Origin of the sequence: Hyphomicrobium sp., assembly GCF_041674905.1 — a bacterium.
Taxonomy (GTDB): domain Bacteria; phylum Pseudomonadota; class Alphaproteobacteria; order Rhizobiales; family Hyphomicrobiaceae; genus Hyphomicrobium_B.
On sequence record NZ_JBAYUV010000030.1, the window covers coordinates 1 to 46,047 of the forward strand.

34 protein-coding genes, 1 other RNA gene, 1 pseudogene and 1 riboswitch are annotated in these 46,047 nt (G+C 61.7%); of the genes and pseudogenes, 25 read left to right on the forward strand and 11 right to left on the reverse strand.

The annotated features are described in order from the left end of the window. On the reverse strand, nucleotides 1–1,885 hold a 1,885-nt coding region (locus WC026_RS12195), incomplete at its 3' end, for a TonB-dependent receptor plug domain-containing protein (RefSeq protein WP_372711255.1). 480 nt (nucleotides 1,886–2,365) lie between these two features. Beyond that, nucleotides 2,366–2,428: riboswitch (Fluoride riboswitch) on the forward strand. Between the two features lie 34 nt (nucleotides 2,429–2,462). Between WC026_RS12195 and crcB the strand changes: the two genes are divergently transcribed. The 3 genes from crcB (at nucleotide 2,463) to WC026_RS12210 (ending at nucleotide 4,493) form a co-directional block, all read left to right on the forward strand. Further along, nucleotides 2,463–2,894: a fluoride efflux transporter CrcB gene (crcB, locus tag WC026_RS12200; protein WP_372711256.1), complete on the forward strand. Its 432-nt coding sequence runs from the start codon at nucleotides 2,463–2,465 to the stop codon at nucleotides 2,892–2,894. A 100-nt stretch (nucleotides 2,895–2,994) separates the two neighbouring features. Beyond that, nucleotides 2,995–3,504: RNase P RNA component class A (gene rnpB / locus WC026_RS12205), an RNA gene on the forward strand. A gap of 197 nt (nucleotides 3,505–3,701) precedes the next feature. Beyond that, complete coding sequence (locus WC026_RS12210) at nucleotides 3,702–4,493, forward strand: alpha/beta hydrolase (RefSeq protein WP_372711257.1); 792 nt, start codon at nucleotides 3,702–3,704, stop codon at nucleotides 4,491–4,493. On the opposite strand, the pseudogene WC026_RS12215 reads toward WC026_RS12210, so the two are convergent. Beyond that, nucleotides 4,471–5,354 (reverse strand): annotated as a pseudogene (locus WC026_RS12215) (DUF2189 domain-containing protein). The gene WC026_RS12210 and the pseudogene WC026_RS12215 overlap by 23 nt on opposite strands. Nucleotides 5,355–5,873: 519 nt before the next feature. Here WC026_RS12215 and mraZ point away from each other — a divergent pair. From mraZ to ligA, 19 genes are all read left to right on the forward strand, one after another. Further along, a complete protein-coding gene (mraZ, locus tag WC026_RS12220) occupies nucleotides 5,874–6,365 on the forward strand; it encodes a division/cell wall cluster transcriptional repressor MraZ (RefSeq protein WP_372711258.1) in 492 nt (163 codons plus the stop codon). After that, entirely contained in the window at nucleotides 6,362–7,399 is a 1,038-nt protein-coding gene (gene rsmH / locus WC026_RS12225) for a 16S rRNA (cytosine(1402)-N(4))-methyltransferase RsmH (RefSeq protein ID WP_372711259.1), read from the forward strand. Before mraZ ends, rsmH begins: the two co-directional genes overlap by 4 nt. 39 nt (nucleotides 7,400–7,438) lie before the next feature. Continuing rightward, a complete protein-coding gene (locus tag WC026_RS12230) occupies nucleotides 7,439–7,738 on the forward strand; it encodes a cell division protein FtsL (protein ID WP_372711260.1) in 300 nt (99 codons plus the stop codon). Continuing rightward, nucleotides 7,728–9,404, forward strand: a complete 1,677-nt coding sequence (locus tag WC026_RS12235) for a peptidoglycan D,D-transpeptidase FtsI family protein (RefSeq protein ID WP_372711262.1) — start codon at nucleotides 7,728–7,730, stop codon at nucleotides 9,402–9,404. Before WC026_RS12230 ends, WC026_RS12235 begins: the two co-directional genes overlap by 11 nt. Before the next feature lie 129 nt (nucleotides 9,405–9,533). Further along, the gene (locus WC026_RS12240) at nucleotides 9,534–10,979 is read left to right on the forward strand and encodes a UDP-N-acetylmuramoyl-L-alanyl-D-glutamate--2,6-diaminopimelate ligase (protein WP_372711263.1); all 1,446 of its coding nucleotides are present in this window, start codon (nucleotides 9,534–9,536) and stop codon (nucleotides 10,977–10,979) included. Between the two features lie 4 nt (nucleotides 10,980–10,983). After that, complete coding sequence (locus WC026_RS12245) at nucleotides 10,984–12,387, forward strand: UDP-N-acetylmuramoylalanyl-D-glutamyl-2,6-diaminopimelate--D-alanyl-D-alanine ligase (protein ID WP_372711265.1); 1,404 nt, start codon at nucleotides 10,984–10,986, stop codon at nucleotides 12,385–12,387. 48 nt (nucleotides 12,388–12,435) lie between these two features. Continuing rightward, nucleotides 12,436–13,518 (forward strand): phospho-N-acetylmuramoyl-pentapeptide-transferase, encoded by a 1,083-nt coding sequence (gene mraY / locus WC026_RS12250; protein WP_372711266.1) that lies wholly within the window; start codon nucleotides 12,436–12,438, stop codon nucleotides 13,516–13,518. 41 nt (nucleotides 13,519–13,559) lie between these two features. Further along, nucleotides 13,560–14,975, forward strand: a complete 1,416-nt coding sequence (murD, locus tag WC026_RS12255) for a UDP-N-acetylmuramoyl-L-alanine--D-glutamate ligase (RefSeq protein ID WP_372711268.1) — start codon at nucleotides 13,560–13,562, stop codon at nucleotides 14,973–14,975. Next, entirely contained in the window at nucleotides 14,972–16,153 is a 1,182-nt protein-coding gene (locus tag WC026_RS12260; RefSeq protein WP_372711270.1) for an FtsW/RodA/SpoVE family cell cycle protein, read from the forward strand. The genes murD and WC026_RS12260 overlap by 4 nt, the downstream gene beginning before the upstream one ends. 10 nt (nucleotides 16,154–16,163) lie before the next feature. Beyond that, nucleotides 16,164–17,291: an undecaprenyldiphospho-muramoylpentapeptide beta-N-acetylglucosaminyltransferase gene (murG, locus tag WC026_RS12265; protein WP_372711271.1), complete on the forward strand. Its 1,128-nt coding sequence runs from the start codon at nucleotides 16,164–16,166 to the stop codon at nucleotides 17,289–17,291. A gap of 59 nt (nucleotides 17,292–17,350) precedes the next feature. After that, complete coding sequence (gene murC, locus WC026_RS12270) at nucleotides 17,351–18,787, forward strand: UDP-N-acetylmuramate--L-alanine ligase (RefSeq protein WP_372711292.1); 1,437 nt, start codon at nucleotides 17,351–17,353, stop codon at nucleotides 18,785–18,787. After that, complete coding sequence (gene murB / locus WC026_RS12275) at nucleotides 18,787–19,767, forward strand: UDP-N-acetylmuramate dehydrogenase (RefSeq protein WP_372711272.1); 981 nt, start codon at nucleotides 18,787–18,789, stop codon at nucleotides 19,765–19,767. Before murC ends, murB begins: the two co-directional genes overlap by 1 nt. A 27-nt stretch (nucleotides 19,768–19,794) precedes the next feature. After that, nucleotides 19,795–20,748 carry a D-alanine--D-alanine ligase gene (locus tag WC026_RS12280; RefSeq protein ID WP_372711273.1) on the forward strand — a complete coding sequence of 318 codons (954 nt, stop codon included), beginning with the start codon at nucleotides 19,795–19,797 and terminating at the stop codon, nucleotides 20,746–20,748. Next, nucleotides 20,736–21,740, forward strand: coding sequence for a cell division protein FtsQ/DivIB (locus tag WC026_RS12285; RefSeq protein WP_372711274.1), 1,005 nt, complete (start codon nucleotides 20,736–20,738; stop codon nucleotides 21,738–21,740). Before WC026_RS12280 ends, WC026_RS12285 begins: the two co-directional genes overlap by 13 nt. Nucleotides 21,741–21,750: 10 nt before the next feature. Continuing rightward, on the forward strand, nucleotides 21,751–23,007 hold the full coding sequence (ftsA, locus tag WC026_RS12290) for a cell division protein FtsA (RefSeq protein WP_372711275.1): 1,257 nt from the start codon (nucleotides 21,751–21,753) through the stop codon (nucleotides 23,005–23,007). 69 nt (nucleotides 23,008–23,076) lie between these two features. Beyond that, nucleotides 23,077–24,693 (forward strand): cell division protein FtsZ, encoded by a 1,617-nt coding sequence (ftsZ, locus tag WC026_RS12295; protein WP_372711276.1) that lies wholly within the window; start codon nucleotides 23,077–23,079, stop codon nucleotides 24,691–24,693. Nucleotides 24,694–24,961: 268 nt separating this feature from the next. Continuing rightward, nucleotides 24,962–25,906, forward strand: coding sequence for a UDP-3-O-acyl-N-acetylglucosamine deacetylase (gene lpxC / locus WC026_RS12300; protein WP_372711277.1), 945 nt, complete (start codon nucleotides 24,962–24,964; stop codon nucleotides 25,904–25,906). A 209-nt stretch (nucleotides 25,907–26,115) separates the two neighbouring features. Continuing rightward, a complete protein-coding gene (locus WC026_RS12305) occupies nucleotides 26,116–26,967 on the forward strand; it encodes an outer membrane protein assembly factor BamD (protein ID WP_372711278.1) in 852 nt (283 codons plus the stop codon). A 97-nt stretch (nucleotides 26,968–27,064) separates the two neighbouring features. Further along, on the forward strand, nucleotides 27,065–29,203 hold the full coding sequence (gene ligA / locus WC026_RS12310) for an NAD-dependent DNA ligase LigA (RefSeq protein ID WP_372711279.1): 2,139 nt from the start codon (nucleotides 27,065–27,067) through the stop codon (nucleotides 29,201–29,203). A 27-nt stretch (nucleotides 29,204–29,230) separates the two neighbouring features. Here the strand turns inward: ligA and WC026_RS12315 are convergent, their stop codons facing one another. From WC026_RS12315 to WC026_RS12330, 4 genes are all read right to left on the reverse strand, one after another. Continuing rightward, complete coding sequence (locus WC026_RS12315) at nucleotides 29,231–29,425, reverse strand: hypothetical protein (protein WP_372711280.1); 195 nt, start codon at nucleotides 29,423–29,425, stop codon at nucleotides 29,231–29,233. 92 nt (nucleotides 29,426–29,517) lie between these two features. Beyond that, complete coding sequence (locus WC026_RS12320) at nucleotides 29,518–31,329, reverse strand: aminopeptidase P family protein (RefSeq protein ID WP_372711281.1); 1,812 nt, start codon at nucleotides 31,327–31,329, stop codon at nucleotides 29,518–29,520. A 43-nt stretch (nucleotides 31,330–31,372) separates the two neighbouring features. Continuing rightward, on the reverse strand, nucleotides 31,373–32,248 hold the full coding sequence (locus WC026_RS12325; protein ID WP_372711282.1) for a 50S ribosomal protein L11 methyltransferase: 876 nt from the start codon (nucleotides 32,246–32,248) through the stop codon (nucleotides 31,373–31,375). A 5-nt stretch (nucleotides 32,249–32,253) separates the two neighbouring features. After that, complete coding sequence (locus WC026_RS12330) at nucleotides 32,254–33,717, reverse strand: TMEM143 family protein (protein WP_372711283.1); 1,464 nt, start codon at nucleotides 33,715–33,717, stop codon at nucleotides 32,254–32,256. A 308-nt stretch (nucleotides 33,718–34,025) separates the two neighbouring features. Between WC026_RS12330 and WC026_RS12335 the strand changes: the two genes are divergently transcribed. Next, nucleotides 34,026–35,294, forward strand: coding sequence for a molecular chaperone DnaJ (locus WC026_RS12335; RefSeq protein ID WP_372711284.1), 1,269 nt, complete (start codon nucleotides 34,026–34,028; stop codon nucleotides 35,292–35,294). Between the two features lie 120 nt (nucleotides 35,295–35,414). Here WC026_RS12335 and WC026_RS12340 read toward each other — a convergent pair whose 3' ends face one another. Continuing rightward, nucleotides 35,415–35,612: a hypothetical protein gene (locus tag WC026_RS12340; protein ID WP_372711285.1), complete on the reverse strand. Its 198-nt coding sequence runs from the start codon at nucleotides 35,610–35,612 to the stop codon at nucleotides 35,415–35,417. Between the two features lie 263 nt (nucleotides 35,613–35,875). After that, the gene (locus WC026_RS12345; protein ID WP_372711286.1) at nucleotides 35,876–38,332 is read right to left on the reverse strand and encodes an ATP-dependent helicase; all 2,457 of its coding nucleotides are present in this window, start codon (nucleotides 38,330–38,332) and stop codon (nucleotides 35,876–35,878) included. Between the two features lie 236 nt (nucleotides 38,333–38,568). Between WC026_RS12345 and WC026_RS12350 the strand changes: the two genes are divergently transcribed. Continuing rightward, nucleotides 38,569–42,603, forward strand: coding sequence for an AsmA family protein (locus WC026_RS12350; protein WP_372711287.1), 4,035 nt, complete (start codon nucleotides 38,569–38,571; stop codon nucleotides 42,601–42,603). 115 nt (nucleotides 42,604–42,718) lie between these two features. On the opposite strand, the gene WC026_RS12355 is transcribed toward WC026_RS12350, so the two are convergent. From WC026_RS12355 to fumC, 3 genes are all read right to left on the reverse strand, one after another. After that, entirely contained in the window at nucleotides 42,719–42,949 is a 231-nt protein-coding gene (locus tag WC026_RS12355) for a ribbon-helix-helix domain-containing protein (RefSeq protein ID WP_372711288.1), read from the reverse strand. Continuing rightward, nucleotides 42,949–43,164, reverse strand: a complete 216-nt coding sequence (locus WC026_RS12360; protein WP_372711289.1) for a DUF4169 family protein — start codon at nucleotides 43,162–43,164, stop codon at nucleotides 42,949–42,951. The genes WC026_RS12355 and WC026_RS12360 overlap by 1 nt, the downstream gene beginning before the upstream one ends. A gap of 112 nt (nucleotides 43,165–43,276) precedes the next feature. After that, nucleotides 43,277–44,668 carry a class II fumarate hydratase gene (gene fumC / locus WC026_RS12365; RefSeq protein WP_372711290.1) on the reverse strand — a complete coding sequence of 464 codons (1,392 nt, stop codon included), beginning with the start codon at nucleotides 44,666–44,668 and terminating at the stop codon, nucleotides 43,277–43,279. Between the two features lie 1,043 nt (nucleotides 44,669–45,711). Between fumC and WC026_RS12370 the strand changes: the two genes are divergently transcribed. Beyond that, a partial coding sequence (locus WC026_RS12370) for a DUF1254 domain-containing protein (protein ID WP_372711291.1) occupies nucleotides 45,712–46,047 on the forward strand: 336 nt, incomplete at its 3' end.

Sequence of the window (46,047 nt, forward strand, 5' to 3'; positions counted from 1 at the left end):
AAACCGCGCAGCAATAAGGCTCCATAAGCAAGAAGGCCCCCGATATCGGGGGCCTTCTTGCTGGCGTCGGTGCTGCACTTTTGCTCCGGAAATCTGCTGCACATTCTCTCCGGCGTTGACAAATAAGGTTGGTAACGTCGCTGTAGAAGACCGCCGCCGACATCTGGCTGTTGCGTGCGAACGCACCCGTCCAACCGACTTCGTAATTGATGGACCGCTCGGCCTCGAGGTCCGGATTGGACGTGGCTCCGCCAAACCTTGAACTGAAGCGCTCGAAGATGGTCGGGAAGCGCGTGCGGTCAGATACGCTGGCATGCCATGTGTTGAAGTCATCGGCACGATACACGATCGCGCTTTGCCAGTTGAAGGCGTCCGAATCTTTCTTGTTGTATTCGAACATGCCAAGGTCCGTGGTGAATTCCTCGGCTTTGTAAAGTTTGCGCCAGTCATAGCTTACGCCCGTGACGATATCGATCCGGTTGGTCGCGTGAACCGTGTTTTCAAGGGCGATTGAATAGGTGTCTTCGAGGTCGGTCTGGCTCGGTTCTTGGAAGCAGGGCTTCGTCGATCCGCATGGTTTATTCTTGACATTGTAGGCCTGTGTTTCGTCGTGCTGGTCCCGACGATAAAAGAACGTCGCCTTGAATGTATCCCACGGTGTTACATCGGTTCCGAAAAGGATGCTGCCGCCGCCGGCCCAGTCGTCGTAATCGCTGATGAATGAAGACGGTTTTGTCTGCGTGGTCTGAGCCGGATCGTCGTAGCTCATCAGTTTATCTTGGAACGTCGTGTAGTAGGCCTTCGTTTCGACGAACGACGCCGATCCAAGCTTTGTGTGGGAGAGCCAATAGAGGTTCTGCTGTGTCGTATCCGGCCAATCCCAATAGCGCTGCGTCGCGACGGGATCCGTCACATGATACGGCGCTCCCTTGGCGTTATTCATGCGCACGAAGTTGATGGAGTAATCGTCCGTCGCGTTCGGCGTCAGGCCGAGCTTCGCGCTGATTTGCCAATTGTCCTTGTAGGAATGATCGCGCTTGCCGCCATTCTCGACCGCCGTCGGCTTGAAGTCGTTGGACAGGAACCAGCCGTCGGTATCCAAAAGAGCGCCGCTAACCTGGGCATAGTATCCACGTTGCCGCGTTCCGAGCGATGCGTATGTTTTGTAGCCTTCATACTGTCCGTCGGTGCCGAACATCATGCCGCCCTGGACTTCGCCTTCGACGGCTTTTGTCGGCTTCTTGGTCACGAGGTTGATGGCGCCGCCCATGCCGCCGGGGCCGTTGAGAACCGACGTGTAGCCTTTTGCGATTTGAACTTGCGATACATCCGCCGTCAAAAAGCTGGCGAAATCGATGCGATTATCTGCGGGGCGGTAGATTGTGATTCCATCGATTGAGATCGGAACCTGCCACCGGTCAAAACCGCGAACAAAAATCAACTGTTCGTTGCGGGTGCCGCCTGAATTCGAGGCCGCCACGCCTGGAGCCAGTGCCAGCGCCTGATCCAAGGTGGTCTTCGAAAAGGTCCACATTGCATCGTTGGTGATCGCGCTGCCGCCGACCATGTCGATTTGGCCAAGCGTGAAGACTCCGGCCGTTCCCGGCAGGCCGTTGCCGGGCAAGCCGCCGTCCCCTCCGCTGCCCTCGGCATCGACGTTTTCGGCCTGGGCACTGGTTGAACCTGCTTGAGCCGTGTCGGAGCCTTTCGGCTTCGATCGCGGTTTTTGAGCGATGCGTTGCTTCGGAGACGCAACCACAACGGGCGGTAGCGCGACTTCGGATGCGCCTTGACTGCTCACGCCGGCTTCCTGCGCATGCAAATTGCCAGCCGCCGTCATCGCCAGCGCAATGCACGCCGACGCACAAACGTTTTTCGAACGCATTGGACTCCCCCCAGAGACCTAGATATAGCCGAGTGGCTATCAATGATAGCCAGACGGCTATATCGAATTTTTAAAGCCTCCAACGTGGCATTTTAAATTTATTTTCTTATGCGGTTTGGGCGTTGTATTTTTACGCCATAATATCGTATGGCGATATGTTTGACCTATATCAAAATTGGTATTTCTTAATTCTGCCTGGAGTGTCTAAACCATTCGTCGTGCGGATCGGTGTGGGTGCCTGAGGCGGCTAGTGGGGGAGGGAACTCGTCGTTTGTTCTGCAATGAAGAGGCAAGTACGTTTTTCTGGCCGCGATGCGGTAATTCAGACTGGCGATCAGCGATATGGCGGTCGGAAGCATCAATCTGCGGGTTAATCAATCGGCATGGCAGTGATTCATCTGTTCTCCCTGTCCATCCGTACGCACGACGTTCTTTTTATCCTGCAGACCGTTTAGCCTTTGGCGGTTTTCGTGTATTGATGGCTCTGATGGGGATGGGGTTCCCCCGATAACCGCCGCCAGGGCTGATGACTCCTGATGAAACCGCATTTTTTCGAAATGCAGGTAAGGAGAGCCATATGAATTTCGCGACATGCCTGATCGTCATGGCCGGCGGAGCGCTCGGGACATTGATGCGCTATCTGGTGTCGTTGTTCGCGCTGCCGATCAGCAGCCAGCTGCCCTGGGGCACGATCATCGTCAATATCACGGGGTCGTTCATCATCGGACTTTTCGGAACGCTGACGCTGGCGCATGGCCGATTTCCCATGTCGGACGAATTCCGGCTGTTCGTGATGATCGGAATCTGCGGCGGCTATACGACCTTCTCATCGTTTAGCCTGCAAACACTCGACTTGCTGAGAGATGGTGCTCTCGGCCGCGCCGCCTTGAATATCGCGCTGTCGGTTGCGCTTTGTATTGGTGCCGTTGCCATTGGTCATGTTGTCGGCGCGCACTTCAATGGCGGAGCGACCGAGATTGCTCAGTCGGCGATCGAAGAAGACGTTTGACGGCTTCCGGCTCCCAAGCTCATTCGCGCAAACGAAACCTTCACCGGTTTTGATTGTCAGCTCTTGACGTTTCCGTCGTCGCGTCGCTTATGTCGCCGGACCAGCCGGCCGGGCGGCCGCTGCCGGACTTCGTTGTGGCGAAACGCGCTCTAAAGGCGCGCGAGCAAAACATCCGGTGGAGGAAAGTCCGGGCTCCATGATGACACGGTGGCGGCTAACGGCCGCCGGGGGCGACCCCAGGGAAAGTGCCACAGAGAACATACCGCCCGCCTTGGCTGCATTGCAGCCTGCGCGGCAAGCCCGCAAGGGTTAGCTGCGCAAGGCGAGGTAAGGGTGAAAAGGTGCGGTAAGAGCGCACCGCGCTTCTGGTGACAGAAGCGGCAGGGCAAACCCCACCGGGAGCAAGATCGAATAGGGATGGGCGCGCGGAGCGGAAAACCGCAGACGCGGGGCGTGTCATCACGCATCTCATCCGGGTTGATTGCACGAGGCGTCTGGCAACAGGCGTCCCAGATGAATGGCCGTCGCGGAGGTATTTTTTGGCCAACACTCGGCAAGCCGGTGTTGGGCTATCTCCAAACAGAACCCGGCTTACAGGCCGGCTGGTACTTTCTTGTTGCGCAGAATTGGCAAACGTATTTCGGAAGTACGCACGCGGCTGCTGTCTGTACTGCTCTCTTTGCTGTTCATCGTCGTGATGCTCACTGGACCTGCGATGTCGGGATCGGAAGAAGACGTTGCGCGAGACGGCTTGCACGGCTCGTTCGTTGTGCCAGAGAGCGGCGCGAAGCACGCGACCGTCTTGATATGGCTGGATCAGGCCCCGTCGACCGCGACGGAAATTTGCCCGGCTTGCGCAACGACAGTTTGAAGCTTTTGGCTCGTGGGCTTGCTGATCGCGGTATCGCGTCGTTGCGCATCGACAAGCGTGGTGTCGGAAGGAGCCGCACTGCCGAGATGCGCGAGGACGACGTGCGGATCAAAACGTATGTCGACGATGCTGTGGGCTGGCTGGCTTTTCTCCGCGCACGCCCGAACGCCGTTCAGATTTTCATTCTCGGGCACAGCGAGGGCGCCTTGATTGCGACGCTCGCGGCTGAGCAGGCCGACGTCGCTGGGCTCATTCTTGTCGCGGGAGCGGGCGAGCCGGCTGGCAAGATCATTGCGCGGCAGCTTTCGGATGCCGGCGTTCCCGATCACTTGCAAGACGCATCGAAGCGAATTTCCGAAAGCCTGGCGCGCGGCGTTCCGGTTTCCGATGTTCCGCCGGAGCTTTTGGCGCTCTATCGATCGAGCGTGCAGCCGTATCTCATATCGTGGTTGCCGCTCGATCCGGCGGCAGAGCTTGCAGAGATCGCCGTGCCGGTGCTGATCGTGCAAGGGACGCATGATCTGCAGATCGGCGTCGGCGATGCGCAGCGCTTGGCAGCCGCGAAAGCAAATTCCGGTCTCGTCATCATCGCCGGAATGAATCACGTCCTGCGCCAAGCGCCGAAAGAACGCGCTGCGAATTTCGCAATATACAGCGCGTTCGATAAGCCGCTGGCGCCGGATCTCGTTCCGGCGATTGCTTCATTCATCGAAGCGCAGGCTCGTTAGCGTCGAGTTTCTCAGGGACGACGAGCTTGCGATACAAATGCCATGTCGCGTGCCCGAGGATCGGGAGCACGACGGCGAGGCCAATCAAGAACGGCATCGCTCCGAGGAGCAGACCGATCGCGACGATCAATCCCCACAAGGCCACGGGTCCGGGATTTTCAATCGCGGCGCGTATGGATGTTCGAACTGCCGTCGCGGCGCTGCCGTCGCGATCGACGAGCATCGGGAACGAGACGACGCTCGTCACCAGGACGACCAGCGCGAAGACAAAGCCGACGGTGTTGCCGACGATGATGAGTTGCGTGCCTCGCGCGGTCGTCGTTAGCTGATTCCAGAACTGCTCAGGCGATGATGCTTCACCGCCAAACAGCTGCGTATGGATGAGATTTGCGGTATAGAGCCATCCAAAATGGCGGCAAGCACGAGACCCAAGCGCAGGATCGCGCCAATGCCGGGTCTTTTAAGAACGTCGAACGCGCGTGTAGGCGACGTGTCCAGGCCAAGCTCTCGGCGGCGGCTCAATTCGTAGAGGCCGATCGCGACGAAGGGACCGAGCAGCGCGAAGCCCGCCGCCATTGGATAGATCAGCGGCAACAGTTCGTAGCCGAACAGAAGTCGTGCCAGAACGATGCCGACAACTGGATAGATGATGCACGCGAAAAAGACGTGCGTCGGCATGGCGCGAAAGTCGTCGACGCCTCTTGCGAGCGAATCCCACACATCGGCGATCGCGATTTTGCGGACGTCGGGCTCGCCATCGCGCCAGAGGCCGGACGCGGGCCAGCGAAGCTCGGTGCCTGGATTGAGGATGGGATGGAAAGCTGGGGTTTCAGGCCTAGGGTTCGTCATGTTGGCACCCATGAGCTGCGGTGCCGCAGTCCACAAGGGATCTTCGGCACTCTCGTGCACGCCCCGCTTCGCCTGAACCCCTGATGATGCGCCGACTGCAGGCAAGGTCAATTCATGATGCCGTGAGCGCCGCTCTCTTTTTACATCATATTGAAAGGACTAGTTTTTTTAGTGATGCGGTGCCTTTTCGGCGGGCCTCGCCTGTAAAGGGCGTGATGTAAATCCGCGCCGGGGCAGAAATATCCTTAAGAAACCGTTGACGACCGTATAATCCCATGCGATCCCATATAAGCCCATCCGCACCGGGCAGGATACCGTGGTAGGGCGCCGGTTTGGTTGAGGGCCCGGATCTGAGCGACCGCCACGGCCTCTTTCTTGATGTTTCGGGCGACACGCGTTCCGCGCGCCGGCCGAAGTGAACAAGTTCTTTGATTGAGTCCCGGCGACTCCCCTGCGGGGAGCCGGCCGCCGGGACGGCAAAGTGTAGTGATCAGTAGCGAGTGAGGAGGGCGAGTATTCGTTAGCTGGGAGATGGACCGCTTTGTCTCGACATTCACAAACAAGATCGACGCCAAAGGCCGCGTTTCAATCCCGGCCTCGTTTCGCGCCGTCCTGGAGCGCGACGGATACGCGGGCGGCCTCTATTGCTACCCCTCGCTCGACGCTCCTGCGCTCGATGCAGGCGGCGAAAGACTTGCAAAAAAAATCGACGGGCTTCTCGCGGGCCTGCCGGACTATTCGGACGAGCGCGACGAGCTGTCTGTCGCACTCTATGGCGACGTCCAGGTTCTCACGATCGATGGCGACGGCCGCATCGTCCTTCCTGAGAGCCTTCGCGCGCACGCCGGCCTGGACGCCGCCGTCACGTTTGTTGGCCTCGGTGACAAGTTTCAGATCTGGGAGCCTGGACGCTTCGAAAAGCGCCGGGCCGAAGCGCGTAGCAAAGTCCAGGTGACGCGCAAACTTTTCGCAGCGGGTAGTCGCGCGTCGAACGACGACGGTGACGCGGGAGCACGGGAATGACGCGCGGTGGCGGGGCAGAGGGCGCCTCGCTGGGGCCGGCTGAAAAGCCTCCGCGCCACATTCCCGTGCTTCGTTCCGAAGTGCTCGGAACGCTGGCGCCGACGGACGGCGAAATCTACATCGACGGCACGTTCGGCGCGGGCGGGTATACGCGCGCGATCCTCGAGGCGGCCGAATGTCAGGTTCTGGCGCTCGATCGTGATCCCAATGCCATTCACGGCGCGGCGTCTCTGCAGGCCGAGTTAGGCAAGCGGCTGACGCTCGTCGAGTCACCGTTCAGCAGGCTCGATGAGGTCGCACGCGAAGCGCTCGGCGGCGCGCATGTGGACGGCGTCGTGCTCGATATCGGCGTTTCATCGATGCAGCTCGACAATGCGGAGCGCGGATTTTCGTTTCAGCATGACGGGCCGCTCGACATGCGGATGTCGAGTGACGGTCAGACGGCCGCCGACTTCATCAACACGGCTGCGGAAGAAAAAATCGCCAACGTCATCTATGCGTTTGGTGAAGAGCATAAGTCGCGAGCGATTGCGCGCGCGATCGTCAGACGGCGCACGGGCGCGCCGTTCACGCGGACGCGCGAACTCGCCGATGCAGTGTCCCACGTTTTTCACGGCCGCAAGATCGACGGACGGCATCCGGCGACGCGGACGTTTCAGGCATTACGGATTTTCATCAATGACGAGCTTGGCGAGTTGGCTTCCGCGCTATCGGCTGCTGAGCGAATTCTGAAGCCCGGCGGGCGGCTCGTCGTCGTTTCCTTTCACAGTCTCGAAGACCGGATCGTTAAAAAATTCATCGCTGAGCGAAGCGGAAAAACCGCCTCCGTTTCGCGGCATTTCCCAACAGAATCGATAAAAAGCGCTGCCCCAAGTTTCCGAATTGTTAACTCGCGACCGTTAACACCTTCTAAAGGTGAATTGGATGTGAACCCGCGTGCTCGGTCGGCACGCCTCAGAGCAGCTTTTCGCACGGAAGCGGATCCCTGGCCCCTCACCCTTGAAACGTTGGGTTTTCCGGGATTTGAGGATTAGTATTTTAGGTTGAGTCCAGAGTAAACGGAGAGGGCCGCCATGCGTCTCCTGAACATTGCCGCGTTTTTCTTTGCGATTACGAGCGCATTGCTTCTTTACGGTCTCAACTACGATACGCGGCGTCTCGAGACTGAAGTGCAGGCCAAAGAGCGCGTCGCGGAACGTGCCCGAGACGATATCGCCGTGCTGAAGGCGGAACGCGGAACGCTCGCGCGCCCGGATCGGATCGACGGGCTAGCGCGGCAGATCGGTCTTGCTCCGCCGCGTGTCGATCAGTTCGCGAATGGGCGCGAAGTTTCCGATCTCGCCGACCAGCAGGATCGTGGAAATGGTCGCTGAGGCAAGTTTAGCGATCGGCCGCGCGGGGCCCGATGAGGTCCGCAAGCGACGCACCCGCAGCGCGACCGAGACCGTCGTCTATGCGTTTCTCTTTTTCGCGTTCGCAGAGGTCGCGATCCATCTTCTGACACTTGCTGCTGGTCATCAAGCGGCCGTGACGCTTGCCGTTTCGGAGCCGGTCGCGACGAGCTTCAGCCGTCCCGATATCGTCGACCGCAACGGACGGCTTATGGCGACCGATCTCGAAGCGCCGTCGATCTATGCCGATCCGGGCGTCGTGCTCGATCGAGACGAGTTGGTCGAGAAGCTCGCGACGGTTTTGCCGGATATAGACCAGAAAGATCTGCTGCGGGCCTTATCCGACCGCTCGCGCCGTTTCGTCTGGGTGCGCCGGGGCGTGTCGCCGAAGATCGCGCAGCGCGTGCATGATCTCGGGCTTCCCGGACTTTCCTTCCGCTACGAGTTGAAACGGGCCTACCCCGCCGGTTTGCTTGGCGGTCATGTGCTGGGGACGGTCAACGTCGACAATCGTGGTCTCACCGGCATCGAGAAATACATCGACGACAGCGTCGGCACCGATCCGGTCCACGCGGCGGCGCTTTCGACGCGGATGCCGGTGCGGCTCTCGCTCGACATCGGTGTCCAGCACGCGCTCGAAGACGAACTCGATGATGCCGAGAAAAAGTATAGAGCCGCCGGCTCTGCTGGCGTCGTTCTCAACATCAAGACCGGTGAGGTGCTGGCCAGTGCGTCAATGCCGAGGATCGATCCGTCGTGGCCGGCGCAGGCGCGTGACGACAAATATCTCGACCGGGTGACCGCAGGCACCTACGAACTCGGCTCCGTCTTCAAGACGCTGACGATTGCGATGGCGTTCGACGAGGGACTCGCCAAGCCCGATACGATCCTCGACGTGCGCAAGCCCCTCGAGGTCGGTCGCTTCACGGTGACGGACTATCATCCCGCGAACCGGCCGTTGAGCGTGACGGAAATCTTCACGCATTCCTCCAACATCGGTGCGGGCATGCTCGCTCTGCAGGCCGGGCCGGAGAAATTCGAAGGTTTTCTACGCAAGTTCGGGATGCTGTCGCCGCTCAAAACCGAAGAAGGCCCGGTTGCTCCGCCGCAGTTGCCGCCGAAGTGGGGCAAGGCGTCGACGATCACAATATCGTACGGGCACGGTCTCGCGGTCGCGCCGTTGCAGTTCGCGGCGGCAACGGCGTCGATCCTGAATGATGGCAAGCCGGTTCATCCAACATTTCTCAAGCGCTACGGCGGCGATCTGGCAGCCGAGAAATCGCTCGTTACGCGCGCAACATCCCGCGACATGGCGCGCCTGATGCGCCTCAATGTGACCGCGCCGGACGGGACCGGCAAGGAAGCCGACGTTCCGGGCTATCGCGTCGGCGGCAAGACCGGCACAGCCGATATGCCAGGTCGCGGCGGGTATTCTTCGAAGTCCGTGATTTCGTCGTTTCTTGGCGCGTTCCCGATGGACGACCCGCAATATCTGACCTTCGTCATATTGTTCGATCCCAAGGGAACGACGGAGACGAAGGGCCAGCACACCGCTGGCTACACTGCGGCGCCGGTCACCGGACGCCTGATCTCGCGGATCGCCGGGCAACTTGGCGTGGCGCCGATGGACGTGGCCGCGAGTCAGTGATCGCCCCGGCGAGAACCGGGGCGGATTTGACGTCCGAGGGGTCGGGCACGTATCTAACTCGCGCGAATTGGTGTCGGCGTCGTTCTTGGCGCTTTGAAGGGACCGAGAGCGATATGGGCGAGGGGAGCTATGCGGCTTAGCGATGTGCTGCCGGCCGGCATTGAGCCGCCTCCTGGCGCAGGCTCCATTGCCGTCACGGGAATAACGGCTGCAAGTGCGGCTGTCGGGCAGGGAGCCATTTTCGCGGCGCTGCCGGGATCGAAGGTCGACGGCGCGGCTTATGTTCCGGACGCGCTCGCGCGGGGTGCCAGCGTCATTCTCGTCGGCAAGGGCAAAGGCGTCAGCGTTCCCGCCGGCGTCGCCCTGATCGAGGTTGATAATCCGCGCGCGGCGCTTGCGAAGATCGCGGCGAAATTTGCCGGGCGTCAGCCTCGCTGCACGGTGGCGGTGACGGGGACGAGCGGCAAGACCTCGGTCGCCGATTTTACGCGGCAGATTTTTGCATCCCTTGGGCGCAGCGCGGCGTCGCTCGGGACGATCGGCATCGTGAAGCCCGACGGGGCCGTTTATGGCTCGCTGACGACGCCCGATCCGGTGACATTGCATGCGACGCTCGCCGCCCTGGCGGATGAAGGCGTCACGCATCTCGCATTCGAAGCATCGTCGCATGGGCTCGATCAGAACCGTCTCGATGGCGTTGAATTGACTGCAGCTGCATTCACGAATCTCGGCCGCGATCACATGGATTATCATCCGACGGAAGAGGCTTATCTCAACGCCAAGCTGCGGCTTTTCAGGGAACTGCTGCAGCCGGGGCAACCGGCCGTCGTCAATTCGGACGGCGCGCGATCGGCAGATGTCGTGGCGGCTGCGCGTGCGCGGGGCCTTCGCGTTCTGACGGTTGGCGGGGCGGGCGAGACGCTGAGGCGGACGTCGCTGGCGCGCGACGGGTTTCAGCAGCGCATCGGGATATTGTCGGACGGGCGCAGCTATGAAGTGCGACTGCCGCTTGTCGGCGCCTATCAGGTCGAGAATGCGCTCGTCGCGGCGGGGCTTGCGATTGCGACGGGCGAAAAGACCGACGCAGTTCTCGCCGCGCTGGAACAACTCAAAGGCGTGCCGGGGCGGCTGGAAATCATCGGCGAACGTAATGGCGGGCTAGCGGTCGTCGACTACGCGCATAAACCCGAAGCGCTGGCGGCCGCGCTCGATGCGTGCCGGCCGTTTGTAACGGGCCGTCTGATTTCGGTTTTCGGCTGCGGCGGCGATCGCGACAAGGGCAAGCGGCCGATCATGGGGCGCATTTCGGTCGAAAAAGCCGACGTCACGATCGTAACGGACGACAATCCGCGCACTGAGGACGCTGCCCTGATCCGTCGCGAAGTTCTGAATGGCGCTGCAGGGGCTCGCGAGATCGGCAATCGTGCGGAGGCCATTGCTACGGCTGTTGGAATGATGCAACCGGGCGACGTAGTGCTGATCGCGGGCAAAGGCCATGAAACGGGCCAGATTGTCGGAGATCGCATCCTGCCCTTCTCGGATCACGAAGAAATCCGCAAGGCGCTCGAGAGCTGACAGCATGCAACCGTTGTGGACGTTTCCCGAATTGAGCGCCGTGCTCGGCGTCGAGCCCGAGGGCGGCGTCGACCGGCCGGTCACCGGCATATCGATCGACACGCGCACGCTGCAGGCGGGCGATCTTTTCGTGGCGTTGAAAGATCAGCGTGACGGCCACGACTTTGTGTCGATTGCATTCAAGGCCGATGCGGCTGCGGCGCTCGTTTCGGAGGGGTACCAGCGCCAGCCTGGCGATGGCACTTTGTTTCGCGTTCCGGATACGCTGAAGGCGCTTGAGGCGCTGGGCCGGGCGGCGCGAGACCGGATCGGTCCGGATGCCAGCGTCGTTGCGGTGACGGGCAGTGCGGGCAAAACCGGGACTAAGGAGATGCTGCGTGCATGTCTAGCGCAACTCGGCGCGACGCACGCTTCGGAAAAATCCTACAACAATCATTGGGGCGTGCCGCTGACACTGGCGCAGATGCCGCGCGAAACGCGGTTCGCCGTGTTCGAGATCGGCATGAATCACGCGGGCGAAATCCGTCCGCTGACGAAAATGGTTCGCCCGCACGCCGCGATCGTCACGACGGTTGAGGCGGTGCACCTTGAACACTTTCCGTCCGTCGAAGCCATCGCGGATGCAAAGGGCGAAATCTTCGAGGGGCTTGTGCCGGACGGTACGGCCATCATCAAATACGATAATGCGCACGTGGGACGGCTGAAGTCGATTGCGGAGCGTTTCGGTGCGAAGCCGGTGACGTTCGGTTTCGGTGCTGGTGCCGACGTGCGGGGCGATGATTTAAAGCTCGACCATGACGGCAGTGAGCTGATCGTCCGGTTCGGCGAGCGGTCCACTCCTCTCAGGATTGCGATGCCGGGACGCCATATCGCTGAAAATGCGCTAGCGGTCGCTACGGCCATCGATGCGATCGACGCCGACGTCGAAAAGGCGTTGCCGGTGCTCGCCGGTCTGCAACCGCCGGGCGGCCGGGGCGCAAGGAGCGTGCTGCATCTCGAGGGGGGCGATGCGCTCCTGATCGATGAGAGCTACAACGCCAATCCTGCGTCGATGCGGGCCGCGCTGGCGACGCTCGCATCCGTGCCACGACAGAAATTTCCACGCAGAATCGCGGTGTTGGGCGATATGCTGGAGCTTGGCGCCGACGCGCCGGAGCTTCATGCCGGGCTCAAAGACGCTGTGGAGGACGCCGGGATAGACCTCATATTTGCCTGCGGTCCGCATATGAAGGGCCTTTATGATGCCCTACCGAAGTCCAAAAGGGGCGGCTACGCTCAGACCTCGTCGTCGCTGCAGCCTCTCCTGTTATCGGAATTGCACGGTGGCGACGCGATCATGGTCAAGGCGTCGAATGGGACGCGGCTTGGCGCGCTCGTGGAAGCATTGAAGTCCAAGTTCGGGAATTAGGTCCGGTTTCATCGGCCGAACCGGCAAGAGGGGGAGAATTCTGCGCGCATGCTCTATGAGCTCGTCAATTTCAGCGATCAGATCAGCGCGCTGAACGTTTTCCGCTACATCACATTCCGGTCGGGCGGCGCGATCTTCACGGCGCTGCTGTTCGTGTTGATGTTTGGCCCCGCCACGATCGACCTTTTGCGCGTCAAGCAGGGCAAGGGGCAGCCGATCCGCGACGACGGTCCGCAGAGCCATCTTCTGAAGCGTGGCACGCCAACGATGGGCGGGTTGATGATCCTAGCGGGCGTGACGGTTTCCACGCTGCTCTGGGCGCAGCTTTCCAATGGCTACATCTGGGTGGTTCTCGGCGTCGCGATCTGTTACGGCGCGATCGGTTTCTATGACGACTTTTTGAAAGTGACGAAGCGCTCTTCGGCCGGGTTCTCAGGGCGATCGCGATTTCTGCTGGAAGTGGCGGTTGCGGCGGTCGCGGGCTATATTTTGATGAAGCTCGGACCCAAAGGGCTCAACACCGATCTGACGTTTCCGTTCTTCAAGGATCTCGTCATCGATCTCGGGCCGTTCTTCGTCCTCATGGCGGTTCTGGTCATCGCGGGGGCGGGGAATGCAGTCAATCTGACGGACGGCCTCGACGGTTTGGCCATCGTGCCGGTGATGATCGCGGCGGCGACGTTCGGTGTCATCGCCTATCTTTCGGGCAACGCGAAGTTCGCGGGCTATTTGCAGATTCATCATGTGCCGGGAACTGGCGAGCTTTCGGTGGTTTGCGGCGCGCTGATCGGTGCGGGGCTGGGCTTCCTCTGGTTCAACGCTCCGCCTGCGATGATTTTCATGGGGGACACGGGCTCGCTAGCTCTCGGCGGCACGCTTGGGGCCATTGCGGTGGCGATCAAGCATGAGGTCGTGCTGGCCGTCGTCGGCGGCCTTTTCGTGCTTGAGACGCTATCGGTCATCATCCAGGTTCTGTCGTTCAAGTGGACGGGAAAACGCGTCTTCAAGATGGCACCGCTTCACCACCATTATGAGCAGAAGGGCTGGAAGGAATCGACCGTCGTCATTCGCTTCTGGATCATTTCAGTCATTCTGGCTCTGATCGGGCTTTCGACGCTGAAGTTGCGCTAGGACGCCAGCCAAGCGACGTGAGATGCGATAGATTTCAGCCGATGATTCGCGCCACATCCTTCAACGGCAAGACAGTCGCCGTATTCGGTCTCGGAAGTTCCGGGATCGCTTCGGCTCGTTCGCTTCTGGCGGGCGGCGCGACCGTTGCCGCTTGGGACGATGGCGCGGCCGGTCGAGACGCAGCGACGCGGGAAGGCATTCCGCTCGTCGATCTGTCTCAGACGGACTGGTCGCAGTTTTCGGCGCTGGTTTTGGCGCCCGGCGTGCCGCTCACCCATCCGGAACCGCACTGGACGGTGAGGAAGGCGCGTGCGAGCGGCGTCGAGATCATCGGCGATATCGAGATTTTCGCGCGCGAGCGGGCTGCGCATGCTCCGAACGCGCCGTTCATCGCCATCACCGGCACCAACGGCAAGTCGACGACGACGGCGCTCATTGCGCATATCCTTCGCCACGCGGGTCGCGATGTACAACTTGGTGGCAATATCGGCCGAGCCATCCTGACGCTCGAAGAGCCGGCATCCGACCGCTTTCACGTGATCGAGATGTCGTCATTTCAAATCGATCTGACGCCGACACTGACGCCGACGGTCGGCGTGATGTTGAATGTAACGCCGGATCATCTCGACCGGCACGGGTCGATTGAAAATTATGCGGCCGTCAAGGAGCGGCTTGTCGAGAGCGCGGAGATTGCGGCCATCGGGATCGACGACGACTTCGGTTTGGCGATGCTACAGCGTCGCGTGCAGACGGGTCCGGCGATTGCCTTCAGTGCCGAGAAGTCGTTAGCGCCCGGCTATAGCCTGCTCGACGATACGATCATCTGCAGCAATCGCGAGGCGCTGGCCGTCAAGCTCACGTCGTTGCGCGGTATCGCGACGCTCAGGGGCAAGCACAACGCGCAGAATGCGCTCGCAGCCGTCGGCACGGTGCGCGAGTGCCTGAACTGGCTCGGTCAATCATCTGACCTTGATTGGCTGGGTGCGCTCTCGTCATTTCCGGGATTGCCGCACCGGATGGAGGAAATCGGGCGGATCGAAAGCGTGCTGTTCGTCAATGACAGCAAGGCGACGAATGCGGATTCGACCGAGAAAGCGCTTCTATCTTTTCCGCGCGACGTGTTCTGGATCGTCGGCGGCAAGCCGAAGGCGGGCGGGATTTCGGCCCTGGAGAAATACTTCGGCGGCATTGCGAAGGCGTACCTCATCGGCGAGTCGAGCGAGGATTTTGCGCGGACGCTCGAAGGGAAGGTCGCGTTCGAACGGAGCGGCACGCTCGATGCCGCCGTTTCCGCCGCATCACGCGACGCCAAGGCAAGCGCGGGTGCTGAGCCTGTAATTTTATTGTCGCCTGCCTGCGCGAGCTACGACCAGTTCCGCAACTTCGAGGTTCGCGGCGACGCTTTCCGCAAACTCGTCGAAGCCATTCCCGGCGTCGTAATGCGGGGAGCCTCATGAAACTTTCGCGCGCCGATCGCAGCTTGCTCGCCGACTGGTCGTTCACGATCGATCGCGGTTTGCTGACGGCGTTACTGGCGCTCGTGGCGCTCGGCGTCGTGCTGTCATTCGCGGCGTCGCCTGCGGTTGCGATCAAGAAGGGTTTGCCGACCTACTATTTCGTCGAACGGCACGTGACCTTCGCGGCCATCGGCGCGGCGCTGATGCTCATTATTTCGCTGTTTTCGCCGGCGGGCGTGCGCCGCCTCGCAGCCGTGCTGCTGCTCGCGTCGGTCGCGGCCATGATCGTCGTGCTGTTCAAGGGTACGGCGCTCAACGGAGCGCAGCGCTGGCTGACGTTTGGAAGCTATTCGCTGCAGCCGTCCGAATTTGCGAAGCCCGCGTTCGTCGTCGTCATTGCGTGGCTCTATGGCGAAGCGGCCAAGCGTTCGGACATGCCCGCGCTGCCATTGGCGCTTCTGCTCTGGGGCGTCATGGCGGGCTTGCTCGTTGCGCAGCCCGACGTTGGACAGACCGTGCTGATCAGCGTGACTGCCGGATTGCTGTATCTCCTGGCAGGTCTGCCGCCGATCGGCGCGGCCGTCCTGGTGCTGGTCGGCAGCGGCGGCTTCTGGCTTGCGTACATGAATTTCGGGCACGTCCAATCGCGGCTGGAAAAGTTTTTCAGCGCGGCGCCTTTCGAAAATTATCAGGTCGGGCGCGCGATGCAGTCGTTTTCCGAAGGCGGATTTTTCGGGCGTGGCCCGGGTGAGGGCACGATCAAGTCGGTGCTGCCCGACGCGCACACGGATTATATCTTTGCCGTCATCGGGGAAGAATACGGCGTCATCGCCTGCGTCGCGCTGCTCGCGGTCTTCGCCTACATCGTGATCCGGGCCATGCAGCGCGCCAGCGATGAGCCGACCGCCGCCGATCGGTTGGCGGTGCAGGGACTGTCGCTGCTTCTCGGGCTTCAGGCGCTGATCAACATGGGCGTCAATATTGGGCTATTGCCGCCGAAAGGTATGACGCTGCCGTTTATTTCGGCGGGCGGATCGTCGATGCTGGCGCTGGCAATCACGGCTGGGATGCTGCTCGCGCTGACGCGCTGGCGGCCCGATCCGATGCGGCTAAAAACGCCGCGCCGCGTGCCGACCATCGACGAGGCCCATTTCACAAGTCATACTCCGTCTGTGTGAGCGGGGGAAAATGAGCGGCATACAATCGATCATGCTGGCTGCCGGGGGAACGGGCGGCCATCTGTTTCCGGCATTCGCGCTCGCCGAAGAGCTTGGGCGGCGGGGCGTCGCCGTCGATCTGATTACCGACATGCGCGGCGACCGATACGGCGGCGGATTTCCGGCGCGGAAGATTTATCAGGTGCCCTCGGCGACGCTGGCGTCGCGCGCGCCGCGCGATATCGCCGCGACCGTGTTCGCGCTTGCGCGTGGCACGAGCGCCGCGTTGCGGCTTCTGGGACAGGCGAAACCTCATGCGGTGATCGGCTTCGGCGGTTATCCGACCTTCCCGCCTCTGGTCGCGGCGCGGCTCAGGGGAATTCCGACGGCCATTCATGAACAAAACGCCGTGCTCGGGCGCGCCAACAAAATGCTTGCCAAGCGGGTGAACGCCATCGCGACGACGTTCGAGCGAACGAAGTTTCTCGACGGGGCGCTTGCCGCGAAAGTCGTTCTGACAGGCAATCCGGTGCGCAAGGCGGTGCTCGAAGCGGCGGCGATCGGTTTCCTGCCGCCGCTGCCGGACAGCCCCATTCGCATCCTCATTTTTGGTGGTAGCCAGGGCGCGCGGTTCCTTTCCGATATCGTGCCACTGGCGCTGTTCGCGCTGCCGGATGGGATGCGCAAGCGCCTGCGCGTCGTGCAGCAAGCGCGCGAAGAAGACATCGAGCGCGTACAAACCGCCTATCGCGAATCCGGGATCGATGCCGACGTCGCGCCGTTCTTCACCGATCTGCCGGCGCGGATGGCGGATTCGCATCTTGTGATTGGCCGGGCGGGCGCATCGACGGTTGCGGAATTGACCGCAATCGGGCGGCCGTCCATCCTCGTGCCGCTGCCGCACGCGCTGGACAACGACCAGTTGAACAATGCCCGGCGCCTCGAGGAAGCTGGCGGGGCCTGGTGCATCGAGCAGCGCAATCTGTCGCCCGAGCGCCTCGCCGATGAACTCGAAAAGCTTCTAAAATCCCCCGATACCCTTGCGGCAACGGCCAAGGCGGCTAAAAACGCGGGGCGGCCGGACGCCGTTCGTAATTTAGCCGATTTCGCATTGGCTCTTGCGGAGGGTCGTCGTCCGGGGGGAAATCGCACATCGTGAGTATCATTACGCGAGACTTTTCGGAGCGCGGCTCCGGCTTCACGAGGATACCTCTTTTCATGCAAATGCCGCGCGACATAGGCCCGTTCCACATCATCGGCATCGGTGGCATCGGCATGAGCGCCATCGCCGAAATTTTGGTCGCCAAGGGCTACACGGTGCAGGGCTCGGACCAGAAGGAAAGCGCCAACGTCCGGCGGCTGAGGTCGAAGGGCATCCGGGTTTTCGTCGGCCATGATCCGGTCAATCTGATCGGGGCGCGCTATGTCGTGATCTCGACGGCGGTGAAGCCATTCAATCCGGAATTGATCGCGGCGCGCCAGAAGGGCCTGACGATCATTCGCCGCGCCGAGATACTCGCCGAGCTGATGCGGCTCTATTCGACGATCTCCGTCACCGGCACGCACGGCAAGACGACGACCACGTCGCTGCTCTCGCATATTTTTACCGAAGCCGGCGAGGAGCCGACCGTCATCACCGGCGGCATCATCAATTCGTGGGGTTCGAACGCGCGGCTCGGCCAGGGCAAGTGGATGATCGTCGAAGCCGACGAGAGCGACGGCACGTTCACGCGGCTGCCGACCGAGATCGGCATCGTGACGAACATCGATCCCGAGCATCTCGACTATTTCGGCTCGGTCGAGGCGATGCATCGCGAATATGAAGCGTTCCTGAAAAACATCCCGTTCTTCGGACTCGCCGTTGCGTGCATCGATCATCCGGTTGTGCGCGACATGATCGAACGGCTGAATCTGCGCGCCGACGGGCGCCGGCTTTTGACCTATGGGCAGAGCCAGGACGCCGATCTTGTGCTGCAGTCGATCCGCATCGATGGCAACACGACGTATTTCGACGCGACGCTGACGGCGCAGGTCAAGGGTGGCGCACGCAAGCTCAGCGATTGGTCGGTGCCGATCCCCGGCGCGCACAACGCGCTGAATGCGCTCGCGGCGATTGCGGTCGCGACGCAGGCGGGTCTTGAAGACGCGAAGATCAAGGCCGCGATGGCTGGGTTCTCCGGCGTCAAACGCCGCTTCCAGTTCACAGGCGAATGGAACGGCGTCGGCATCTACGACGACTACGGCCATCATCCGGCTGAAATCGCGGCTGTTCTGGCAGCTGCGCGTGGAGGCGCCAAGGGCAAGGTGATCGCGGTCGTCGAGCCGCACCGTTTCACACGCGTGCGGGACCTGTTCGAGGATTTCGCGCGCTGCTTCAAGGATGCCGATCACGTCATCGTCGCGCCGCTCTACACGGCGGGCGAAGCTCCGATCGCGGGGATCGACAATCAGACGCTTGCGGCGCGGATCGCAACAGCCGGACGGCGTTCGGCCGAAGCCGTCGACGAACCGGTGGCGATTGCTCCGGCGATCAAGCGCGTCGCCGTTCCGGGCGATATCGTCGTCTGCCTTGGCGCGGGCAATTCGACGGATTGGGCGCATGCGTTGCCGGACTGGCTCGCGGGCACGGCGCAGCGGGCAGGGAGCGCGGCCTGATGTTCGACGACATCACGAGCGGCCTGCGCGCGCTGATGCCGGAACTCCGGGGACGTCTGATCGCGAATGCCTCGCTCGCGGATATCACATGGTTTCGTGTCGGCGGTCCGGCGCAGGTACTGTTCACACCGGCCGATGAAGCGGACCTCGCCTATTTTCTGAAGCGCAAGCCGCGCGACTTGCCGGTATTCGTCATCGGGCTCGGGTCGAATTTGTTGGTGCGTGACGGCGGCGTCGCGGGAGTCGTGATCCGGCTCGGCCGTGGGTTCGGCGAGATCAAGGTCGAAGAGGGCGGACGGCTGCGCGCCGGGACTGCGGTTCCGGACGTCAAAGTTGCGCGCGCGGCGGCCGAAGCCGGCATCAGCGGGCTGGCGTTCTACCGGGGCATTCCGGGATCGATCGGCGGCGCGCTGCGGATGAACGCGGGCGCTCATGCGCGCGAGACGAAAGACTGTCTGGTCGGGGCGCGCGCTGTCGATCCGGAAGGCAATGTTCATGTCCTGACGCTTGCCGACATGGGTTTCACGTATCGGCATTCGGCTATACCAGAGACATGGATTTTCACCGAGGCGACGTATCAAGGCGCTCCGGGCGATCCGGCTGAAATCTTGAAAGAGATGGATGAGGTCGCGGAGTACCGCGAGAAGAATCAGCCGATTAAAGAACGGACCGGCGGCTCGACGTTCAAAAATCCGCCGGGATACAGCGCCTGGAAACTCGTCGACGAGGCGGGATGCCGCGGCTTACGCGTCGGTGGCGCGAAAGTGTCCGAGATGCATTGCAACTTTCTGATCAACGACCGGCAGGCGTCGGGCGAAGACGTCGAACGGCTTGGCGAAACGGTCAGAGCGCGCGTCCAAGCGAAATCCGGTGTTACGCTGAGCTGGGAAATCATCCGCGTCGGGAATCCACGACCGGGTTCTTCGGTCGGCGCAGTGCTGGCGATCTTGGATAATACGGTCGATCAAGCCCAATCTTAGGCATCAGGAAATGGTGGGAAACGAGCCATGACAACACTCGGCGTCGTGCCAAAGCGCACACGCGATCACGTGGCCGTTCTCAAGGGCGGTCTGTCCGCAGAGCGTGACGTCAGCCTGAACTCCGGTGCGGCCGTCGGTGAAGCGCTGCGCGAGGAAGGCTACCGCGTCACCGAAATCGACGTCGATCGCAATCTCGCCGGTCAGCTCGAAGCCATCAATCCGGACGTCTGTTTCAATGCGCTGCACGGAAAGTTCGGCGAGGACGGGTGCGTGCAAGGCGTCCTCGAATTGCTGGCGATCCCCTACACGCATTCGGGAGTTCTGGCGTCGGCGCTGGCGATGCACAAGGAGCGCGCCAAGGACGTCATGAAGCTTGCGGGTGTCGCCGTAGCCGAAGCCAAGCTCGTCACGCGGCGCGAGGCTCTGGAACGCCACGTCATGCCTCCGCCCTACGTGGTGAAGCCGCCAATGGAAGGCTCGAGCGTCGGCGTCATCATCGTGCCGCCCGGAGCCGAGCGGCCGCCGAATTCGGTTGCCGCCGGGGGCTCTCTCGACCAGATCGTGATGGTCGAGCGCTACGTCGCCGGACGCGAGCTAACTTGTGCTGTCATTGGAGATTTCGTGACGGACGTCATTGAAATCGTGCCGCTCCGAGGGCTCGCTTTCTACGATTATGAATCGAAATACGGTCCTGGCGGCTCTAAGCACGAGCTGCCGGCACAACTTTTACCGGATGTTTACCAGTCAGTCCGTTCCTTAACGTTAAGGGCGCATCAGGCGCTGGGCTGCCGAGGCGTGTCGCGGGCGGATTTCCGTTTTGACGATACGGCGGGTGGAACCGGCGAACTGATCTGTCTTGAAGTGAACACGCAACCAGGCATGACGGGAACGTCCCTCGTGCCTGAGCTGGCGGGTCATGCGGGCTGGTCGTTCGGTGACCTCGTCCGATGGATGGTCGAGGACGCGAGTTGCAACAGGTAGCGGGCAAGCAACGGTTCTGGTGGCGGGCGCAGGAAGCGCCAACGCCGGAGCCGAAAGCTGTCCAGACCTTCGACGTTCCCAAGACGATCAGCACGGTTTCACGGCCCGCGTCCAGGCGTTCCGAGATGACGCTCAAAATTCCGCGCGGCGAACGGCGGGTGCGGAGATCGCGGCGCGCGACCCGGCGCTGGCTGAGATATTCTTTTTCGATGGGCGCGCTTCTGGCTGCGTCCGGCGCGGCGGCGCTTATGCTGCCGCTCAATCGCGCGACGTTCGTCAACGTGTCTCATGCGGTGGCGGAGAACGTGACGGCGCTGACGATTGCGGCCGGTTTCGGCATCAACCAGGTCAATGTCACCGGGCAGCACTTCGCCTCCGATAACGACATCTACGATGCGATCGATCTCACGAACGTGCGGACGTTCGCGGCGTTCGATTCGGAAGCGGCGCTGAAGCGCATCGAGCGCATTCCCTGGATCGACAAGGCACAGATCACGCGCGTTTTTCCCGGAACGCTCGATATCGTCGTTCGCGAGCGAACTCCGGCGATCGTCTGGACGCGGGGCAATGAGACGTATCTCGTCGATGCGACGGGCCGCGTCCTCGGGCCGATGCCGGTTGCAAGCACTTGGGCCTTGCCGCGCGTCGTCGGTGAAGGCGCGACCGATGAGGCGACGCCGATGCTCGCCGCGCTTCGGCAGTATCCCGACATCGAAAAGCAATACGCCTATGGCGAGCGCATCGCCGAGAGGCGCTGGCGCATCGTGCTCAAGAGCGGAACGATGATCGACCTTGGCGCCGACCGCGAAATCGAGGGCATGCAGGAAATTGCGGGTTCTGCCGCCGCGGCGCCTGCGCTTAAAGGCAAGCCGATGATCATCGATGTGCGCACGCCCGGCCGGATCGCGATGCGCGCCGCCGACGGCAAGCCTGCACAAACCGCCGCCCTGGAGTCTTCCGCCGGGCCACCCCTTACCGTCAGCTCACGATAGCAGGATGTCCATGGCTGATAGGCGCACGTATAGGACATTCGGGCTTCTGGACATCGGCACCAGTAAAACGGTCGCCGCCGTCATGGTGGCCGAGCATGGACCATCTCTGTCGGAGCCGTCGCTGCGGCTTGCGGGCCTCGGCCTGCAACGGTCGCGCGGCGTCAAAGCCGGGGTGCTGACCGATCTCGATGAGGCCGAGTCGGTCGTTCGCTCGGTTCTCGCGCAAGCCGAGCGCGCTGCCGGTGTTTCGGTCGGGAATTACACGGTTTCGGTTGCGGCCGGACGGCTCGCCTCGGCGCATTGCACGGCGCGTATCGACGTCGAGACCGGCCGCGTCACGCAGGACGATCTTCAGCGGCTCATGGCGGCCGGCGAAAGCTATGCCGAGCGCGACGGCCGCACGCTCTTGCATCTCAACCGGCTGGGCTACGAGCTCGACGGTGTCGGCGGCGTGCGCGATCCGATCGGGTTTTCCGCGCGCCGTCTCGCGGCTGGACTCCATGCCGTGACAGCCGACGAAGGGCCGTTGCGCAACCTGCTGGTCCTCATCGATCGCTGCTACGCGGAATGTGACGGCCTCGTTGCCTCGCCGTATGCGAGCGCTTTGGCCGTGACGACGGAAGAAGAGCGGCAGTTCGGTGTGACATGCATCGATTTCGGTGCGGGAACGACCACGGTCGCGCTTTTCGCCGATGGCGTGTTTGCAGGCGTCGAGGCGATCCCGGTCGGCGGTCAGCATCTGACTTATGACATCGCCAGGGCGTTGCAGACGCCACTCGCAGAAGCCGAGCGAATCAAAACGCTTTATGGCACACTGCTCAATGCCCAGTCCGACGAGCACGAATCGATTTCCTATCCGGTGGCCGGAGAGGAAGACGAGGGAAGCTTCGAAACCACCAAGGCGCGGCTGACGGCGATCATCCGGCCGCGCGTGCAACAGCTCTTGGGACTCGTGCGCGAGCGTTTGGCGCTCAATGCGGCGGCCCGATTTGCGGGGGACAAGATCGTTCTGACGGGCGGAGCCAGCCAACTTCTCGGACTTTCGGAATTCGTCGCCAATGAATTCGGCAGGCACGTGCGCGTAGGACGGCCTCAGGATCTCGTCGGCCTCAACGCTAGTCTTGGGGGACCGCAGCTCGCGACGCTTTCGGGTCTCGCGATTCTCAGCGCCCGAGGGAGCAATGAATTGAGTACGCCATCTCAGCGCAAGGGTTTGAAGCAAGGATATCTCGGCCGTGTCGGAACGTGGTTGAAGCACGCGTTCTGATTTCCGGTCTGATTAAGGTGCCGGAGCCGTTCCGGAGCGACGTCGTCGATTGTCAATTTTGAGGGTGCCATGAGCATCAAGCTGCAACTGCCGACGCTGGTCGATATGAAGCCGAGGCTGACCGTCATCGGGGTCGGAGGCGCGGGCTGCAACGCGGTCAACAACATGATCGCGGCCGGGCTGCAAGGCGTCGAGTTCGTCGTCGCCAACACCGACGCGCAATCGCTCGCGGCGTCGAGCGCGGAATACCGGGTCCAGCTCGGAGCCAATCTGACTGAGGGGCTCGGCGCTGGATCGCGCCCGGAGATCGGAGAGGCCGCGGCCGAGGAAGCCATCGCCGAGCTTCGCTCCCATATCGCCGGATCGCATATGGTTTTCATCGCCGCCGGCATGGGCGGCGGAACGGGCACGGGTGCCGCGACGGTCATCGCACGAGCGGCGCGCGAGGTCGGGGCGTTGACAGTTGGGGTCGTCTGCAAGCCGTTCGCCTTCGAAGGCGCGCGGCGGATGCGCATCGCGGAAGCCGGCGTGCAGTCGCTGCGCCAGCACGTCGATACGCTGATCGTCATTCCAAACCAGAACCTGTTCCGGATCGCTAATGAGCGCACGACGTTCGCGGAAGCGTTCGTGCTGGCCGACCAGGTTCTCTATTCGGGCGTCGCTTGCATCGTCGAGCTGGTTTTGAAGGAAGGTTTGATCAACCTCGATTTTGCCGACGTTCGCACCATCATGAGCAATATGGGCGCGGCGATGATGGGAACGGGCGAGGCGACGGGCGAGCGGCGCGCCGTTCATGCCGCTGAGGAAGCCATCGCCAATCCGCTGCTCGACGACGTGACGCTGCGCGGCGCGCGGGGACTGCTGTTGTCGATCTCGGGTGGGCGCGACATGACCCTTTATGAGGTCGATGCGGCAGCAAGCCGCGTTCGAGAGGAAGTCGATCCCGAGGCCAACATCATTGTCGGGGCGACTTTTGACGAGCAGCTCGGAGATCGAATCCGGGTTTCGATCGTCGCTTCGGGCATGAATCGCCCGAACGAGCAGTTCGCAGCGCCGCGCGCGCAGCAGCCGGGGCTTGCTCCCAATCAAGCGCCGGGTCCGGTTGCGCGCGTCGCTCAGTCTGCGGCGCATGCTGAAACGTTCACGGCGCAAAACAGCGGTGCCGTGCCGCCGCCACCGGGAGATCTACAGCGTCGACTTGCGGAAGCGTTGCAGCCTGCGGCGCCAACTATCCAGAATTATTCTAATCCTGGCGAAAGCGAATCACGCGCGACTCAACGCGACAGTTGGATCGCTCCCGGCAATGTGATGATCGAGGACGGGCTCGAGAATTTTCCGCCGCTCACGGGAAATGCATTGTTGCGAACGCCGCCGTTGCCGTCAGCGGGCATCGGACCGAGTGCGACTCATTCTTTCGAACCACAAGCGCCGACAGAATTTCAGCGTACGTCGCGTCGTCTTCCTGCGATCGAAGATTTTCCTCCGCAAGCGCAGAAGGAGTGGAACGCGCATCACGGCGCCGCTGGCGGACGTGCAGAATCGTCAGCAAAATCGGGTCTTTTTGGACGATTGGCGAATCTCAGTCGCAGCGTGAAATCCGGTCAGCATAGAGACGGCGCGCGGTCGTCCGATGATGACATGGATGCGGGAGCGAAGCAGATTATCGGTGGAAGAGAGCGGCGCTGAAACTGCGCCTGCATCAAGACGCACAGAGCGTCAAGCCGAGTTGCCAAGACGTAACAGAGTGTAAGAAAGCGTGATTTGTCGGTGTTAAGCGAAGCAGTTAGCTTTTGTGCATCGACTTCTCGTGCTGAACCTTTAGACAGCACTGACACGGCCAAACAAGGTCGGCAGGCTGGCAAAAATAAGAAGGCACAGCGCGCAAGTCAGGGGGTGGTCGGCCGCATTAATGCTGGGGAGCAGCGGCCCGCCAATAAATGAGGGACGGCGCTGTATGTCGAATCGATTCATCGGTGCGCGGCAAACCACGCTTGCCCGCGAGATCCAGTTGACAGGCACGGGGGTGCACAGCGGAGCTCCGGTATCACTCACACTGCATCCAGCAGAAGCTGATACTGGGCTCCGCTTTCTCGTTACGAAACGAGGACGGGTCATCTCGGAAATCGCGGCGCATGTTGCCAATGTCAAAAATCTGACGCTCTGCACCGTTATTGGTGATGAAGCAGGTACGACGGTCGGAACCGTCGAGCATCTTCTGGCCGCGCTGCGTGGCCTCTCGATCGACAACCTCTATATCGAGATCGACAGCAAAGAAGTGCCGATCATGGACGGCAGCTCGGCGGAATTTGTCGAGGCTATCGACCGGGTCGGTATCCGGGAGCTCTCGGAACCCCGCAAGTACATCAAGGTTCTGAAGTCAGTTCGCGTCGAGGAAGGCGGTTGCTGGGGGTCTCTTGAGCCCTATTCGGGCTTCCGTATGGACGTCGAAATCGATTTTACCTCGCCCGTGATTGGCCGTCAGCGGCTGCAATACGAGATGAGCCCGGGCATTTTCCGTCACGAAATCTCTCGCGCCCGCACGTTCGGCTTCATGAGCGATGTCGAGAAGCTGTGGAAAGCCGGTTTGGCGCTGGGCGCCGACCTTTCCAACACCGTCGCGATCGGCGACGGCAAAGTGATGAACCGCGAGGGGCTGCGTTATCCCCAGGAGTTCGTCCGCCACAAAATGCTCGATGCCGTGGGTGATCTGGCGCTTGCCGGTATGCCGCTGCTCGGCGCTTATCGTTCCTACAGAGGCGGTCACCGTCTGAATTCGATGGTGCTTCAGGCCCTTTTCGCTGATGCATCGAACTGGGCGGTCGTGCAGGCTCCCAAGACGCGTGCGACACGCTCGCCGGTTCAGATCACGGCTCCGGCAGCTCTCGCAGCCGCCGAATAGGCCTGAAAGGCTTTGTGATACCGGCGTACTCCGCCGGTATCGGCCTGGAATGCACCACAATCCACCGGTAAAATTTTCTGGGGTTTCGGGCGCTCGGTGGACTCGCACTAGTCTTTCAGAGCGCTCGGAGAAATGTTATCCGGACGTTCGTTCATCGACCGGTCTGCGGTGAGCGAAGAAGTGCGGTCAGGGTGGGAAGTACGCGGCGCATGACATTCGTGGGAAACCTCAGGAGAGCTTTGGGCGCCATTGCCGTTGTCGTTGCGATGGCGGGTTCTGGCTGCGCCTCGAACAAGCTCGATACGTCAGCGCTCAATCCCGATCCGCCAACGAAAATGTTCGCCAATGCCGACGCAAAGATGTCAAGCGGCAATTTCGACGACGCCGCGAAGCAGTTCGAAGCCGTCGATCGTGAGCATCCTTATTCGCCGGAAGCGCGCAAATCGATTGTCATGGCGGCTTACGCCTATTACCGCGCAGGCAAGACTCCTGAGGCGATTGCGTCGGCGGAGCGCTACGTCGCTCTGCATCCGGGCACGAAAGAAGCGCCCATGGCGCATCACATCATCGCCATGTCCTACTTCGATGACCTGAAGACGGCAAACCGCGATCAAACCGCGGCGCGCAAGGCGCTGGAGCAGTTCAAGATCCTGCGGACGCGCTTCCCGGAAAGCGAATATTCGAGTGACGCCGACAACAAGATCCGCATCTGCATGGATAACCTTGCGGCGCAGGAGATGGATGTCGGCCGCTACTATCTCAACCAGCATAATTACGTGGCAGCAATCAATCGCTTCAAGACGGTCGTCAGCGATTACCAGACGACGGCGCACGTCGAAGAGGCCCTGGCGCGCTTGGTTGAATCCTACATGGCGCTCGGGGTTGTCAGCGAGGCGCAGAACGCGGCGGCGATTCTCGGGCACAATTATCCGGACAGCAAGTGGTACAAGGATTCCTACGCCTTGCTGCAGACGGGCGGAGTCGGCCCGCGCGACGATAGCGGCTCGTGGCTCTCCAAGGCCTGGAAGTCGGTGCCGAAATTGGGTTTAGGTAGCGGCTGAAGCTCCCGAGGCTGCTTAATTCTTAATGTCTCAAGGTTGAGAGCGCGGTGGGTTTCTGCCGCGTTTTTTGTTTTCCGCAGTATAATCCCGGGCGACGATGGCTAAGAAAACCCAAAAGCGCGCTTCTGATGCGGCTCGCCCGGCTTCGCCGGTGGAGCAAAGCGTGGACGGCGAAATCGCCCGGTTGTCCGCGGAAATCGAGCGCCACGATGCTCTTTATTACCGCCATGATGCGCCCGAAATTTCGGATGCCGACTACGACGCGCTTCGCCGTCGTCTGACCGCACTTGAACAGGCGCACCCGGAGCTGAAACGCGCCGGAAGTCCGAGCGAGAAAATTGGTTCCGCGCCCGTCGCGGCGTTCGGCAAGATTTCCCATGACGTGCCGATGCTGTCGCTCGGCAATGCGTTCGACGATCAGGATGTCGTCGATTTCGTGCAGCGCGTTCGGCGGTTTCTCAATCTCGGCGAGAGCGACGATCTTGAAATCACGGCCGAGCCGAAGATCGACGGACTTTCGATTTCGCTCCGCTACGAAGGCGGCCGGCTCGTGCAGGCGGCGACGCGCGGAGACGGCGCGGAAGGCGAGAACGTCACCGCCAATGTCAAGACGATCAAGGAAATCCCGCACGTTCTCGAAGGCAAGGATATTCCAGACGTCATCGATGTTCGCGGCGAGATTTATCTCGGGCATAAGGATTTCGAAAAGCTCAACGCGGCGCAGGCTGCGAATGGCGGCAAGGTCTTCGCCAATCCACGGAACGCGGCCGCCGGATCGCTGCGTCAGCTGGATTCTTCGATCACTGCGCAGCGGCCGTTGCGGTTCTTTGCCTATGCGTGGGGCGCGGCTTCGGACTTACCGTCGGAAACGCAGCGCGGCGTTGTTGCCGCCTTCAAGGCCTGGGGCCTGCCGGTCAATTCCCTCATGCGGATTACGCGACGGCCCGAAGACCTCCTCGAATTCTATCGCGACATCGAAGCCAAGCGCGCCAAGCTCGACTATGACATCGATGGCGTCGTCTACAAGGTCAACCGGCTCGACTATCAGCAACGGCTCGGCTTCGTGTCGCGCTCGCCGCGCTGGGCCGTTGCGCACAAGTTCGCAGCGGAACGGGCGACGACGGTTCTCAATAAGATCGACATCCAGGTTGGCCGCACGGGCGCGCTGACGCCGGTCGCGAAGCTGGAGCCGGTGACGGTCGGTGGGGTCGTCGTCTCGAATGCGACGCTGCATAACGAGGATGAGATCGCGCGTAAGGACATCTGCGAGGGCGATACGGTCGTGGTGCAGCGCGCGGGTGACGTCATCCCGCAAATCGTTGAGGTCGTGCGCGGCAAGCGGCCGAAGAGCGCCAAGCCGTTCGTGTTTCCAACAGTCTGTCCTGTGTGCGGCAGCCACGCCGTGCGCGAGGCGGATGAGGACGGCAACGCAGCGGATGTCGTTCGCCGCTGTACCGGCGGGCTCATCTGCGGGGCGCAGGTCAAGGAACGGCTGAAGCATTTTGTTTCGCGCAATGCCTTCGACATCGAGGGGCTCGGCGGGGAAAAGATCGAGTTCTTCTTTGAGACCGGCCGCATCAAGTCGGCCGCCGACATCTTCACGCTCGAAAAGCGGGATGAAAAATCCAACGAGCCGCTGACGAAGGTCCGCGGCTTCAAGGAAACGTCCGTCAACAAGCTGTTTGCGGCGATCAACGCGCGGCGGACCGTGCCGCTCGACCGGTTTCTGTTTGCGCTCGGTATTCGTCACATCGGAGAGACGACCGCCAAGGATCTTGCCAAGGCTTACGGCACGCTCGAAGCGTTGCGGTCGGCGGTCGACGCGGCGATACAAGCCGGCAAGGAAAGCGAAGCCTATCAGGACATTGATAACATCGAAGGTATCGGAGAAACGGTTGTCGATGCGCTGATCGACTTCTTCAGCGAACAGCACAATCAGGAACAGCTCGATGCGCTGCTGAAAGAAGTGACCGTAACGGCATTCAAACGCGTGCAGATCAATTCGCCGGTGACGGGCAAGACCGTGGTTTTCACCGGCACGCTGACCAAGCTGACGCGCAATGAGGCTAAGGCTCAGGCCGAGCGTCTTGGCGCGAAGGTGGCGGGTTCGGTGTCGAAGAAAACAGACTACGTCGTTGCGGGTGCGGATGCTGGGTCGAATCTCGACAAGGCGCGTGCGCTTGGGGTGTCCGTGCTCGACGAGGACGGATGGATCGATCTGATCGGGCAAGTCTAGAGCCGGCGTAGATCACCGGCCTGGACTTCAGCCTCCGGATAGGCTGGCGCTGATGGCGACGCGAATGTTTCCTTCGTGCTCGATGATTTCGACGTCAACACTTGCGTCAGCGGGGCTTATCTCGACGGATACGACCGCGTCGGGTTTTGCCGTCGCGGCGATCAGCGGCAGAAGTGCGCGCGGAAAATGCGGCGCCGCGGTGATTTCGTTGATCGTGTGCATGCGGCTCTCCTGCCAGGTCCGTTCGGGTAAGGACGCTAAACGGAGGCCGGATATTTTGCGGTTCCGCGCGGAACACCGCGCCGGATCGGTTTTCAGATTGGACGCGTCGCGCGTTCGAGCCAGTCGCGCGTCTGGCCGTCGAGCCCGGCGGCGAGCGTTTCGAAGACGCGCTGATGATAGGCGTTGAGCCAGTCACGCTCGCTCCGATCGAGCATATCCACTGCAATCAGGCGGCGATCGATTGGCGCCAGCGTGATCGTCTCTAACGCCATCATCTGCCGTTCGCCGTCGCCGATCTGTTCCGGCGGCGTGACGAGCACGACATTTTCGATGCGAATGCCATAGGCGCCGACCTTGTAGAAGCCGGGCTCGTTGGAAATCAGCATGCCCGGCTGCAGCGGAACCATACCTCCGCGCGAAATCGACTGCGGGCCTTCGTGCACGGAGAGATAGCTTCCGATGCCGTGGCCTGTGCCGTGATCGAAGTCCTCGCCGATCGCCCAGAGAGCGCGGCGCGCGAACGGATCGAGGTCGATGCCGCGCGTGCCTTTCGGGAAGCGTGCCGTCGCGATCGCGATGTGACCTTTGAGGACGGCCGTAAAATTCCGCGTCATGTCGTCGGAGGGCGTGCCAATGGCGACCGTGCGCGTGATGTCGGTTGTTCCGTCCTGATATTGTGCGCCGCTGTCAATCAGGAACAGTTCGTTCGGCTCGATCTTTCGGTTGGTTGCTTCGGTGACGCGGTAATGCACGATGGCGCCGTTCAGTCCCGAGCCCGAGATCGTTGGAAAGCTGATTTCGCGCAGCATGTTGGTTTCGCGGCGGAAGGCTTCGAGCCTGCGCACGGCGGTGATCTCGTCGAGTGAGCCGCTCGTCGCGTTGTCGTCGAGCCAGGCGAGGAAGCGCGCCACGGCATGGCCGTCACGGACGTGTGCAGCGCGTGTTCCGGCGATTTCGGCTTCCGTCTTGATGGCTTTCGGCAGGATGCAGGGGTCTTGCCCGCGCGAGATCGTGGCCGCGCCGAGCTTCATTTCAAGCCAGAAGCTCGCAGTTTCCGGATCGATGCGAACTTTCTTTCCTTGCTTCTTAAGCGCGGCGAGGCGTTCGGCCATCGCTTTCGGCGGCAACAGTTTGGCGACCGGTGCGACGTGCGCGCGGGCTTCCGCGTCCAGTCTTTGCGGTTCGATATAGAGTTCGGCCTTGCCGCTCGCGGGTACGATAGTGAATGCAAGGACGACCGGATTGTGCGCGACGTCGCTGCCGCGAATGTTGAACAGCCAGCAGATCGAATCCGGCAACGTGAGGATTGCGGCGTGCTGGCCGTCGGCTTTCAAGCGCGCCTGGATGTCGACGAGCTTGTCCGATGCAGCGCGGCCTGCGAACGTCAGCGGCTGTGCGATGACCGGATTGGCCGGAGGTTTCGGACGCGCCTTTCCCCAGAGCGTATCGATCGGATTTTTAGATAGCGGCTTGAGCTTGATTTTTTTTGACGCCAGCGCGGACTTGAGACGAGCGATCTCGCCCGCTGTGTGGTTCCAGGGATCGAAGCCAATCGTCTGGTTCTTGCCGAGGGCGCCGAGAAGCCACTCCGACAAGCGTGCGCGCGGCAGAAGCGAGACCTCGAAGATGTCGGTGTCGGTTTCGGCCTTGGCCTGCACGGTGTAGCGGCCGTCGATCAGCAGCAGCGCGGATTTCTTCGTGACGACCGCAAGACCGGCGGAACCGGAAAATCCCGTCAGCCACTGAAGACGCTCGGCGCACGCGGGTACGTATTCGCCCTGGTGGCTGTCGGCGCGGGGCACGAGCACCGCGTCGAGCTTCGCCTTGGCCATCAGCGCGCGCAACGCTTTGGTGCGTTCGGCGACGTGATCGGGTCCGGATTGCAGCTGGAATGTCTGGAACATATTCGAGGTTCTAGGCGGCTGTCGCGACTCGGGCAACGGCGAATTAACGCCGGGCAAATGTCAGCGTTGACCAGCCCGTGATGCGATCATGCCGAAGCAGCGTGAACCCTTGCGCGAGATAGCTGGCGACGACCTCGGGCGCTTGCGGAATAAGAATTCCGGACAGCACGAGCGTTCCGCCCGTCGTGACGGCGCGGGCGAGGTCGGGGGCCAATCGAATAAGGGGGCCGGCGAGGATATTCGCGATCAGGAGATCGAATGGCGCGCGGCTTCGGATTTCGGGATGGGTCGTGGCGCTAGCCTGCGTGACCTTGATCTGCCGGGCGACGCCGTTGAGGCGCACGTTTTCGGCTGCGACCTTGACGGACTGGGCATCCATGTCGGCGGCGACGATGCGCGCATGCGGAAGCGACTTGGCGACGGCGATCGCGAGGACTCCTGATCCGCAGCCGAGGTCGAGAACGGAGTCGAACTTGGGGGATCGCGCCAAGCGGTCGATGGCGAGCAAGCAGCCGAGCGTCGTTGCGTGGTGAGCTGTTCCGAAGGCTTCGCCAGCGTCGATCAGAATTGTGTGGGGGCCGCGCGCGACGCGATCGCGATCGTGGCTGCCGTGAATCGTGAAACGTCCGGCGCGGACGGGCGGAAGTGCTGCCTGCGAGATCGCGACCCAGTTCAGCTCGGGAACGTCTTCAGCCGTGAAGGCCGGTAGAGGCTCGGGAAGCAGCCCGTCAAGCTCCGCTGCGATGTCGCGCGGACCTTGCGTTGCATCGAAATAAGCTTCGACCCGCCAGCGATCCGGGCCGTTTTCGAAAACGGTCAGGGCGTCGGGCGGGGGCTCGAGAAAGTCCTGCAAGGCATTGCCGGTCGCGTACGCTTGCGCGCGATCGTTGAAGTCGGCCGCAAATTTTTTGAACGTCATGGATATCAAGCTGCCGGGGGTGGGTTCCTTCCTTCGACCTCATAACCCTCGGAAGGAATTGGATCGGGAAGGTGGTCTAGGAACTGGTCCCATTTCTCGTCGATGTGTTTCGCGGCCTGGGCGGGCGGCAATGTGACAAATGTTCCGTCGGCCTTTTCAATGACGATGCCGTCGCGGATCAGGCGGTCGAGGGCGTCGTCGATTTCAAAATCGACTTTGATGCCGAAGGTGCGCGACAAATACGACTCGATCGCCAGGTCGATGGATGGGAGATCGGCGCGCGTCGACTTTTCCTTGGCGAGCACGCTGTAGAGAAGCATCTCCTCCTTCACGTCTTCCTCGGCGCCGCGCGCGGCGATCTTGAGAATGACGCCGCGATTGTCGGCCATCGTGTGGAAGTAGAGGTTCTGCGCCATCACGACCATGTAGCGTTGCTTCTGGTTCAAGAACCCCATCGCCTGTCTGGCGGCGATGCCGCTCAGGCCCGCGAGCGCGCCGACGGCCGCGATCGGATTGCTCGCGAGAAGCGCGATTTTTCCGGCCGCTCCGAACGCGCCCATTCCGAGGCCGCCGCCCGCCGTCACGCCGAGGCGCAGCTTGTCGAACGAACGGAAGCGAACCTCCGTATTTGGGAAGATCATCTCGACGTCGGTGCGCGGGATGTTCTTGAAGAGCTTGAGATAGATGTTCTTGTCGGCGATGCCGGGGGGCATGTGACTGCGCGCGCGTTCGACCGACTTCTCGGCGCTTGCGCGGCTGCATCCTTTTTCGCGCATCACCTCGTCGACGCGCGCCTCGAACGGCTTCAGCTTGAACATGATGAAAAGCCGCTGGAAGATCGGGACGTCGAACTCCTCCTTGCGCAGGAATTTCCGGATGTTGCGGCGCTCGTATTTCTGATTGGACGCGCCGCGGTAGTAGATGACGATGCGCTCAAACGCCTTCATGTCGACGTTCAGATCGAGCCCGTAATGGCTGTCGCGCGTCAAGATCATCTCAACGTCGGTCGGATCGATGCGCTCATAGTTGGCGCGCTGAAGCAGGCTTTCCACGCCTTCGAACACGCGATGTTTGAGAGCTTCGCGGTCGTCGTCAGAAAAGTTGCGCGTCATCAGCAGGTCGCTATCGGGCGAGAACGTTTCGTAGGTCTGCTCGAGATCGAGGAGCAACGCGAAATATTGCTGCTGGCGCCAGTAGTCTAGGTAGCGGAAAAAGCGGCGCGCGTCGGCGGCTTGGCCCGCAGGCCAGAGATAGGGCAAGGTCAGGCGATCGAGGAGCGCAAATCTCGTAACGGGGATGAAGCGCTCGCGTTTGCGTTTATCGTCGGCTGCCAGAACATCGTGAACGCGTCGCGCCGCTTGCCCTTCGCTAACGGGCGCAGGCTTTGCGTCGAGATCCGTCAGATCATAAAGGCGTTGAAAAAGCCCCTGCTTTTGCTGCAGGCGGCCATTCGTCATATCTGCCGACATCAACGCAACTCCCGTCGTATTCCCGTTATCGGACGAAATTCCACCCCTCGTGCGGTCCTACCTCTTAGCGATACGGCAATGCTTGTCGAGCAGTCGCAAATCTTCCGTACGCAAAGATGACCGATCGCGATCGGATGCGCCTTTTTTGCGGGTTCTACGAATCCCGCCTGCTTTAATCAGGAATAGAGCACAAGCTCTCGATGTGGGAAATCAGTTCATAACTTTCGGAATCCTCACAGTGGCACCCGAGTTACGCTAGGATCATTGCTAAGCGGGGACGTGTTGGGGGTGCTTCTTGGGGGCCGCGTATGGGGGCGTTACGGTTACTACTTCTGGTTATTTCGACTTTTGCAGCAGTGTTGCCGGCCGGCGCCGACGATCTCGTCATGCCTTATGCGTGCGCGATTGATCGCGGCACGCCGCACCTGACGGCGGCTGAGCCTACAACCTATGAGATCATCGGGTCTCGCGAAGACATGCCCTTTTCGGCGTGCCGTTCCGCGGCTGCGGGCAGCTGCGAAACGATGATGGTCCATAAGTTCAGCATTACATGCGGCGGACAGAAGATCGCGTGGAGTAAGGTCGCCGCTGCCGGACGCGCCGCCGGCGTCGATCTCCCGGCGCGATTGCCGTCGGGATTTGCACCGGTTAGCCGGTTCAAGGGGCGTTTCGTATTGCCGGGTTTCGGACGCACGACGCGTCTGCCGAAGGTTGAGACGCAATTGCTTTCGGCCGACAGTGTTATGGAGACGAGTTCGATCTCTCACGATGCCGAGGAGCCGCGCTGGGTTACGGTCATCGATCCGGCAATGCAAGCGTCCGCGTCCGGAGGCGCGTTCAAGGTCGCGGGCGTGATCTCGACGTTGCTCATCTCGCTGATGGCGGCCTGCCTGTTCGTGGCGCGCCGGCGGATGCCGCTCTCCTACGATTTTGCGCGGTCGGCGCAGTTTTCCGAGTCATCGCGCGAGACGTTATGGCGTTCGGCGGGGCGTAAGTTCGCGGCCATGGGGGGGGTGTTCCAGCGGAGCGTCTCCGGATTGTTCGAGCGGGCACCGGCTGATGCGCCAAGACGCGGCGGCAATGACGCGGTGGCCATTTTATTGGATTCCGTGCACGCGCGCGTCGTCGAAACAGAACTTCTCATCGCGACGCTGCCGGCTGATCTGCTTCTGCGCGACGTTCTGCAGACGGAACTCGACGCGCTGCGAGGCCGCGTCGCCGACGTCTCGCGACGGGCGGATCAAATGGGCGACAAGCGTGCGAATACGGTTTTGCGCGCGATGCTGAGGGATCTCGATCGGATCACGCGGATCGTGCAGGGGACGTCGCGCAAGGACGATGCCGCCAAGCCGCGGGTCACCGACGTCCCTTCGACCATTTTCGAAGCCTATCGCAGTCTCGGGCTCAACCCGGAAGCGCCTCCGGTGGCGGTCAAGAAGGTCGTTGATGCGCTGCGGATGTCATGGCATCCCGATCATGCGCGCAGCGAACCCGACCGACGGCATCGCGAGGAGCGAATCAAGCAAATCAATGCGGCTTGGGATTTGCTGAAGGGGTCTCAGGTCGAGGCAGCCTAATCTGTTAAAAATGACAACCCGACCGAAGATACGAGAACGGCGCCATCTGAGCGGCGCCGTTTGTATGGCCTGGGATTTTCTTTCCGACGCGAAACTTAGCTAGGGCGCGGACGACGCGCCTTAAGCGGAGCAGCGATGGGCGACCGGCAGATTGCGAATCTGCTCATCGGTCAGCGGTTCTAAGTCTTGCACTATAATCGCCGCAGCCTTGGGCTTGGTTTGCCCCCGCTTCGCTATGCCGAGGCGCATGGCGAGTTGGTCGTTAAGTCCGCGGACGATGCCGATCTTACCTCTCAGTGGAAAGCGGTAAGTGCTCATGGATAGCTCCTCTCAAGGACTCTACCCTCCCAAACGAAGTTTCCCCACTTCGGTTGCACGCCCGCGCGCTTAACCTCGTGGATTCTACGCAGACACCTAACCTTGACCGCCGCAGGCTGAATGCGGCGCCAAAACAACGGTCAACTGCTGATGAACCCCCACAGCTCAACGAGCTGTTAAACTGTGTCACGCAAATGCGGCAACAACAAGAAACCTGCGGCGAAAAATAGACCGATTTTGAGTATTTCGTTGTTATAATTCAATTATATACAGTCAACGAAGCTGGCCACGACGCGCTTTGTCGAGCCGTCATCAAAATTGATCGTCAGTTTATTTCCATCGACGAGCGTCACCGTCCCATCGCCGAATTTCTCATGGCGGACACGGGTTCCGTTGCGGAAATTCGGGGCGTTGGCCGTCGATGTCGCAACCAGCTCGCCTTCGAGCGTGATCGGTGTCCGGGCGCGTTTTTTCGTATCGCGACCGCTGCTCCAGGATTGTTGAGCGCGTTGCCAGCCGGGCGTCTTGTAATTGGAGCCGAAGGGTTCGGAACCGGCCGCGCGGTCGAAACGGCTTGGTCCGAACGGATTGCCGTAACCGTAGGTTGCGCGTCCGCCATAGGGCATCTCGCTTTCGATCACGTCGACGGTCGCCTCGGGCAGCTCGTCGACAAATCGCGACGGCAGCGCCGATTGATAGAGGCCGTGGGTGCGCCGGTTCTGCGCGAACGAAATCTTGGCGCGGCGGCGGGCGCGCGTCAGGCCGACGTAGGCCAAGCGGCGCTCTTCCTCGAGACCCGCCTTGCCGCTTTCATCGAGCGCGCGCTGATGCGGGAAAAGTCCTTCCTCCCAGCCTGGCAGGAATACGATGCCGAATTCCAGGCCCTTGGCGGCGTGCAGCGTCATCAGCGAAACGCGATCGCCGTCGTTGCCCTGATCGGCATCCATGACCAGAGAGACGTGCTCAAGGAAGCCCTGCAGCGTTTCGAAATCGTGCATGAAGCGCACGAGTTCCTTGAGGTTTTCGAGGCGCGTTTGCGCCTGCGGGCTTTTATCGGCCTGCCACATCGCGGTGTAGCCCGACTCGTCAAGTACAAGCTCGGCGAGGTCGGTGTGGCGCATGTGATCGAGGTTGCCGCGCCAGCGTTCGAAGGCCTGCATCAGGTCGCTAAGCGATTTGCGTGCCTTGCCTGAGAGTTCGTCGGTTTCGACGATCTCGCGCGCCGCGAGATAGAGCGAAACTCCCTGGGCGCGCGCAAGCTCGTGGATGCGCTTGATGCTGGTATCGCCAAGGCCGCGCTTCGGGACGTTGACGATGCGTTCGAACTTCAAATCATTGGCGGAGTTGGCGATTACGTCGAAATAGGCGATCGCGTCCTTGATCTCCTGGCGCTCGTAGAAGCGCGGGCCGCCGATGACGCGATACGGCAGGCCGAGCGTGATGAAACGGTCTTCTATGGCGCGCATCTGGGACGATGCCCGCACCAGAACGGCGATGTCGTTGAGCTTTTCGTGCGTGCGTTGAAATTGCTCGATGTCTTCGCCGATGGCGCGCGCCTCGGCCTCGTCGTCCCAGAAGTTCGCGACCCCGATTTTGGAACCGGCGGACCCGTCAGTGAACAGCGTCTTGCCGAGACGTCCGGCGTTCTTGGCGATCAGGCCCGAGGCGGCGGCCAGGATGTTCGCCGTCGAGCGATAGTTGCGTTCAAGCCGGATCACCTTGGCGCCGGGAAAGTCTTTGTCAAAGCGCAGGATGTTGTCGACCTCGGCGCCACGCCAGCCGTAGATCGACTGATCGTCATCGCCGACGCAGCAGATATTCGGGCAGCCTTGCGCTAAGAGCCGCAGCCACAGGTACTGTGCGACGTTGGTATCCTGGTATTCGTCGACGAGAATGTAGCGGAAGCGGCGATGATAGTCGGCGAGAACGTCGGGATGCTCGCGGAAGAGCCGCAGGCATTCGAGCAGCAGATCGCCGAAGTCGCAGGCGTTGAGGTCTTTGAGGCGCGCCTGATAGGCGGCGTAAAGGGCGGCGCCCTTGCCTGCGGCGAACGAGAACGATTCACCGCCTGGAACTTTGTCGGGCGTCAGTCCGCGATTTTTCCAGCCGTCGATCAGACCGGCGAGTTGGCGGGCGGGCCAGCGGTCCTTATCGAGGCCCGCCGCCGCAATCACCTGCTTCAGCAGCCGGACCTGATCGTCGGTGTCGAGGATCGTGAAGCCGGACTTCAGGCCGACGAGTTCTGCGTGACGGCGCAGAATTTTGACGCCGATCGAATGGAAAGTGCCGAGCCACGACATGCCTTCGAGCGAGCCGCCGATCAGTCCGCCGATACGGTCGCGCATCTCGCGCGCCGCCTTGTTCGTGAAGGTCACGGCCAAAATCTGTGACGGATAGGCTTTCCCGGCTGCCAGGATGTGGGCGATGCGGGTCGTCAGTACGCGGGTTTTTCCCGTGCCCGCGCCGGCCAGTACGAGCAGCGGGCCGTCCGTCGTTTCGACGGCTTCGCGTTGCTCGGGATTGAGGCCGTCGAGATACGTCGGCGCGCCGCGCGCAGCCTGGATGGCACGCGCCGAGATCGATTGGATTTCGTCGGAACGATGGTTCTGCTGAGCTGGAGCGTTCGCTGTTCCAGGAGCTTGCGGCAGGTCGAACGGCGGATCGTCGTCAGCCGGCAACTCCGGGCCCATGTCGGCGTTCGGCTTGCGAGTCGAAGTCATGTGGACTGACCTAAACCACCGGGGCTGATCCTACAACTGGCGCGTCCCGGTGACGCGCGCCGCGGTCACAGCAAACGGCTAATCGATCACAAATTGCTCAAACGCCTGGAATGAAGCCAAATTTCGGGTTCAGACTAACGCTGCTCCGTGCCATATAGATGCGCATGGTGGCGTGTATTTCAATCTGATCGCCGGGCGTGCCCGCAATCGTCGTGCGGGGGCACCAAGAGACGTTCATGAACAACGGGCTTCTATTTTTCGGCGGGCTCCTCGTCCTCGTTCTATCCGCGCTTTTCGCGGTGCCTTCGTTTGTCGATTGGAACGGCTACCGTGGTGTCTTCGAGGAAGAAGCATCCAAGGTTCTGGGGCGCGACGTGCGCGTCGGCGGCGCGGTCAACCTGCGCTTTCTGCCAGCGCCCTACGTTCAATTCGACAAGATCCGTATCGCCAATGTGACTGGGCAAACCGGCGAACCGTTCGTCAGGGCCGATAGCTTCAAGATGTGGCTCTCGGCTTCGGCGCTGTTGCGCGGCGTTCTGGAAGCTAGCGAAATTGAACTCAGCAAACCGGTGCTGACGCTAGTGACCGACAAAGCCGGTGGCGGCAACTGGTCCAACATCACACTGCGATCCGCCGATCTTCCGTTCGTGCCACGCGAGCTGGCGCTCCGGTCGGTCCGGCTGAGCGACGGCACCATTTCGCTCTACAACGCGACGACCGACCGCGTCGCCCATGTTGACAACATCAACGGCGAACTGTCGGCGGAGGGCTTGACCGGACCGTTCCGCTTCAAGGGCAATGCATCGTGGCTCGGTGCCGCGCACGGCCTTGCGTTCGCGACGGAGGCGCCGGCACGCGACGGATCGTTCGGCCTGAAGATCTCGGCGCGATCGACGGGCTCTCCCGATGTCTACCTTCTCAACGGACACGTTTCGGATCTCGCCAGCAACCCGTCCTTCAAAGGCGAGTGGACCGGCACGGTGACGATGCCGGCTTATGAAGCCGCAGCGGACCAATCCGATGCGAGCAAGGGCGACGCAACGCTGCTCGATCTCAAGGCCGACGTTGCGGGCGACCTGTCGGGAGCGCATTTCGATAATGTCACGCTGTCGCTCAACGCTGGCGCCGAGCCCCAGATGATCACCGGCTCGGCCGTTGCGTCGTGGGCGGCACCGGCGCGGCTTGATCTGAAGCTCGCGTCCAAGTGGCTCGACATCGACCGGCTTGCGGGAGCGGGACAAGGCAGTGCCTCGTTTTCGAAACTGAAAGAACTCGGCATCGGCCTGATGCAGTCCGTTGCGGGCGACAGCACGGCGAGCACGAAGATCAATCTCGAGCAGGTGAAGATCGGCGGCGAAACGGCCGGCGGTCTCGATATCGATGCCGATCGCACGGGCAATGTCACGCACGTCAACAATTTCAACATCAGCCTGCCGGGTGGATCGCGCCTCGATCTCGCGGGTGATCTGAAGACGGGTACGGACGGAAAGCACAGCTTCTCCGGCGATCTCTTCGTCGGCGGTTCGAGTCTCGCCCGCCTCAAAGCGTGGGCCGGAAAATCGGGCGTGCCGATCGATATCACGTCGGATGGGCCGTTTTCGCTCAGCGGGAAGGTCGACATCGACGCGACGCGCTTTTCGATCGCGGAAGCCTCGGGCAATATTTCGGGGCGCGCGTTTTCTGGCGATCTGGCCATTGCCAACGGCGCCCGCGTGCGCACGGACCTGACGCTGCAGGCAGCCGAACTCGATACGAAAGAGATCTTCCCCGAAACGGCGAGTGCGCTCGAAGCCGCGCTTCGAAAGACGCTGGGGCTTGCCTCGCAGGATTCGGAAAAGGGACAGCCGGGCGAAGAACGTTCTCAGGACGTGCGATTGCGCGTCATTGCCGGTCGCCTGACGGATCACGGTCAAAAGTATCGCGACGTCGATGTGACGTTTGAAACCGAGGCCAAGGAAATCCGTCTGCCCGCCGCGAAGTTGACGATGGAGAGCGGGCTGAGGATTTCGCTCGAAGGGCGCGTGAAAAAGAACGATAGCGGGCCTTTCGGAACGCTTGCCTATGATGTCGTCGCCGCGACGCCCGATGCGATGAGCGACCTCGTCCGCCGGACCGGTCTGGCGCTGCAGTTTGGAGACGAACGCTTCAAGGGGCTGCAGAACGCGAAGCTTGCCGGTCTCGTAACGCTCGGGCGACGCGCACCTCAGGCCAGCGACGTGACCTTCGATGGCACGCTGAACGGGTCGCGCTTTGCCGGGTCGGCGAATTTCGACGGCGGTTTCGGCGCTTGGCGCACAGGGCCGAGCCAAGTGCAGGCAAGCCTCGCCGCTCCGTCGTTGCACGCGCTGCTGACGATGCTGACGCAGGATCGGCGCACGGCGCAGGCAGATGACGGTGGACCTGCAGAAGCGTCGCTGATCTCCGCAGGCATTCTTTCGGCCGGTGCCAAGACCCGGATCGAGGTTCGGGGTAACGGGCTCGACGTGGCGTTCTCCGGCAATGCGACTTGGGGCGACGCTACCGGGTCGGAGAAGTCCGCTTTGGCGCTCAACGGCGCGGCGGACGTCAAGGCTGACGATCTCACCGATGTGCTGGCGATCGCCGGGCTTTCGCTGCCTGCCGGATCGGCGACGGTCGCGACGCATGGGACGCTGGATATCGCTCGCGGCGACGGAAACTGGTCCATCGCTGCGCGCGATCTGATGCTGGGAACGTCGACGGTAACGGCATTTCTCAATTTGAAAGCCGGGGACGACGGGCGCCGTCATATCGAAGGTAAGATCGGCGCGGATCGCGTGGCCATCGAGTCGCTTGTCGCCGCGCTGACCGACAAATCGTCCATGCCGCCGGACAGCGGAGATAAGGATGCAACGGCGGATGGCGCGGCCGCCGTGGAATGGCATTCCGTCTGGCCGAGCGGCGTTTTCAATTTCGCCGCGCTGAACGGCAGCGATGCCGACATCCACGTCAGCTTCGGTTCGCTGTCGCTCGGCGGCGATCTGGCGACGCGCGACGGTAAGATGAAACTCGCGATCGCGCCGGGAAAAATCACGATCCGCGATCTTTCCGCGGCTGCGGCCGGAGGCAAGCTCGTCGGCCAGCTCAGTCTCGACAAAGCTTCGAACGGTGTGAAGCTCGTCAGCGAGCTGAAGCTCGAGCAGGCGAAGCTCTCGTCCTTCAGCCCGTCGGCTCGGGGTGCGGCGACGTTCGAACTCAACGGTGAGGCAACGGCGCAAAGTCCCGCCGGTTTGATTGCCGTGTTGTCGGGCAAAGGGCGCGTGGCGCTCGAGGATGCGGCGGTGCATGGACCGGCTCCAGCGGCCCTGACGGACATCGTCGACACGGTGCTTCGCGGCAAAATGCAGAACGACGTGCGTCCCGTTTCGACGGCGTTCCTGGCGTCGCTTTCGACGTCGGAGGTTTCGCTTGGAAGCCGCGAGGTCGCGATGGTGCTGGCGGACGGGTCGATCAAATTCGAAACGCTGGCGCTTGAATCGAAGGACGGCAAACTCGAAGCGACGGTCTCCACCGATCTGACGTCGCTCAAGGTGAGCGCGGCCCTCCAGGTGACGCCGACGCTCAGACCGCTGGCCCGGCCGGACATCGCCTTGCCGGGATGGAAGCCTGCCCAGCCCAAGGCGCCGTTGCCGCCTGCGATCGTTCTTTACGACGGCCCGCTGGACAATCTCGCGATCATGAAGTCGAGCGTCGATGTCGGCGATCTGCAGCGTGAGCTATCCGTGCGCATTGTGGAACGTAACGTCGAAGAACTCGAACTGTCTCGTCGTGTCGATGAGGAGCGCGTGCGGCTCGAAAAGGAACGCCGCAAGGCGCTGGAAGCACAGCGCGGCCAGGCGGCGAAAAAACAAACCGAGACGTTGCCGCCCATCATACCGCAATCCGCGGGTACCGAGGATGGTGGACCGTCCGGCGGCAATACCGCGCAACCAGATGCTAGCTCCGGTCCGCCCGTGAACGGACCGCAAACGGGCGCGCAGGATGGCTCGAATGCGACCGGATCGGGGTCGTCAAGCTCTGGTGGCTTCGGCGAACAGAAGATCACGATCGAACCGATTCCCGGGTCCGACGCGGATGGCGTGGCGGCGCAAAGCTCGACGGGGCAGATCGATCCCGAGACAGGACTTCCGATCCCGAACAAGGATGCGGGCGCTGTTCGTTCGACAACGTCGACACGTCCCGCTCAGCGGCCACGCGAGAAGCGGCGGACGTCGTCAGACGAAGTGATGAAGCAGCTCGGCGGGTTCCCCTAGGCAGCTCAGCAGCGCTAGAGCCTTTCCGCTTTTCGTTGAATCGCGGATCGGCTCCAGGTCTTTATTTTGTCGTGCTTCTTATGGGAAAACCGGTTCCCACTTTTCCGGAAGCCCTCTATTCCCGGGCGTTTTCCGCGGCACGCGTTTCAAGACGCTTCAAGATCCATACACGGACCGCGCTAGATAATCCGGCGCCGCCGCGATCCTTGTCGATCGCATTGATCAGGCCCGCGAGCGTCAGGCCGTCTTCGGCGGCTGCAATCTTCAGGGCGGACCAGAACGCGGACTCGAGCGAAATCGACGTGCGATGGCCCTGAATTGAAAACGAACGCTTTTCAGGCCGCATCAGGATGCGTTGCTGGGCCCGGTGTCGTCGTCATCGTCGGACCGGCGGTGCGATGCGTCGAGATCGCTCTGCCATTTGCGGGTTCTTGCCTCGAACAGATTGCGCTCGGATTTCGTCTGTCCGTATTTGATCCGGTTTTCCTGAGCGTCGCGCTCGCGGTTGGCGCGCTCGCGGGCTTTGCGGACCTTGTTGAGATTGACGATCTCTGCGGTCATAAAAATGCACTCCGCCACGAGTGCCAAAGCGGCACTCTGAACTTCATGCATTTTATGTTCAGGAATGCGAAGGCGTCAAACCCTCGCTTTCATCCGTATGCGCAATTGGCTTTTAGTCGGGGCTGATCATCTTCTCGGGCCGCACGATCTCGTCGAACTCCTTGTCGGTGACGTAGCCGCCGCCGACGGCCTCATCACGCAGCGTCGTGCCTTTCTTGTGTGCGGTTTTCGCAATCTTGGCGGCGTTGTCGTAACCGATTTTCGGCGCCAATGCCGTCACAAGCATTAACGAGCGTTCGAGACCGGCTTTGATGTTGTCCTCGCGCGGCTCGATGCCGACGACGCAGTTGTCGGTAAAGGAGACTGCCGCGTCTGCGATCAAGCGCACGGATTGCAGGAAGTTGTAGGCCATGACGGGGTTATAGACGTTGAGTTCAAAATGGCCCTGGCTTCCGGCGAATGATAGTGCGGCCTGGTTGCCGAACACCTGGACGCAGACCTGGGTCAGAGCTTCGCACTGGGTCGGGTTGACCTTGCCCGGCATGATCGAGGAGCCGGGCTCGTTTTCGGGCAGCGCCAGCTCGCCCAATCCGGAGCGGGGGCCGGAGCCAAGCAGGCGGACGTCGTTGGCGATCTTGAACAGCGAGACGGCGACGGTGTTGATGGCGCCATGCGAGAAGACCATCGCGTCGTGGGCTGCAAGGGCTTCGAATTTGTTCGGCGCCGACGTGAAGGGCAGCTTGGTGATGGCCGCGACGCGTTCGGCGACTTTCTCGGCAAAGCCTTTCGGCGCGTTAAGTCCGGTGCCGACGGCGGTGCCGCCCTGGGCGAGCTGCATCAGCGCGGGCAGCGTCAATTCAATCCGCGCGATGCCGTTCTCGACCTGCTGCGCGTAGCCCGAGAATTCCTGGCCGAGCGTCAGGGGCGTTGCGTCCTGCGTATGCGTGCGGCCGATCTTGATGATGTGCGACCAGGCTTCGGCCTTGTCATGCAGCGCCTTGTGCAGCTTGCGCAGCGCCGGAAGCAGGCGGTGGACGACTTCCTCCGAGCACGCGATGTGCATCGCCGTTGGATAGGTGTCGTTCGACGACTGGCTCATGTTGACGTGATCGTTGGGATGGACGGGCTTCTTCGAGCCCATCTCGCCGCCGAGCATTTCGATGGCGCGGTTCGAAATGACTTCGTTGGCATTCATGTTCGACTGCGTGCCGGAGCCAGTCTGCCAGACGACGAGCGGGAAGTGGTCGTCGAGCTTGCCATCGATGACTTCCTGCGCAGCCTTTACGACGGCGTCGCCGACCTTGGGATCGAGCCGGTTGAGCGCCATGTTGGTTTCGGCGGCGGCGCGCTTGATGACGCCGAGTGCGCGGACGATCGCGGCGGGCTGCTTCTCCCAGCCGATCTTGAAATTGCCGAGGCTGCGCTGAGCCTGCGCGCCCCAATAGCGGTCGGCGGCAACTTCAACCGGGCCGAAGGTGTCTGTCTCTGTGCGCGTCTTGGTCATCTGCTCGGGTTCCGGTGATGGTCGTGAACGAAATTTTCTGCTTCGTCGCGCATGAGAGGCGGTTTGTCGAGGTTTTTCATGTGTCGCCGGGGTGGAGCGCGGGAGTTGCCGCGCATGTGGGGCGGATAATGCTGGTTGTCGGAGACGGCCGCCTTCGCGGCCGTGACGATAAGGGGGCGTGCCTCTCTTTGCTCGGCATTGCCGACTCTCCTTCGTTGAGCCGGCCTGCAATGCCAATATCGTGTCTTCGACAAGTTTTTGCGCGGATCTCCGGCCTTCAACGCGGCTTCGCCGCGCTCGGCCGAGGATGATGAAGGAACAAGCGCGACCGGCTGGTTCTCCGTACGTCTGACCAGCGCCTCCAGCTGACTCCACGATGATACGCAAACCAAACGGCATACGCGACCGGTGGCCGGCTTGCGGAAGGCATGACCAGCACCTGCGGCCGGCTCTGCGAAGCAGAGTCGGAGGTGCAATCAAAAGAGTGCGTAATCAAACAAAGGGACAGGACGGCGCAGCCTCGCTCTTTGCAGATGGATTAGGGATGCGGACCACGCCGCCCTGTGCATGCCAACTCTCCGCCTCGGCCCCGGCCCGTACGTCCAGCGCCTCTCGTATGAGTGCGGACTGCTTTCGCAAGCGATCCTTGAGCCGTCGAACCCGCCATCCGCCCCCGCATCTCCTTTCGAGCGGCGTTTCACCGCGCCGCCTCCTAAGAGGCCCGTGCGCGGCAGGCAGAGAACCCGCGGCATACCGATTTCTCCGCGCGGCCCCGCATGCTCTCACCACTCATGTCTCGCGGCACGAGCTCATGCCCTTGGTCAGCGTGGTGCGATGCGCGGGAGTATGCGAGCGCGGGTGGGCGCGGGGAAAATTCAGGACGGGAAATCCGTGCGGATGGTTAGCGGGACCGATTTGTATCGGCGAAGGCCCGGAAACCGAATTATTTGACGATTTCCTTGCGCAATATGATCTGGCGCGATCGTAGAAATTCCGTAATCTGCGTTCCGGCGCGGGGTATTGCGAGGGCAGGAGCCTGCACGATGCCGGAAAAATCAGCCCCAAGAAAAGGCATAGTTGTTAGCGCGATCGTTTTCGGTTGGTCGTTTGCCGTAGCGGTCGGTTCCTCTACGGCGGTCAAGGCCCAGACGATAAACCCGCAGGAAGCGCACGACATCGCCGTCAACGCGTACCTGTATTTCTATTCCCCCGTGACGATGGATTTGACTCGTAAGCAGCTAACGAACACCGCGCCGGGTAAAGGATCCATTGGTGGTCCGATGAATACCTTCGCCAACATAGACGCCTACCCTTCCGCCGATATGCGGGCTGTCGTCCGGCCCAATTTCGATACGCTCTATTCGAGCGCGTGGCTCGAC

Excerpts from the sequence above, each read along its gene's own strand:
- crcB (WP_372711256.1), top strand. The coding sequence starts at position 2,463 with ATGAATTTCGCGACATGCCTGATCGTCATGGCCGGCGGAGCGCTCGGG.
- WC026_RS12210 (WP_372711257.1), top strand. The coding sequence starts at position 3,702 with ATGGCTGGATCAGGCCCCGTCGACCGCGACGGAAATTTGCCCGGCTTG.
- mraZ (WP_372711258.1), top strand. The coding sequence starts at position 5,874 with ATGGACCGCTTTGTCTCGACATTCACAAACAAGATCGACGCCAAAGGC.
- rsmH (WP_372711259.1), top strand. The coding sequence starts at position 6,362 with ATGACGCGCGGTGGCGGGGCAGAGGGCGCCTCGCTGGGGCCGGCTGAA.
- WC026_RS12230 (WP_372711260.1), top strand. The coding sequence starts at position 7,439 with ATGCGTCTCCTGAACATTGCCGCGTTTTTCTTTGCGATTACGAGCGCA.
- WC026_RS12235 (WP_372711262.1), top strand. The coding sequence starts at position 7,728 with ATGGTCGCTGAGGCAAGTTTAGCGATCGGCCGCGCGGGGCCCGATGAG.
- WC026_RS12240 (WP_372711263.1), top strand. The coding sequence starts at position 9,534 with ATGCGGCTTAGCGATGTGCTGCCGGCCGGCATTGAGCCGCCTCCTGGC.
- WC026_RS12245 (WP_372711265.1), top strand. The coding sequence starts at position 10,984 with ATGCAACCGTTGTGGACGTTTCCCGAATTGAGCGCCGTGCTCGGCGTC.
- mraY (WP_372711266.1), top strand. The coding sequence starts at position 12,436 with ATGCTCTATGAGCTCGTCAATTTCAGCGATCAGATCAGCGCGCTGAAC.
- murD (WP_372711268.1), top strand. The coding sequence starts at position 13,560 with ATGATTCGCGCCACATCCTTCAACGGCAAGACAGTCGCCGTATTCGGT.
- WC026_RS12260 (WP_372711270.1), top strand. The coding sequence starts at position 14,972 with ATGAAACTTTCGCGCGCCGATCGCAGCTTGCTCGCCGACTGGTCGTTC.
- murG (WP_372711271.1), top strand. The coding sequence starts at position 16,164 with ATGAGCGGCATACAATCGATCATGCTGGCTGCCGGGGGAACGGGCGGC.
- murC (WP_372711292.1), top strand. The coding sequence starts at position 17,351 with ATGCAAATGCCGCGCGACATAGGCCCGTTCCACATCATCGGCATCGGT.
- murB (WP_372711272.1), top strand. The coding sequence starts at position 18,787 with ATGTTCGACGACATCACGAGCGGCCTGCGCGCGCTGATGCCGGAACTC.
- WC026_RS12280 (WP_372711273.1), top strand. The coding sequence starts at position 19,795 with ATGACAACACTCGGCGTCGTGCCAAAGCGCACACGCGATCACGTGGCC.
- ftsA (WP_372711275.1), top strand. The coding sequence starts at position 21,751 with ATGGCTGATAGGCGCACGTATAGGACATTCGGGCTTCTGGACATCGGC.
- ftsZ (WP_372711276.1), top strand. The coding sequence starts at position 23,077 with ATGAGCATCAAGCTGCAACTGCCGACGCTGGTCGATATGAAGCCGAGG.
- lpxC (WP_372711277.1), top strand. The coding sequence starts at position 24,962 with ATGTCGAATCGATTCATCGGTGCGCGGCAAACCACGCTTGCCCGCGAG.
- WC026_RS12305 (WP_372711278.1), top strand. The coding sequence starts at position 26,116 with ATGACATTCGTGGGAAACCTCAGGAGAGCTTTGGGCGCCATTGCCGTT.
- ligA (WP_372711279.1), top strand. The coding sequence starts at position 27,065 with ATGGCTAAGAAAACCCAAAAGCGCGCTTCTGATGCGGCTCGCCCGGCT.
- WC026_RS12315 (WP_372711280.1), bottom strand. The coding sequence starts at position 29,425 with ATGCACACGATCAACGAAATCACCGCGGCGCCGCATTTTCCGCGCGCA.
- WC026_RS12320 (WP_372711281.1), bottom strand. The coding sequence starts at position 31,329 with ATGTTCCAGACATTCCAGCTGCAATCCGGACCCGATCACGTCGCCGAA.
- WC026_RS12325 (WP_372711282.1), bottom strand. The coding sequence starts at position 32,248 with ATGACGTTCAAAAAATTTGCGGCCGACTTCAACGATCGCGCGCAAGCG.
- WC026_RS12330 (WP_372711283.1), bottom strand. The coding sequence starts at position 33,717 with ATGTCGGCAGATATGACGAATGGCCGCCTGCAGCAAAAGCAGGGGCTT.
- WC026_RS12335 (WP_372711284.1), top strand. The coding sequence starts at position 34,026 with ATGGGGGCGTTACGGTTACTACTTCTGGTTATTTCGACTTTTGCAGCA.
- WC026_RS12340 (WP_372711285.1), bottom strand. The coding sequence starts at position 35,612 with ATGAGCACTTACCGCTTTCCACTGAGAGGTAAGATCGGCATCGTCCGC.
- WC026_RS12345 (WP_372711286.1), bottom strand. The coding sequence starts at position 38,332 with ATGACTTCGACTCGCAAGCCGAACGCCGACATGGGCCCGGAGTTGCCG.
- WC026_RS12350 (WP_372711287.1), top strand. The coding sequence starts at position 38,569 with ATGAACAACGGGCTTCTATTTTTCGGCGGGCTCCTCGTCCTCGTTCTA.
- WC026_RS12355 (WP_372711288.1), bottom strand. The coding sequence starts at position 42,949 with ATGCGGCCTGAAAAGCGTTCGTTTTCAATTCAGGGCCATCGCACGTCG.
- WC026_RS12360 (WP_372711289.1), bottom strand. The coding sequence starts at position 43,164 with ATGACCGCAGAGATCGTCAATCTCAACAAGGTCCGCAAAGCCCGCGAG.
- fumC (WP_372711290.1), bottom strand. The coding sequence starts at position 44,668 with ATGACCAAGACGCGCACAGAGACAGACACCTTCGGCCCGGTTGAAGTT.